This is a genomic window from Streptomyces angustmyceticus (genome assembly GCF_040701845.1).
GTDB classification, from domain to species: Bacteria; Actinomycetota; Actinomycetes; order Streptomycetales; family Streptomycetaceae; genus Streptomyces; species Streptomyces angustmyceticus_A.
The window spans coordinates 56,385-111,060 of record NZ_JBFBHQ010000011.1 but is presented as its reverse complement, the minus strand read 5'-3'; the positions used below and the strand labels follow the sequence as shown (position 1 = coordinate 111,060).

The 54,676-nt window shown below is 72.3% G+C and carries 56 protein-coding genes, 1 pseudogene and 1 riboswitch (2 of these 58 only partly in view); of the genes and pseudogenes, 29 read left to right on the top strand and 28 right to left on the bottom strand.

What is annotated here, in order from left to right; genetic code table 11:
• Together AB0411_RS23230 and AB0411_RS23225 are read right to left on the bottom strand one after the other, a co-directional pair.
• Positions 1-82, bottom strand: the 5' portion of a protein-coding gene (locus AB0411_RS23230) for a tetratricopeptide repeat protein (protein ID WP_366419198.1). 1,808 nt of this gene lie to the left of the window's left edge; the window shows 82 of its 1,890 coding nt (coding positions 1-82); it begins with the start codon at positions 80-82; its stop codon lies beyond the left edge, outside the window.
• A gap of 237 nt (positions 83-319) precedes the next feature.
• The gene (locus tag AB0411_RS23225) at positions 320-736 is read right to left on the bottom strand and encodes a hypothetical protein (RefSeq protein WP_366419197.1); all 417 of its coding nucleotides are present in this window, start codon (positions 734-736) and stop codon (positions 320-322) included.
• A gap of 151 nt (positions 737-887) precedes the next feature.
• Here AB0411_RS23225 and AB0411_RS23220 point away from each other — a divergent pair, with 151 nt between their 5' ends.
• The gene (locus AB0411_RS23220; RefSeq protein ID WP_366419196.1) at positions 888-1,289 is read left to right on the top strand and encodes a hypothetical protein; all 402 of its coding nucleotides are present in this window, start codon (positions 888-890) and stop codon (positions 1,287-1,289) included.
• 32 nt (positions 1,290-1,321) lie between these two features.
• On the opposite strand, the gene AB0411_RS23215 is transcribed toward AB0411_RS23220, so the two are convergent.
• The 4 genes from AB0411_RS23215 to AB0411_RS23200 form a co-directional block, all read right to left on the bottom strand.
• Positions 1,322-2,062: a GntR family transcriptional regulator gene (locus AB0411_RS23215; RefSeq protein ID WP_366419269.1), complete on the bottom strand. Its 741-nt coding sequence runs from the start codon at positions 2,060-2,062 to the stop codon at positions 1,322-1,324.
• Entirely contained in the window at positions 2,062-2,283 is a 222-nt protein-coding gene (locus tag AB0411_RS23210; RefSeq protein WP_437043026.1) for a hypothetical protein, read from the bottom strand. The genes AB0411_RS23215 and AB0411_RS23210 overlap by 1 nt, the downstream gene beginning before the upstream one ends.
• A 205-nt stretch (positions 2,284-2,488) precedes the next feature.
• On the bottom strand, positions 2,489-2,641 hold the full coding sequence (locus AB0411_RS23205) for a hypothetical protein (RefSeq protein WP_366419194.1): 153 nt from the start codon (positions 2,639-2,641) through the stop codon (positions 2,489-2,491).
• A 12-nt stretch (positions 2,642-2,653) separates the two neighbouring features.
• A complete protein-coding gene (locus AB0411_RS23200; RefSeq protein ID WP_366419193.1) occupies positions 2,654-2,932 on the bottom strand; it encodes a hypothetical protein in 279 nt (92 codons plus the stop codon).
• A 78-nt stretch (positions 2,933-3,010) separates the two neighbouring features.
• Between AB0411_RS23200 and AB0411_RS23195 the strand changes: the two genes are divergently transcribed.
• A complete protein-coding gene (locus tag AB0411_RS23195; RefSeq protein ID WP_366419192.1) occupies positions 3,011-3,766 on the top strand; it encodes a GntR family transcriptional regulator in 756 nt (251 codons plus the stop codon).
• Positions 3,767-3,965: 199 nt separating this feature from the next.
• On the opposite strand, the gene AB0411_RS23190 is transcribed toward AB0411_RS23195, so the two are convergent.
• The 4 genes from AB0411_RS23190 to AB0411_RS23175 all read right to left on the bottom strand — a co-directional run bounded on the left by AB0411_RS23190 (position 3,966) and on the right by AB0411_RS23175 (position 6,109).
• Positions 3,966-4,232 carry a DUF6959 family protein gene (locus AB0411_RS23190; protein ID WP_366419191.1) on the bottom strand — a complete coding sequence of 89 codons (267 nt, stop codon included), beginning with the start codon at positions 4,230-4,232 and terminating at the stop codon, positions 3,966-3,968.
• A gap of 181 nt (positions 4,233-4,413) precedes the next feature.
• Positions 4,414-4,986 carry a hypothetical protein gene (locus tag AB0411_RS23185; RefSeq protein WP_366419190.1) on the bottom strand — a complete coding sequence of 191 codons (573 nt, stop codon included), beginning with the start codon at positions 4,984-4,986 and terminating at the stop codon, positions 4,414-4,416.
• A gap of 666 nt (positions 4,987-5,652) precedes the next feature.
• Positions 5,653-5,874 (bottom strand): hypothetical protein, encoded by a 222-nt coding sequence (locus AB0411_RS23180; RefSeq protein WP_366419189.1) that lies wholly within the window; start codon positions 5,872-5,874, stop codon positions 5,653-5,655.
• Positions 5,875-5,881: 7 nt separating this feature from the next.
• The gene (locus AB0411_RS23175; RefSeq protein WP_366419188.1) at positions 5,882-6,109 is read right to left on the bottom strand and encodes a hypothetical protein; all 228 of its coding nucleotides are present in this window, start codon (positions 6,107-6,109) and stop codon (positions 5,882-5,884) included.
• 309 nt (positions 6,110-6,418) lie between these two features.
• Between AB0411_RS23175 and AB0411_RS23170 the strand changes: the two genes are divergently transcribed.
• Together AB0411_RS23170 and AB0411_RS23165 are read left to right on the top strand one after the other, a co-directional pair.
• A complete protein-coding gene (locus tag AB0411_RS23170) occupies positions 6,419-7,633 on the top strand; it encodes a cation diffusion facilitator family transporter (RefSeq protein ID WP_366419187.1) in 1,215 nt (404 codons plus the stop codon).
• 111 nt (positions 7,634-7,744) lie between these two features.
• The gene (locus AB0411_RS23165; RefSeq protein WP_366419186.1) at positions 7,745-8,443 is read left to right on the top strand and encodes a restriction endonuclease; all 699 of its coding nucleotides are present in this window, start codon (positions 7,745-7,747) and stop codon (positions 8,441-8,443) included.
• 87 nt (positions 8,444-8,530) lie between these two features.
• Here the strand turns inward: AB0411_RS23165 and AB0411_RS23160 are convergent, their stop codons facing one another.
• Positions 8,531-9,748, bottom strand: coding sequence for a phospholipase D-like domain-containing protein (locus AB0411_RS23160; RefSeq protein ID WP_366419185.1), 1,218 nt, complete (start codon positions 9,746-9,748; stop codon positions 8,531-8,533).
• Between the two features lie 292 nt (positions 9,749-10,040).
• Here AB0411_RS23160 and AB0411_RS23155 point away from each other — a divergent pair, with 292 nt between their 5' ends.
• Entirely contained in the window at positions 10,041-11,258 is a 1,218-nt protein-coding gene (locus AB0411_RS23155; RefSeq protein ID WP_366419184.1) for an aromatic acid exporter family protein, read from the top strand.
• A gap of 106 nt (positions 11,259-11,364) precedes the next feature.
• On the opposite strand, the gene AB0411_RS23150 is transcribed toward AB0411_RS23155, so the two are convergent.
• Positions 11,365-12,798, bottom strand: a complete 1,434-nt coding sequence (locus tag AB0411_RS23150; protein WP_366419183.1) for a sensor histidine kinase — start codon at positions 12,796-12,798, stop codon at positions 11,365-11,367.
• Position 12,799: 1 nt separating this feature from the next.
• Positions 12,800-13,528 (bottom strand): response regulator transcription factor, encoded by a 729-nt coding sequence (locus tag AB0411_RS23145; RefSeq protein ID WP_366419182.1) that lies wholly within the window; start codon positions 13,526-13,528, stop codon positions 12,800-12,802.
• 253 nt (positions 13,529-13,781) lie between these two features.
• Here AB0411_RS23145 and AB0411_RS23140 point away from each other — a divergent pair, with 253 nt between their 5' ends.
• From AB0411_RS23140 to AB0411_RS23120, 5 genes are all read left to right on the top strand, one after another.
• Positions 13,782-14,597 carry a DUF3159 domain-containing protein gene (locus AB0411_RS23140; RefSeq protein WP_366419181.1) on the top strand — a complete coding sequence of 272 codons (816 nt, stop codon included), beginning with the start codon at positions 13,782-13,784 and terminating at the stop codon, positions 14,595-14,597.
• On the top strand, positions 14,594-15,964 hold the full coding sequence (locus AB0411_RS23135; protein WP_366419180.1) for a cytochrome P450: 1,371 nt from the start codon (positions 14,594-14,596) through the stop codon (positions 15,962-15,964). Before AB0411_RS23140 ends, AB0411_RS23135 begins: the two co-directional genes overlap by 4 nt.
• A gap of 81 nt (positions 15,965-16,045) precedes the next feature.
• A complete protein-coding gene (locus AB0411_RS23130) occupies positions 16,046-16,249 on the top strand; it encodes a ferredoxin (protein ID WP_366419179.1) in 204 nt (67 codons plus the stop codon).
• Positions 16,250-16,530: 281 nt separating this feature from the next.
• Complete coding sequence (locus AB0411_RS23125; protein WP_366419268.1) at positions 16,531-17,634, top strand: aminopeptidase P family protein; 1,104 nt, start codon at positions 16,531-16,533, stop codon at positions 17,632-17,634.
• 409 nt (positions 17,635-18,043) lie between these two features.
• A complete protein-coding gene (locus AB0411_RS23120) occupies positions 18,044-18,688 on the top strand; it encodes a pentapeptide repeat-containing protein (protein WP_366419267.1) in 645 nt (214 codons plus the stop codon).
• Positions 18,689-18,706: 18 nt separating this feature from the next.
• Here AB0411_RS23120 and AB0411_RS23115 read toward each other — a convergent pair whose 3' ends face one another.
• On the bottom strand, positions 18,707-19,204 hold the full coding sequence (locus AB0411_RS23115) for a hypothetical protein (RefSeq protein ID WP_366419178.1): 498 nt from the start codon (positions 19,202-19,204) through the stop codon (positions 18,707-18,709).
• Between the two features lie 347 nt (positions 19,205-19,551).
• Positions 19,552-20,319: a type I methionyl aminopeptidase gene (map, locus tag AB0411_RS23110; protein WP_366419177.1), complete on the bottom strand. Its 768-nt coding sequence runs from the start codon at positions 20,317-20,319 to the stop codon at positions 19,552-19,554.
• A gap of 99 nt (positions 20,320-20,418) precedes the next feature.
• Between map and AB0411_RS23105 the strand changes: the two genes are divergently transcribed.
• A complete protein-coding gene (locus AB0411_RS23105) occupies positions 20,419-20,688 on the top strand; it encodes a helix-turn-helix domain-containing protein (RefSeq protein ID WP_366419176.1) in 270 nt (89 codons plus the stop codon).
• A gap of 471 nt (positions 20,689-21,159) precedes the next feature.
• Here the strand turns inward: AB0411_RS23105 and AB0411_RS23100 are convergent, their stop codons facing one another.
• On the bottom strand, positions 21,160-21,735 hold the full coding sequence (locus tag AB0411_RS23100) for a TerD family protein (protein WP_358920897.1): 576 nt from the start codon (positions 21,733-21,735) through the stop codon (positions 21,160-21,162).
• Positions 21,736-21,938: 203 nt separating this feature from the next.
• On the opposite strand from AB0411_RS23100, the gene arfB reads away from it, so the two are divergent.
• The gene (gene arfB / locus AB0411_RS23095; protein ID WP_152104736.1) at positions 21,939-22,367 is read left to right on the top strand and encodes an alternative ribosome rescue aminoacyl-tRNA hydrolase ArfB; all 429 of its coding nucleotides are present in this window, start codon (positions 21,939-21,941) and stop codon (positions 22,365-22,367) included.
• 64 nt (positions 22,368-22,431) lie between these two features.
• Here the strand turns inward: arfB and AB0411_RS23090 are convergent, their stop codons facing one another.
• Entirely contained in the window at positions 22,432-22,932 is a 501-nt protein-coding gene (locus AB0411_RS23090) for a flavin reductase family protein (protein WP_366419175.1), read from the bottom strand.
• A 422-nt stretch (positions 22,933-23,354) separates the two neighbouring features.
• Between AB0411_RS23090 and cdgB the strand changes: the two genes are divergently transcribed.
• On the top strand, positions 23,355-25,031 hold the full coding sequence (cdgB, locus tag AB0411_RS23085) for a diguanylate cyclase CdgB (protein ID WP_366419174.1): 1,677 nt from the start codon (positions 23,355-23,357) through the stop codon (positions 25,029-25,031).
• Between the two features lie 261 nt (positions 25,032-25,292).
• On the top strand, positions 25,293-26,201 hold the full coding sequence (locus AB0411_RS23080) for a CBM35 domain-containing protein (protein WP_366419173.1): 909 nt from the start codon (positions 25,293-25,295) through the stop codon (positions 26,199-26,201).
• 76 nt (positions 26,202-26,277) lie between these two features.
• Here AB0411_RS23080 and pfkB read toward each other — a convergent pair whose 3' ends face one another.
• The 3 genes from pfkB to AB0411_RS23065 form a co-directional block, all read right to left on the bottom strand.
• Complete coding sequence (gene pfkB / locus AB0411_RS23075; protein ID WP_366419172.1) at positions 26,278-27,204, bottom strand: 1-phosphofructokinase; 927 nt, start codon at positions 27,202-27,204, stop codon at positions 26,278-26,280.
• 191 nt (positions 27,205-27,395) lie between these two features.
• Entirely contained in the window at positions 27,396-28,607 is a 1,212-nt protein-coding gene (nagA, locus tag AB0411_RS23070) for an N-acetylglucosamine-6-phosphate deacetylase (RefSeq protein WP_366419171.1), read from the bottom strand.
• Positions 28,607-29,572: an ROK family protein gene (locus tag AB0411_RS23065; RefSeq protein ID WP_366419170.1), complete on the bottom strand. Its 966-nt coding sequence runs from the start codon at positions 29,570-29,572 to the stop codon at positions 28,607-28,609. The genes nagA and AB0411_RS23065 overlap by 1 nt, the downstream gene beginning before the upstream one ends.
• 313 nt (positions 29,573-29,885) lie before the next feature.
• On the opposite strand from AB0411_RS23065, the gene AB0411_RS23060 reads away from it, so the two are divergent.
• The 3 genes from AB0411_RS23060 (at position 29,886) to otsB (ending at position 32,682) form a co-directional block, all read left to right on the top strand.
• On the top strand, positions 29,886-31,109 hold the full coding sequence (locus AB0411_RS23060; protein WP_366419169.1) for an ABC transporter substrate-binding protein: 1,224 nt from the start codon (positions 29,886-29,888) through the stop codon (positions 31,107-31,109).
• Between the two features lie 94 nt (positions 31,110-31,203).
• Entirely contained in the window at positions 31,204-31,500 is a 297-nt protein-coding gene (locus AB0411_RS23055) for a DUF3263 domain-containing protein (protein ID WP_366419168.1), read from the top strand.
• A 279-nt stretch (positions 31,501-31,779) separates the two neighbouring features.
• Positions 31,780-32,682 (top strand): trehalose-phosphatase, encoded by a 903-nt coding sequence (otsB, locus tag AB0411_RS23050; RefSeq protein ID WP_366419167.1) that lies wholly within the window; start codon positions 31,780-31,782, stop codon positions 32,680-32,682.
• 13 nt (positions 32,683-32,695) lie between these two features.
• Here the strand turns inward: otsB and AB0411_RS23045 are convergent, their stop codons facing one another.
• A complete protein-coding gene (locus AB0411_RS23045) occupies positions 32,696-34,219 on the bottom strand; it encodes an alpha,alpha-trehalose-phosphate synthase (UDP-forming) (protein WP_366419166.1) in 1,524 nt (507 codons plus the stop codon).
• 143 nt (positions 34,220-34,362) lie between these two features.
• Between AB0411_RS23045 and AB0411_RS23040 the strand changes: the two are divergent.
• Positions 34,363-34,647, top strand: a pseudogene (locus AB0411_RS23040) (UTRA domain-containing protein); the annotation flags it as partial.
• A gap of 21 nt (positions 34,648-34,668) precedes the next feature.
• Here the strand turns inward: AB0411_RS23040 and AB0411_RS23035 are convergent.
• Positions 34,669-35,631: a glucosyl-3-phosphoglycerate synthase gene (locus AB0411_RS23035; protein ID WP_366419165.1), complete on the bottom strand. Its 963-nt coding sequence runs from the start codon at positions 35,629-35,631 to the stop codon at positions 34,669-34,671.
• A 169-nt stretch (positions 35,632-35,800) separates the two neighbouring features.
• Positions 35,801-35,960, top strand: a riboswitch (SAM riboswitch).
• A 17-nt stretch (positions 35,961-35,977) separates the two neighbouring features.
• On the opposite strand from AB0411_RS23035, the gene thrC reads away from it, so the two are divergent.
• The 6 genes from thrC to AB0411_RS23005 all read left to right on the top strand — a co-directional run bounded on the left by thrC (position 35,978) and on the right by AB0411_RS23005 (position 41,030).
• On the top strand, positions 35,978-37,261 hold the full coding sequence (thrC, locus tag AB0411_RS23030) for a threonine synthase (protein ID WP_366419164.1): 1,284 nt from the start codon (positions 35,978-35,980) through the stop codon (positions 37,259-37,261).
• A 77-nt stretch (positions 37,262-37,338) separates the two neighbouring features.
• Positions 37,339-37,617: a MoaD/ThiS family protein gene (locus AB0411_RS23025; RefSeq protein ID WP_086721746.1), complete on the top strand. Its 279-nt coding sequence runs from the start codon at positions 37,339-37,341 to the stop codon at positions 37,615-37,617.
• A gap of 423 nt (positions 37,618-38,040) precedes the next feature.
• Entirely contained in the window at positions 38,041-38,244 is a 204-nt protein-coding gene (locus AB0411_RS23020) for a cold-shock protein (RefSeq protein WP_003986833.1), read from the top strand.
• A gap of 334 nt (positions 38,245-38,578) precedes the next feature.
• Positions 38,579-40,204 (top strand): chaperonin GroEL, encoded by a 1,626-nt coding sequence (groL, locus tag AB0411_RS23015; protein ID WP_159471132.1) that lies wholly within the window; start codon positions 38,579-38,581, stop codon positions 40,202-40,204.
• Positions 40,205-40,575: 371 nt separating this feature from the next.
• Complete coding sequence (locus AB0411_RS23010) at positions 40,576-40,824, top strand: hypothetical protein (protein ID WP_366419163.1); 249 nt, start codon at positions 40,576-40,578, stop codon at positions 40,822-40,824.
• Positions 40,824-41,030 carry a hypothetical protein gene (locus AB0411_RS23005; RefSeq protein ID WP_366419266.1) on the top strand — a complete coding sequence of 69 codons (207 nt, stop codon included), beginning with the start codon at positions 40,824-40,826 and terminating at the stop codon, positions 41,028-41,030. Before AB0411_RS23010 ends, AB0411_RS23005 begins: the two co-directional genes overlap by 1 nt.
• Positions 41,031-41,078: 48 nt before the next feature.
• Here AB0411_RS23005 and AB0411_RS23000 read toward each other — a convergent pair whose 3' ends face one another.
• From AB0411_RS23000 to AB0411_RS22990, 3 genes are all read right to left on the bottom strand, one after another.
• Complete coding sequence (locus AB0411_RS23000; protein ID WP_366419162.1) at positions 41,079-42,770, bottom strand: PTS transporter subunit EIIC; 1,692 nt, start codon at positions 42,768-42,770, stop codon at positions 41,079-41,081.
• A gap of 171 nt (positions 42,771-42,941) precedes the next feature.
• Positions 42,942-43,880 (bottom strand): N-acetylmuramic acid 6-phosphate etherase, encoded by a 939-nt coding sequence (gene murQ / locus AB0411_RS22995; RefSeq protein WP_366419161.1) that lies wholly within the window; start codon positions 43,878-43,880, stop codon positions 42,942-42,944.
• A gap of 176 nt (positions 43,881-44,056) precedes the next feature.
• Positions 44,057-45,022 carry a MurR/RpiR family transcriptional regulator gene (locus tag AB0411_RS22990; protein WP_403151294.1) on the bottom strand — a complete coding sequence of 322 codons (966 nt, stop codon included), beginning with the start codon at positions 45,020-45,022 and terminating at the stop codon, positions 44,057-44,059.
• A 130-nt stretch (positions 45,023-45,152) separates the two neighbouring features.
• Here AB0411_RS22990 and AB0411_RS22985 point away from each other — a divergent pair, with 130 nt between their 5' ends.
• The 3 genes from AB0411_RS22985 to AB0411_RS22975 all read left to right on the top strand — a co-directional run bounded on the left by AB0411_RS22985 (position 45,153) and on the right by AB0411_RS22975 (position 46,646).
• Entirely contained in the window at positions 45,153-45,515 is a 363-nt protein-coding gene (locus AB0411_RS22985) for a hypothetical protein (RefSeq protein ID WP_086721693.1), read from the top strand.
• 56 nt (positions 45,516-45,571) lie between these two features.
• On the top strand, positions 45,572-45,847 hold the full coding sequence (locus AB0411_RS22980) for a DUF4031 domain-containing protein (protein ID WP_366419160.1): 276 nt from the start codon (positions 45,572-45,574) through the stop codon (positions 45,845-45,847).
• Between the two features lie 253 nt (positions 45,848-46,100).
• Positions 46,101-46,646, top strand: coding sequence for a pyridoxamine 5'-phosphate oxidase family protein (locus AB0411_RS22975; RefSeq protein ID WP_366419159.1), 546 nt, complete (start codon positions 46,101-46,103; stop codon positions 46,644-46,646).
• Positions 46,647-46,902: 256 nt separating this feature from the next.
• Here AB0411_RS22975 and AB0411_RS22970 read toward each other — a convergent pair whose 3' ends face one another.
• On the bottom strand, positions 46,903-48,231 hold the full coding sequence (locus AB0411_RS22970; RefSeq protein WP_366419158.1) for a Cmx/CmrA family chloramphenicol efflux MFS transporter: 1,329 nt from the start codon (positions 48,229-48,231) through the stop codon (positions 46,903-46,905).
• 145 nt (positions 48,232-48,376) lie between these two features.
• Positions 48,377-49,063 (bottom strand): HD domain-containing protein, encoded by a 687-nt coding sequence (locus AB0411_RS22965; RefSeq protein WP_366419157.1) that lies wholly within the window; start codon positions 49,061-49,063, stop codon positions 48,377-48,379.
• A gap of 398 nt (positions 49,064-49,461) precedes the next feature.
• Here AB0411_RS22965 and AB0411_RS22960 point away from each other — a divergent pair, with 398 nt between their 5' ends.
• Positions 49,462-50,184, top strand: coding sequence for a copper homeostasis protein CutC (locus AB0411_RS22960; protein WP_366419156.1), 723 nt, complete (start codon positions 49,462-49,464; stop codon positions 50,182-50,184).
• 147 nt (positions 50,185-50,331) lie between these two features.
• Complete coding sequence (locus tag AB0411_RS22955; protein ID WP_366419155.1) at positions 50,332-52,653, top strand: serine/threonine-protein kinase; 2,322 nt, start codon at positions 50,332-50,334, stop codon at positions 52,651-52,653.
• A 19-nt stretch (positions 52,654-52,672) separates the two neighbouring features.
• Here AB0411_RS22955 and AB0411_RS22950 read toward each other — a convergent pair whose 3' ends face one another.
• On the bottom strand, positions 52,673-54,676 hold the 3' portion of the coding sequence (locus tag AB0411_RS22950; protein WP_437042992.1) for a HelD family protein. 192 nt of this gene lie beyond the right edge of the window; only the last 2,004 of its 2,196 coding nucleotides appear in the window; its start codon lies beyond the right edge, outside the window; it ends in the stop codon at positions 52,673-52,675.

The window sequence follows — 54,676 nt, the reverse complement described above, 5'->3', positions numbered from 1 at the left end:
TCGAGTCTCCAACGATGAGTAAAAAGCCGCCATCCTTCGACTCTTCGAGGCATTCCCTAAGAATGCTGTCAATATCGCGCATAACGTAGGGAGTTAGGCGATCGAAACCCTTCAGTGGGCGGCATTTGTGGACGCCGAGCGCGAGCGGGTCGGATTCTGAAACTGTGGGCCATTCGTCAATGTGAGGAATGGAGGGAGGGTTGCCAAAGTAGTTCGTTTGCTTCCCTGAACCCACCTGTGCAACTACTGAATCATCGAACGATCGCGCTTGCAGTCCATAGACTGGGAGTGGGTTTTCATTTCTCTGAGACATGTGCACTCAACCGTTCCGCTGAGTCCCTTGCCCCAACTGATAAATGCGACTACTTCCCGATGAAGTGGCATTCAGTGCGATGCTACCTGGAGTGCCCTCGGTGGAGAGTATGCTTTCGAACTCTACGAAAATTGCTTGAATTTCCTCTGCTACTTCTGGATGGCTAGTCAGCAAGCGTCCAATTCTTGCCTGCCACTCCATTCGCGCACCCTCTTCGAGCGTTCTGCGGGAGTCTCCAGAGGATCCTGCAATTTCACGTTGCGTGTCCTCAAGGTCTGTCGCCACAACTGAAGCTCGGTCTGGGTAGATGCGCTCCCAGAGGCGGATTAGGGAAACTTTTGCGCTATTCCAAGAGTCGGTAACTGCAAGTTGAATAAGTGAAGTGCTGGCAGTAGATGCAATCAATGCCAATTCAGAGTCCATGACTTCTCTAGCCTCCCCCATCGCCGTAAGGAAACAGCTTTGGAGGAGTCTAGGGCAGCTGCGCCCTCGACACTCTGATGATGCGGAAGTTGATCAATATGAAGTTTGCGTGTGGGCGCTGTGGCCTGGCCATGACAAGGCGCCTCCCCGTATGGCTTGGCTGAAGGCAGCCCTGGAGGATCGGCCGGGCACGGGAGCCCAGTCCTCAATCCGGGCTCCCCCGCTGCTCAGAGTGTCGCTGTTAGCCGGAGGCCTCCGCCGGCAGCTGAGGCTGCTCGTCGCCTCCTTCGCGAGCGAGAGGATCCGTGAGTGGCAGGCGGTGACCGCGGCTGATCGCTACCCGACGCACGTCTCGCAGGGCTCCACTCATGTCCAGCGCCAGGAGCCGGAGCTCGGTCAGCCCCGCCTCCCCGTCGCCGAGTACTTCGACCGCGTGCTCCAGGAGTTCGCCAGCCATCTCCAGCTGCACCGCTTCGGTGTTGTCAGCCAAGCGCGACAGGTAACCGCCGCTGCCCTCGGTACTCAGATAGCAGGGGTTGCCCTCGGGTCCTGACCACGGGAGAAGCCGCAGCTCGTTGTGGGTCGTCATCCTCCGCTTGTCCTCTCGTCGGTCACGTAGTGGGTGGTGAAGAATGCGTCGGCGCGGCCGCTTGGGAGCACCAGGAGCGCCGCTTCGACCACTCGTCCCGTGCGGTCAGCCGCCACGCGCGTGATCGCGAGCACTGGCAGGACCGAGCTGATGCGAAGAGTCACCGCTTCCTCTGGTGTCGGAGGGCGAGCACTGACTCGTTCCCAGACCTCGGCCAGTGGCGGGCGAAGTTCGGCCAGCTTCGTCTCAACGCTTCTGCAGCAGTGCGATTCGGCAGGAACGTCGGCCGGCGACAGGTCGCGGGGTACGTAGATACGAGCGAGGCTGTGCGGCGACTTCCCCTCGTGGCTGAGACAGAGGAATTCGGTGAGTGGGCTGCTTTCCGGCACCTCCAGCAGGCCGGTCAGTTGACCGTGTGCCTGGAGGCGGGTGGTGCGGATGCTGACGCGTAACGTCGACTCGGCCGAGGGCTCCGTTCTTAGTGCGTGACCACCGCCGACGTACGTGATCCGGCGGCGGGGGTATCGGACGAAGTTGCCCTTGCCGTGGATCTTCTCGACGAGCCCTTCACTCTGGAGAACCGCGAGGGCGCTCCTGAGCGTCGGCGTGCTGACCGCGTAGCGGGAAGCGAGCTGTGCCTCGGAGGGGAGACGTTCGTCGGCCTTGATCCGTCCGTTCGAGATCTTGTTCCGGATGTCGTCAGCGATGATGTGACGGCGGGACGGCACGGACTGCATCACCACCTCCTCAGCGTCCGCAGGGCTACGAGCCGAGTGCGCGAGTGCACGGTGAGCAGTTCGCCCGACTCGAAGCGCAGGCGCTTCGCTCCACCGGAAAGCTGGAGGAGATCGGTCACGCGGCACAGTTGACCGCCGATCTGGATGACGTCGCCGCGCTGCACGCTCGCAGAGGTGATCTCGCCAGGAACGGCCACTGCATCGCCCGGTGCCCGGCCCATCACTGGGGCACCTCAGTCCGGTCACTACCGTTGGCGGCCACCGTGTGGCAGGAGCAACTGCACGCCTCGTAGACCACGGGGATGCCGATTGGTGCGGCAGCGGGAGAGGAGTGCGCGCACTCACGGTGCCTACCGATCCGGCAGGAACTTGACTGGTAGGGAATGGCGTTCGTATGGATCACGCGTGGCTGCTGACGAGGAGGCATCAAAGGGCCTCCGCCATCGCGAGCCAGTTGTGTGCAAAGCGATCGTGAGGCGCGACGGCCGGCTCGACGGGCATCAGGGAGCGCTGGCGCCGGCACATCAGGGCGCACTGCTCCCCGGTGCGCGCGACGGCATGGCGGATACGGTTGAACACGCTGCTCAGCTCCTATCGCTGACGGCCAGGCCCCCGGACATCGCCCGTCGCGGGGGCCGCTGTGCGTACGGCGGCCCATAAGGTGCGGCCGTTCACGCTGTTGGCGAGGAGCCCGAATCGATCGGCCTCCGCTACTGCTTCCAAGACCTCCCGCCACGATTCGGCGGAGAGCGATTCCGGTACCTCCGCTTCGATCAACGTGAGTTGGGCGTGCTGCTCCACGCGCGGGGTGAGTCCGGCGGCGGATAACCGGGCTGCGATGTCTTCGGCACTTGCTTCCGAAGCAGGCACAGGGCAGCCTCCGTCACTGGCAGTCACTTGGAGTGAAGCTAGTTAACTAGATTAGAGCTAGTGGACTAGATTTTCCATATGCCTGAGCAGCCGCCGTATCTCCGCATCGCTGATGAGCTCCGGCAGCGGATCGCGGAGCATGAGTGGACGCCGGGAGACCGGCTCCCTTCACGCGCCCAGATCGCCGAGGAGTGCGGCGTCGGTGAGAACGTCATTCGTCGAGCTCAGGAGCTACTGATCTCCCAGGGAACGCTGGAAGGTCGCGCTGGCTCCGGTACGTACGTCGCCGCCCCTCGCCAGCGCGTACGCGTGGTCCGTTCCTCGGCGCGCGAGCAGCCGAGCGGCTCCCCGTTTCGCGCGGACATGAAGGCCGTGGGGAAGCTGGGCGATTGGGAAAGCCGGACCGAAGCGAAGGTGCCGGCACCGGCTGAGATCGCGTCGCGCCTCGGTATCGACGAGGGCGACCTGTGCGTCCGCACCGTGTACGAATTTCTCGCCGACGGCAAGCCGGTGCAGCTGTCGACGAGCTGGGAGCCGTACGACCTCACTGCCGGCACCGTCGTCGTCCTCCCGGAGGGTGGGCCGCACGCCGGGGTTGGCGTGGTGAACCGCATGGCTGAGATCGGCATCACGGTCAGCCACGCTGTGGAGCAGCCGGAGCCGCGGCATGCGAATGCCGAGGAGGCGTCGCTCCTCGGCATCCAGAAGGGCGGCTTGGTTACGCACATCCGGCGGACGTACTACAGCGACCAAGGGCGGCCCGTGGAGACGGCGGACATCGTCGTCCCAGCCGCGCTCTGCGAGATCGTCTACGAGATCCCCACCAGTCGTTAGTGGTGCCGGGCCGGACGCTCGCAGCCCGATACGGCCGCACGACTAGCGGACCAGAAGTGCACCAGTTGCGGCGGAGAACCACGGTCAATGGTGGCTCGATCCGAGGATTCACAGCAGTGCCGCAGCGAGCCGTTTCACCTGGTCAGCGCCCATAAGTGAGTCAAACGGCCGGTGATTCCCAAGCTGATTCCCCGACAGCTCAGTACGGCCGCGGAATCTCGTGCTCGCCCAACGCAGCCTCGTACCGCGCCAGCAGAGCGTCCAGGTCCGTAAGGAGAAGGCCGGCAGACTCCCGAGCTCTATCCAGGTCGCCACGCTCGCACGCCTCCACCACCTCGGCCACGTCGCTGCGGAGGATGTGCAGAGAGTCGCCCTGTACCAAGACTCCGGGGACCCGTCTGCCGGGCATGCGCACCACGGCGTCGTTGCCACCATCTGTGAACAGTTCGGCCTCGATACGCTCCATCGGGCCATCCAACCTGACATCACCAGCTGACATCAACGACGGCGGACGCAGGCGGGCTTGAGCGATCACGCGCGCCATACCGGTAAGAGGACGAGGGCGGTATGAGGGGCCCTCGATTGAACTTGTAAAGCGAAGGTCGTCGGTTCGAATCCGACAGGGGGCTCTGAGAAGCCCCGGTCAGCTAGCTCCTGACCTGGGCTTTCTTTGTGCGTGCACGCTGCGGGACGGGAACGCGATGATGTTTGCGCCCTCGCGTGAGGCCGAAGTGAGGCCATCGCGTTCCGTGGTGGCCACGGCCGAAGCGGGTTTGCGGCTGCGGGACGTCGACCGGTACCGACTGCGGCTCCTCGACCGCCTCTTGCCCCCCGCTGTCGGTCTTGGGCGCGTGCTCGATGACCTCCCAGCCGTCGAGCACGAGCTGCGTGGCGATGGCCGGGGTCTTCCGTGTGCGGTTCCGGTCTGTCTTGCGGAGGCCGCACGCCTCGCCGCGGCGCGGTCCGCGGAGGGTGATCACGTGGTGGAGGCCGTACCGGCGCTCTTCGGTGTCGGCGAGGAAGTCGAGGAACTGCCCGGCCTGCTCCGGAGTCCACACCATGACGGGCGATGGCTTCTCACCCGTCCGCAGCCACCCGGCGATGCGCTCGGCGGTCCATACAAGTGCCTTGCGGCGCTTGGCGGCTGCGAGCTCGGCGTGCGCAGCGGCGTTGCACACGATCAGCCCGCGTGCCACGGCCACGTTCAGTGCGGCCCGCACGGGTGGTCTTGATGCGGTGCTGCGGGACCTCGACGGAGATCCGGCCGCGCTCGTCGCTCCGGGGGTTGACCGGCCACAGCACCCCGCCCCACCAGATCTCGCGGTCGCGCTCGACCCGCAGCGCCGTACGGGCCGGGATGAGGACCGGGCGCACGCGATCGGCAATGGCCCGGTTGGGGAGGGGCACGGTGCCCTGCAAGCTGCCGGCCCTGCCGATGTAGTCCTCGGCGGTGACCGCTTGCAGGGAAGCAGCACGTCGAGCAGCTCGTCGGACCGGAGATCACACACGAGCACCCGGTAAGCGGATGTGGTCACGCTGGTCTCCTGACACCATGTCGGGTAGGGAATTCGGCTTGAAACGGGCTGTTTCCGGGTGCCATGCATCACCAGGCTGTCCGCATGCAGACGTACGACAAGACCAAGGAGGTATGTACGCCTCGTCCGGCGTGCTAGGTGTGGCCCCGACCGTCATCGCGCTCTTCGCGATCACGGGGGGTGTTCTGTACGCGGGAACTGTGGCTCTCCTCGCAGTGACTGCGACATTCGCAAAGCGGCCTACACGCAGGCGGGAAGCCCGCGCGACCTTGGCGGTCGTTGTTCGCCAAGGAGGATCGGCAGCAGGCGGGACCGATGCGCAATAGGTGCGCTCTCGTCCCTCCACCAACGTCACCAGTGCGCGGAGCACCACCGAAGAACGGCGGCGCGCGGGTCGGCCGGCGCATCCGGGGCAGCCCGGTACGTCAGGCAGTTGGTGCCCGCGGCGAGGGTGAACGCAGGCTCGGGCCGGCACCCGACGCTCGCGGTGGTCAGCAGGCTGGAGCCGTCCGGGAGCGTGGCGGCGCCGTCGAACGTGTCGACGACGAGCCGCTCGCCGGGGTCGAGGATCACCTCGTACTCAAGAACCGCACCCGTCGTGGTGTTGGTCGGTCGGGGGTGTCGACGGGGCCGTGCAGCTCGACGACTGGTGCGTCGGCGCGGAGCCGAGGTTGGCCGCGGCACGGGTTGCCGTGAGCGCGACGGCGAGGGGGCCCATTTCGACCTCGCCGCGCTTGACGGCGCCGGCGGTGTTGAAGTCGGGGGGCCACTGCCGCACGAACTGCCCGTCGGCCGTCCTCGTCCGCATTGGGCCACGACACGCCGATCAGGTCCAGCGGCTCATCCGCCCACCCAGGCAGCACCACACCCACGGGAAAACACTCCCCCGTTGATCACCAAGCAGGCGTCTGAGGTTTTCACCTGGCGAAGGGCTCCTCAAGGGCGCTATGGGCCGGATGTCGTGGCGCGGATTCCGCGCCGCACCTGGCCCTCCTCGCCCGCCGGGGCGTGGGGGACCCGAAGTGGGGAACCCGGCGTGGGGACGGCGGGTGCGGTTCCGTCGCGGTGTCGTCCGGGCATGCGCAGGGCGCCCCGGTGGGAACGGAGTGGGTCTGGGATGAGTGGGGATCAGGCGGGGAATGCGGTCGGTCTCGGGTCGGGACGCCAGGAGTCCGACCGGCCGGAGAAGGCCGGTGGGCAGGTCTCCGGCGAGCGGGACTCCGGTGCGCAGGAGGCCGGCAAGCGGGGCGCCGGTAACCGTGAGTCCGGTGACCGTGAATCCGGCGGCCGGGATTCCGACGGGGCGCAGCCCGGTCGGCAGGGATCTCAGGAGCAGGACGGTGAGACCCGGAAGACCGTGTGGGTGGCGTTGGGGGCGAATCTGGGGATTGCGGTGGCCAAGGCGGTGGGCGGGGGGATTGCCGGGTCGCCTGCGTTGTTGTCCGAGGCGGCGCATTCGGTGGCGGACAGTCTCAATGAGGTGTTTTTGCTGGCCTCCCTCAGGCGGAGTGAGCGGCCGGCGGATCCGCTCCATCCGTTCGGGTACGGCAAGGAGCGGTTTTTCTGGTCGCTGCTGGCGGCTGTGGGCATTTTCGTGACGGGCGGCTGTTTCTCGTTTGTGCAGGGGATCGAGGCGTTTCGGTCGGAGGAGTCGGAGTCGGCGGGGGGATACGCCGTCGGCCTGGCTGTTCTCGTCGTCGCGTTGCTGGCGGAGGGGACGTCGTTGTTGCGGGCGCTGTCGCAGGTGCGTGGGCAGGCGAAGGCCCGGGGGCGCAGCACGCTGAGCGAGATCAGGAGGAACGACGATCCGACGCTGCGCACGGTGCTGGCCGAGGACAGTACGGCGTGCGTGGGGGTGCTGCTCGCGATCCTCGGTATGGCGCTTCACATGGCCACGGGGAACGGTGTCTACGAGGCGTGGGCCTCGCTGTTGATCGGTGCCCTCCTGGTCTATGTGGCGTACGTCCTCGGCAAGAGTGCGCGTGCGCAGTTGATCGGGGAGGCCGTGGCGCCGGAGATGCAGCAGCGGATCCGGGACTTCCTGGACGCCCGGCCGGAGGTCGATGCCGTCACGGCGGCGCTGACGATGCGGCTGGGGCCGGACTCCGTGATGCTGGCGGCGCGCGTCGACCTGGTGGCGGGGCTCGACAGCGAGGAGGTCGAGGAGGCGTTGGTGCGGACGAAGCGGGACCTGCGGTCGCAGTGGCCGGAGTTGGGGCAGTTGTTCCTCGATGTCACGGACGCCTCGGTGGCGGACCGGGTGCGGGCCCGTCGCGCCCGGGAGGAGTTGGACGGCGTGGTCGAGGAGCGTCGCCAGGCGGACGCCGTGTAGCAGTCGCCAGGCGGACGCCGTGCAGCAGGGGAGTTGCCGGGGCGATGAGTCGGCGAGTTGTGGGCACACGGTTCAAACGATCTTCGTCTACCTCTGGAGAGTCGGCAGCCCATGGTGACCCCCATACGCCCCTCAGGTGCCCCGGTCCGCCGGCGGCAGGCCTTCAGTCTGCGGCAGTTGACGGTCTCGTTCGGGATGGTCGTCATCGGTGTCACCGGAGTGGGCATGACCCTGAAGAAAGCCATCGAGGGGGCGAGCGCCCACCCGGGCTCCGCCCTCATCGTGGGCGTCGTGGTGCTGGGGACGACGATGGCGTTCGTCCGCTGGGGCCGGCGACGGAGCGACGACCGCGGGGCGGTGGGCGGTGCGGTTCCCGTGGACTGCGGCGCCGGTGCCGTGGCGTGCCCTCCCGAGCCGGCCCTGGGGGCCGAGGACTTCGCGCGGATGGATGCCGATGAGTTCGAGGTGGCGGTGGCCCGGCTGTGCGAGCGCGACGGCTGTCGGGACGTCCAGGTGGTCGGCGGGGCGAACGACCTCGGCGCGGACGTGGTGGCGGTGGCGCCCGACGGCCGCCATGTCGTGCTGCAGTGCAAGCGCTACGGGGAGACCAACAAGGTCGGCTCGCAGGATCTGCAGCGCTTCGGCGGCACCTGTTTCGCCGTGCACGGAGCGGAGGTCGCGGCCGTCGTCACCACCGGTGAGTTCACCGAACCGGCGGTGGAGTACGCCGGAGCGTGCGGCATCCTCTGCTTCGACCAGCGGGACCTCGGCGACTGGGCAGCCGGCACCGGGCCGGCACCGTGGGAGTAGCCGCGGCGCGGCCGGGTCGCCCGGCGGCCGGGCCCGGCCGCCGTTGCCCGTCGCCGCTTTTGGGCGCCCCGCCGTACGGCGCCGGCCTTACAGGAAGCGCCGGATCGGCACCACGGCCGCCTCGCGGATCCGCTGCAGCACCGCGCGGCTCTTCCACCGGCCCGCCTCGATCCGCTCGCAGGCTCTGAGGTCCTCCTCGAAGTGGCGGTCGAGCGTGGCGGTGAAGCCCTCGTCCAGGACGGCGAGCATGACCTCTTCGTCGTGGTCGAGGGAGCGCCGGTTGAGGTTGGTGGAGCCGATCAGGGAGGCGACCCCGTCGGCGGTGATGACCTTGGCGTGCATCATCGTCGGCTGGTACTCGAAGATCCGGACGCCGCAGGCCGTCAGCGCCTCGTAGTGCTGCTGGCCGGCCAGCTGGCAGACGCGCTTGTCGGTGTACGGCCCCGGCAGCAGGATCTCGACCCGCACCCCGCGCCGGGCGGCCGCGCACAGCAGCTCGATGAAGTACGCGTCGGGGGCGAAGTAGGCGGTGGCGAGGCGGACCCGCTCCTCGGCGGACTCCAGCACGACCCGGATCAGGGTCTGCATGTCCTGCCACCCGAAACTGGCCGACCCGCGGACCACCTGCACGATCGCGTCGCCCTGCGGGCGGTGCGCCACGAACCGGTCCCGGGCGTCGAAGAGCTCTTCGTGGCACTCCGCCCAGTTCTGGGCGAACGCCGCGGCGATGCCGTCCACCGCCGGGCCGCGGACCTGGACGTGGGTGTCGCGCCATTCGTTCGGGTTGCGGGCGTCGCCGCACCATTCCTGGGCGATGCCCACGCCGCCGGTGAACGCCGTCTGCTCGTCGACGACGAGCACCTTGCGGTGGCAGCGGTGGTTCTGCTTGAACGGGGAGAGGGAGAGCGGTCTGCGGAACCAGGTCACCTGGACACCGGACCGCTCCATCGTCTCCAGCTGGTCCTTCTCGATCAGCCGGCTGCCGAAGCCGTCCAGGAGGAGGCGCACCCGCACCCCCGCACGGGCCCGCTCGGACAGGGCCTCGGCGAACTGCCGGGCTATGTCACCGCGCCAGTACACGAAGGTCATCAGGTCCACGGTGTGCCGGGCGGCACCGATGGCCTCCAGCATCGCCGGGAAGATCTCGTCACCGTTCCGCAGCGGCACCAGGGCGTTGCCCTCGGTCGCGGCGATGCCTATCAGCCGCTCCAGACGGCGGCGCAGGCGCTGGATACGGGCGTCCGCCGAGGGGGCGGACGCTTCGGCTCCGGCGCCTTGTGGCGTCCGGTCCTGGGTGCTGGTCATGGCGGTCACCGTTTCGCGTGAGGGTGATATATGCCGCGAAACCGGCAGGCCGGGCGGCGTGGCGTGCCGACTGTACAGGGCAGGCATGTTCCACAAGGAGGGCGCTCGGCCGCTTCCGCGCCTCGGCGGCGGCGCGGTCGCCCCGGGCCCCGGCCCCCGCTCCGGCGCCCGCGCGCCGTGTCAGCCGGAACACACCCGGCCGTGGCGCGGATGCCGGGGGGATCGGCGGGTACCGGGCCTGGACGGCCCCGGCCGATGGAACGCCGTGGCCGGGACGGAAGGGAGCATGTGGATGGCCGAGGATGACGAGCGACGGCAGCAGCCCGCGGAGCAGGGGCGGCTTCAACGGGTGCGCCAGTGGTGGCAGCGGGCGTGGGGGACGTCGGGCCATGAGCGCGACACCCTGCTCCTGATCGGCAAGAGCACCCTGGCCGCCACGGTGGCCTGGGTGATCTCGTACGACCTGCTGCAGGCCCAGTCGCCGGCGTTCGCACCGTTCTCCGCCGTACTGATCATGCAGGTGACCGTCTACCAGTCGCTGCTGCAGTCGCTGCGCTATGTGGGCGCCGTGGTGACCGGGGTCGCGGTGCAGGCCGCTCTGGGGTTCCTGGTCGGCCCGGACCTGTTGACGTTCGTGCTGGTGGCCCTGGTCGCGCTGATCATCGGGCGGTGGCCGGCGCTCGGTTCCCAGGGCTCCCAGGTCGTCACGGCGGCGTTCTTCGCCTTCTCGACGTACATCTCGGCCACCTCGGGCCTCGACAAGGTCACCCAGCTCGGGCAGATCATCCTGCTGGTCCTGATCGGCTGCGGCGTGGGCGTGATCGTGAATGTCGCGGTGGTGCCGCCGATGCGCTACCGCAGTGCCGAGCACGGCATCCGCACGCTCGCCCATGAACTGTGCGACCTGGTCGGCGACATGCATCCGGCGCTGCGGGAGGGCGCACTCGACGAGGAGCGCAGCCGGCACTGGCGGACCCGGGCCGGCCAGACCGAGGAACTGATCTCGCAGGCCAGGTCCGGTCTGCGCACCGCACGGGAGAGCCTCTACTACAACCCGCGCCGGCTCTTGCGCCGGTACCAGGACCGTCGCACCTCCTTCGAGGGGTACGGCGCGGTGCTGGAGGCGCTGGAGCGGGCGTCGTACCAGGTGGCGTCGCTCACGCGGAGCCTGGACAAGTGGCGGGAGGGGGAGGAGAGCTCCGCCCACCGGTCCTTCATCGGGCGCTACGCCGACTTCCTGGAAGCCGTCGGCGACATCACGCAGGTCCTCGGCACGCTCGACGAGGACCGCCTGCACGACCAGGCGCGGCAGCTGTGCGGGTTGGCGGACACCGCGCAGGGACGGTGCCGCCAGGTGACCGAGGAGTCCGAGCGGGCCGAACTGCCCCTCGCCGACCCGGCGCTCCCGTACGGGGTGCTGGTCGTCGAGTCCACCCGGCTGATGGAGGAGTTCCAGCACACCTGCGATGTGCTTCAGCGCTACGTCGATCAGGGCGAGGAGCACGGCTGACGCACGGTCGCGTTCCTCGGTGCGCAAGCGGACACGGGCGCGGGGCGGCCCGGCCGGGCCGCCCCGCTCTTCGGGCCGCCGGCCGGGGCCGGTGTGCCGCACCCGTTCAGCGCGCGGCGGGCAGCCTGACGGTGAAGGTGCTGCCCTCGCCCGGTGCGGTGCGGACGGTGACCGTGCCGCCGTGGGCCTCGGTGATCGACTTGACGATGCTCAGGCCGAGGCCGGTGCTGCCGGTGGCCGGGGTGCGGGACTCCTCGCCGCGGTAGAAGCGTTCGAAGATGCGGGCCGCGGTCCGGGGGGACATGCCGGGGCCCTCGTCGGAGACCGTCAGCTCCGCCGTGCCGCCGGGCAGGGCGCGCGCCGCCACGGAGATCGGTGTACCCGGTGGGGTGTGGCGCAGGGCGTTGCCCAGGAGGTTCTGCACCACCTGCCGGAGCCGGTCCTCGTCGCCGGAGGCGAAGACCTCGCCCCGCACCTCGACGGTGACCGGCTTGCCGGGGTCGCGGACCCGGGCGTCGCCGGCGGCGTCGTCGGCGAGCGCGCCGAGGTTCACCGGGGCGTCGGCGAGCGGGCGGCCCTGGTCGAGCCGGGCGAGCAGCAGCAACTCCTCGACCGTGGCGTGCATACGGGCCGCCTCGCCCTCGATGCGCAGCATCGCCCGTTCCACGAGCGCGGGGTCCTGGGCCAGGCCGTGCAGATGGAGTTGGGCCCAGCCGCGGATCGTGGTCAGCGGGGTGCGCAGCTCGTGCGAGGCGTTGGCCACGAACTGCCGTAGTTGTTCCTCGGACCGCTGCCGTTCGTCGAACGCCCGGTTCAGGGCGGTGGCGACCTCGCCCACTTCGGAGTGGTGGCCGGCGGCCTCGATGCGCTGGTCGATGTCGCCGTCGGCCACGGCCGTCGCGGTGGCGGCCATGTCGCGCAACGGCCGCAGACCCACGCCGAGTACGCCGCGGCTGAGCAGCACGATGCCGCCGAGCGCGGCCAGGGTGGCGGCGGTATCGGCGCCGATCAGCCAGTACACGACGTCGTCCGCCGGCTGGAGGCTCTTGGCGACCACGACCCGGTCGAAGCGCCGGGGCGGTGCGCCCGGCGCCGACCGGACCGTGGCGGGCCGGGCGAGGCGGAAGCCGCGGGTGCGGTAGCGCGGGACGGGCGCGCCCCGCGCCGGCAGGGTGCGGGGCCGGCCGGCGAACCCGTCGGGGACCGGTGCCGGCAGGTCGGGGCGGGCGCGGCGCCGGCCGCTGAGGTCCCGCGCCGGGGTCTGGGCGACCACCCGGCCGCGGTCGTCGACCAGCGCGACGTAGAAGCCGTCGGGAACCAGGGAGTCGAGGCGGGCCGCGTCGACCGGGGCGGTGCGGCCGCGCACCCGGTGCTGCACGGTGGTGCGGGCCTTGGCGAGCGTGGCGTCGGCGGCGTCGACGAGGTTGAGGCGCAGCCCGATCAGCGACACCGCGTTGACGGCCACCATGCCCCCGGCCGCGAGCAGGACGACCCCGGCCGTCAGCCGGGCCCGCAGGGAGCCGCGCCGGGCGCCGGCCATCTCAGCCGCCTCCGGGGAGCCGCAGGCTGTAGCCAAAACCGCGCATCGTGTGGATCAGGGCGGGGGAGTGGACGTCCACCTTGGCCCGCAGCCGGGACACCAGCTTCTCGACCACGCCCGCACCGAAGCGGTGCTGCCACACGTGGTCCATGATCTGTTCCTTCGACATCACCTGGTCGGCGTTGACCAGCAGGTAGCGCAGGAGCGCGTACTCGGTCGGCGACAGCGCGATCAGCCGGTCCCCGCGCCGCACCCGCCTGCTGCGCTCGTCGACGGTCAGGTCGGCGAAGCGCAGCACCGGGTCCTCCTCGGCGGACCGGCCGGCCCGCCGCAGCAAGGCGTGCACCCTGGCGAGGAGTTCGGGGAGGCTGAACGGCTTGGTGAGGTAGTCGTCCGCGCCCATGGCGAAGCCCGTCACCCGGTCCTCGACGGAGTCCCGCGCGGTCAGGAACAGCACCGGCAGCCGCGCCCCCTGGCCGACCAGCCGGCGGCAGACCGTGAAGCCGTCCGTGTCGGGCAGCATGACGTCCAGCACCAGCAGGTCCGGGGGGTTCGTCTCGTACGCGCGCAGGGCCTCGGCGCCGCCGCCCGCCGTCGTCACGGCGTAGCCCGCGAGGCTCAGGGTGGCCTCCAGCAGTTCCGCGGTCCGCGGGTCGTCGTCCACGACGAGCAGCCGTTGCCCGGTTCCCCGGGGCAACGGCGCGCCGCTCGTCGGCGAGGCGGAGGACATGGCAGGCACCAATCGGGTCATGGAGTCTGCGACCACAACGAGCGGCCTCGGACACCGGTTCCCCGGGGTGGCGGACGGTCCCGGGCCCGCAACGGCCGTCAGGCAACGGTCAGGTTCCCGACCGGGACGGGTCAGGGGGGCCGGTTTCTCTTGAGCCACGACACCGGACCGAGCACCGACCGTCGAGAAGAAGCCTGGAGAGCCCGTGGATCCTGCCGCAGTTCATGAAGCCGGCGTTGCGGAGGCCGGAGAGGTGGAAGCCGGCGCCCCGGGCGTCGTCGATGCGGAGGCCGGCGAACCGGCGGCCCGTGATGCGGAATCCGGCGCTCGCGAAGCCCGTGACGCGGAGGCCGGGGATGCGGAGGCCGGGGATGCGGATACCGCCGACGCGGATCCCGTCCCGGCCGCCGTGCGCAGCCGGCTGCGCGGCACCGTGATCGACCTCGCGCCCGTCTTCGGATTCACCCTGACCTTCGCGCTCACGCACCGGCTCGCCGTCGCGCTGACGCTCGCCCTCGCCGCCGGGGCCGGGGTCTTCGTCCACCGGGTGGCGCGCAGGGAGTCGGTGCGGCGCGCGCTGGGAGTCCTCGGCTTCGTCTGCGTCCAGGGCGCGCTGGCCGCCCGCACCGGACAGGCGACCACCTTCTTCCTCCCGCACCTGCTGCTGCACTGTGCGGCGGCCGTGGCGGCGCCCGTGCTGATCCTCCTCGGGTGGCCGCCACTGGGGGTGATGGCGGGGCTGTTCACGGGCGAGGGGACCGCATGGCGCCGCTGCGCGGTGCGCCGCAGGGCCTTCGCCAGGGGCAGCCTGGTGCTCCTCGCGGGAAACGTCCTGATGCTGTCCGTCCAGATCCCGCTGTACCTGTCCGGCCAGGCCGTCGCCCTCGGTTCGGTCGATGTCTTCGGCCCGCTCGTCTTCGGGCTCGGCGCACTGCTGGGCTGGCGCGTCCACCGGCGCGCCCTCGGTACGCACCGCTGCCCCGCCGCCCGCCCCGCGCGAGCCGGGACGAGCGCCGATCCGTCCCCCCGCCCCATGGAAACGACCGTCACGGAAAGGACCGTTCGATGAACGACACCCAGCCCGCAACCGGCGACCGGACCGGAACCGGCGACCGGACCGGAACCGGCGACCGGACCGCAACCGACACCCAGGCCGGAGCCGGCACCGGCCCCCATTCCACTACGGGCGCCTGTCCCGCCACCGGGGCCGGGCCCGCCCTCGACAACCGGCCCGCCACCGAGGCCCCCCGGCCCGCGCCCAGGCCCCAGCCCACCGCCCGGACCTGCCCGTTCGACCCGCCGGAGGAGTACCGGACGCTGCGCGAACAGGACCCGATCGCCCCGGTGACCTTCCCGGACGGTACGAACGGCTGGCTGGTCACCCGGCACGAGGACGTACGCGCGGTACTGGCCGACCCGCGGTTCGGCGCGAACCGCCGGCCGGCGCGGCTCGGTTCCCCCGCGCCCGCCGACACGCCGCTGCCGCCGCCTCCGCCGGGGATGTTCCTCATGATGGACCCGCCGGAGCACACCCGGATCCGCCGGCTGCTCACCGGCCAGTTCACGGTGCGCCGGATGCGGCAGCTGACCCCGGCCGTGGAGCGGATCGTCGCCGAGCAACTGGACGCGATGGCGTCCGCCGGGGAGCCGGCCGACCTCGTCCAGGACTTCGCCCTGCCCGTCCCCTCGCTGGTGATCTGCGAGCTGCTCGGGGTGCCGTACGCCGACCGTGCGGACTTCCAGAGGGACTCCAGCGCCATGCTCCGGCTCGACGCGACCCAGGAAGAGGCGCAGCGGGCCCACCTGGCGATGCACCGGTACATCCACGAACTGGCCCTCGCCAAGCGCGCCGCCCCCACCGACGACATCCTCAGCGGTCTGATGCAGGACGGCAGGCTCACGGACGAGGAAGTGGCGGGAGTCGGGGCACTGTTGCTGCTCGCGGGGCACGAGACGACGGCGAACATGATCGCGTTGGGCACCATGTGCCTGCTCGGCAACCCCGGCCAGTTGGCGGCGCTGCGCGCGGACCCCTCGCTGATGGACAACGCCGTCGAGGAGCTCCTCCGATACTTGACGATCATTCAGTTCGGCCTGCGGCGGGTGGCGCTGGAGGACGTGGAGCTGGGCGGCCACCGGATCGGGGCCGGCAGCACGGTGCTCGCCTCGGTGACCTCGGGGAACCGTGACGCCGCGCGGTTCTCCGGCGACCCCGACCGGCTGGACGTGCGGCGGCCGTACAGCCCGCACCTGGCCTTCGGGCACGGCATCCACCAGTGCATCGGCCAGCAACTGGCCCGGGTGGAGATGAAGGCCGCCCTGTCCGCCCTCCTCGACCGGTTCCCCGGCCTGCGGCTGGCCGTCCCGGCGGAGAAGGTGCCGATGCGCGACGACATGCTCATCTACGGCGTCCACGAACTGCCCGTGACCTGGTAGGCGGCGGCTGGCCCGGCATCAGCCGCCGCATCGGCGCGAGAGCGTCCGCAGAAGAACATCCACACGAGAAGGGGCATCCCCATGAAGGTCATCGTCGACGAGGAGAAGTGTGTCGGTGCCGGCCAGTGTGTGCTGGCCGCCGCGGAGGTCTTCGACCAGCGGGAGGCCGACGGCATCGTCGTGCTCCTCGACGCGAGCCCGCCGGACGCGCTGCACTCCCCGGTGGAGGACGCCGCGGCGCGCTGCCCGGCGCTGGCCATCGAGGTGCTGGGGGACGGGACCTGAGGGGCGTGGAAGAGGCCGCGGGCAGGCCTTGGGCAGGCCTTGGGCAGGCCTTGGGCAGGCCTTGGGCAGGCCCTGAAGGGGGCTGCGGCGGCCCTGGGGGGCCTGGAACGGGCCTGGGAGGCCCTGGCGAGGTCCCGGGCGAGCCCGCCGAAAGGGTGGCGGGAGCCCACCGCAAAGGTGGCGGGCGGGGTGCACTGGAGGGGTGAAGGGGCCTACGGGAGAGGGATTTTGACGGGACGGAAGGGACGCACGGGCGTAAGTTCACCGGCATGGTGACTTCGATGACGCATGAGGACTACGAGCGCCGGATGGAACGGGCGGGCCGGGCCGCCGCCGATGCCGGGCTGGCCGGGCTGATCGTGACGCCGGGGCCGGATCTGGTGTGGCTGTGCGGCTACCGGCCGCCCGCGGACACCGAGCGGCTGACCGCCCTGGTGATCGAGCCGGGGCGGCGCTCGCGGCTGCTGGTGCCCGTATTGGAGTACCCGGACGCGGAGTGCTCGCCCGGGGCCCCCGTGATGGAGGTGGCGGGCTGGACGGACGGCTCGGAGCCGTATGCGGAGGTCGCCAAGTGGGTGGACCCGCAAGGGCGTTACGGGGTGTCCGACGGGACATGGGCGCTGCACCTGCTGGGGCTGCAGCGGTCGCTGCCGGGGACCGCCTACACCGCGCTGTCGGAGACGCTGCCGATGCTGCGCGCCGTCAAGGACGCCCATGAGGTGGCGCGGCTGGCCGCGGCCGGCGCCGCAGCCGATGCCACGTACGAGCAGATCCTGGGCGTGCGCTTCGCCGGCCGGCGGGAGTCCGACGTGGCGGCGGACCTGGCGCGGCTGCTGATCGAGCACGGGCACAGCCAGGTGGACTTCACGGTCGTCGGGTCGGGCCCCAACGGCGCGAACCCGCACCACGAGGCCGGGGAGCGGGTCATCGAGGACGGCGACATGGTCGTGCTCGACTTCGGCGGCCTCAAGGACGGGTACGGGTCGGACACCTCGCGGACCGTGCACGTCGGGCAGCCGGGCGCCGAGGAGCGCAAGGTGCACGACATCGTGCGGGAGGCGCAGCAGGCGGCGTTCGAGGCGGTACGGCCGGGCGTCGCGTGCCAGGACGTCGACCGGGTGGCCAGGAAGATCATCAAGGCGGCCGGGTACGGCGAGTACTTCATCCACCGCACCGGGCACGGCATCGGGGTCACCACGCACGAACCGCCCTACCTGGTGGAGGGCGAACACCTGCCGCTGGTACCGGGGATGTGCTTCTCCATCGAGCCGGGAATCTATCTGCCGGGGCGGTTCGGGGTCCGCATCGAGGACATCGTGACCTGCACGGAATCGGGCGGACGTCGGCTGAACGAGACGGCGCGGGAAATGGCGGTGGTGCGGTAGGGGGCTCGCCGGGGGTGTTCGGGGGGCCTGGCGGCCTGTCGCGTTCTGGGCCGGTCGCTTCCCGCCCCCGACCCGGCCAGGCCCCGCCCGACCCGGCCAGGCCCCCGCCCGACCCGGCCAGGTCCGGGCTCTGCCAGGCCCCGCCCCGGCCGTGGCCGCCGCTGCGGCAGACGGGGTCCGCGGCATCCGGTCCACCACCCCGAAACCCGGTGTTTCCGCAGGTCAGGCCGCACTGTCAGTGGTGTGGTCCACGATGGGTTGTGCAGGCGTGGACGGGCACGGCTGACCGGCACGGACGGCAGACAGCCGGACGGCCGGGCAACCGGGCAGCACGGACAGCGTGGACGGCAGGGACAGCCGGGACGGCAGGGAAGGCGGTGACCGCGTGGCGGAGCGCGGCAAGGGGACGGTGCGGGCGGTGCGGCGGCCGGAGGTGTGCCTGCCGGAGCTGGCGCCCTGGGACGGCGGCGAGCTGGAGACCGAGGGGGACTACGACGGGCTGGAGTTCGCGGACGCCGACTGGGCCGGGCAGTCGGCGCGCGGCGCCCGCTTCATGGACTGCGCGGTACGGCGCTGCACGCTCGACGAGACGGTGCTCAGCCGGGCGCGGATCATCGACAGCGTGCTGAGCGGAGTGCGCGGGGTCGGCACGGATCTCTCCCAGGCGTCACTGCGCGACGTGGAGCTCTCGGACGCCCGGCTCGGCGGGACCCAGCTGCACGGTGCGGTACTGGAGCGCGTCGTGGTGCGCGGCGGGAAGATCGACTTCCCGAACCTGCGGAAGGCGAAGCTGCGGGACGTCGCCTTCGAGGGGTGCGTGCTGGTCGAGGCGGACTTCGCGGGCGCGGAGCTGGAGCGGGTGACCTTCGACGACTGCACCCTGGCGCGGGTGGACCTCTCCGAGGTGCGGATGAAGGACGTCGACCTGCGGGGGGCGGCCGCGGTGGATATCGCCCGGGGGATCGACCGGCTGTCGGGCGCGGTGATCAGCACGTCCCAACTGCTCGATCTGGCCCCGGCGTTCGCGGCACAGATAGGGGTCCGGGTGGAATGAGGCGCCGCCCGCGGGCACTCAGACCCGGGGGAAGCGGGCCTGGAGGTCCCAGATGGCGGGGTTGTCGCCGATGCCGTCGTGCATGTCGGTGAGGTCGGCGATCAGGTCGTGCAGGAAGTCGCGGGCCTCGCGGCGCAGCGCGGAGTGGTTGAAGGTCAGTGGCGCCTCGTCGGCCGGCATCCAGTCGGCGTCCACGTCCACCCACCCGAAGCGGCGCTCGAAGAAGATCCGGTCCGCGGATTCGGTGAAGTCCAGCTCGGCGTGGACCGGGCGGGCGGAGCGGTTGCCACGGGGGTCGGTGTCGAGCTGCTCGACGATGTCGCACAGCGCCCAGGCGAAGTCGAGGACCGGCACCCAGCCCCAGGCCGTGGACAGCTCGCGGTCCGTCTTCGTGTCGGCGAGGTAGACGTCGCCGCAGAAGAGGTCGTGGCGCAGCGCGCGCACGTCCGCGGTCCGGTAGTCCGTCTGCGGCGGATCCGGAAAGCGGCGGGAGAGGGAGTAGCCGAGGTCGATCACGTCCCGATGGTGTCACGCCGCTCCGGCACCCCGACGCCCACCTGAGACCTGCGTCCGCCGCCCGCCGCGTCCGCCTGCCCGCCCGCAACCCGTATCGGCCGCCGCGCCCGCCTGCCCGACGCCCGAAGCCGGACGCCCGACACCGGACGCCTGCCTCTGCCCGGCCGCCCCCGGGGCCGCTCGGCGGACGCCGTATCCGCCCCGGCGCCGCCACTGCATCCGTTCGCCGCCGTGCCCGCTCTCCGCCGCTGCCCCGCCCCGCCCGCCCCGGCGCTCGCGACCTCGCGTCTCGGCGGGCCCCGCCGCTCCCGCCCCGCCGCCTCTCGGCGGCCGCCCCGGCGTTCCCGTCAGGCCGTCGTCAGTACGCGCGGGCCCTCGTTGGTCACTGCCACGGTGTGTTCGAAGTGGGCGGCGCGGGAGGCGTCCGTGGTGCGCAGGGTCCAGCCGTCGCCGTCCTCGCCGTAGGCGTCGTTGCCGCCGGCCAGGAACATCGGCTCGATGGCGAGGACCAGGCCGTGGCGCAGGACGAAGCCGCGGTGGGGGCGGCCGTCGTTGGGGACCGACGGGTCCTCGTGCATCTGGCGGCCGATGCCGTGACCGCCGAAGTCGCGGGGGATGCCGTAGCCGGCCGCGCGTCCGATGCTGCCGATCGCATGGGAGATGTCGCCGATCCGCGCGCCGACCACGGCCGCCGCGATGCCCGCCTCCAGCGCCTGCCGGGTGGTGTCCATCAGCCGCTGGTCCTCGGCGCGGGCGGTGCCGACCGTGAAGCTGAGGGCGGCGTCCCCGGCCCAGCCGTCCACGAGGGCGCCGCAGTCGATGCTCACCAGGTCGCCGTCGCGCAGCCGGGAGGTGTCCGGGATGCCGTGCACGATCGCGTCGTTGACGGAGACGCAGAGGACGGCGGGGAAAGGGGTGGGGGCGAAGGACGGGCGGTAGCCGAGGAACGGCGACTCGGCGCCGGCCTCGCGCAGGACCGCACGGGCGACCTCGTCCAGTTCCAGCAGTCGCACGCCCGGGGCGGCCGCCGCCCGCGCCGCCGCCAGGGCGTCGGCGACGACCCGGCCCGCCACCCGCATCGCGTCCAGTGCCGCGTCCGTCTTGAGCTCCACCATGGGTCCGACCTTCCTCTCACCGTCGGCCGCACCGCACGGCGGCAGCAGCGAACGGTATTTCTTTACCGGTATTTCTTTACCGGTATTAGTATCACGGGCATGGTGCGCACTCCACTGACCCCTTGGGAACGCGAACGCGGCGAGCGGCTCGGCGTGCTGCTGCGCAGGGCGCGCGGCGAGCGGAGCATGGTCGAGGTCGCCGCGGCGGCGGGGCTCTCCGCCGAGACGCTGCGGAAGATCGAGACCGGCCGGGCGCCGACCCCGGCGTTCTTCACGGTCGCCGCGCTGGCCGTCGCGCTGGGGCTCTCGCTGGACGAGGTGGCGGTGCACGCCACGCCCCCCGAGGCACCGGAGGACGCGGTCGCCTGAGCGGGGCCGGCCGTACTGGCACCGCCGGTCCCGCCGGTCCTGCCGGTCCTGCCGGCCCCGTCGGTCCCGCTGGTCTCGCCGATCCCGCCGGCTCCCGGCGGCCCCGAGGCATCTGAGGCCACGCTCGCCTGACCCAGGCCGCGCGGGCCCGCCCCGCCGCGCCCCGGGAAGCCCGAGGCCGCCGTCACCCGCCCCGAGCCGCCCCGTCCCCCCGGCCCCGAGCCGCGCCGTCCCCCCGGCCCCGAGCCGCGCCGTCCCCCGCCCGTCGCGCCCCGAGCGCCTGCCCCACGCCGCTCAGCCCCCACCCCACCGCACCCCCGGGCTGCGACCGCACGCCCCAAGTCGCCCACCCGCGCCGCGCCCCCACCCCACTCCTCTGCCGCCGCCCCCGAACACGCCGAGGGCCGGCCCCCCATGGGGAACCGGCCCTCGTTCGCGCCTGCCCGGTCCTGCCGGGCGGGGCGGTGTGGCTCAGACGTTGACGCCGAAGTCCTGGGCGATGCCGACGAGGCCGGACGCGTAACCCTGGCCCACCGCGCGGAACTTCCACTCCGCGCCGTTGCGGTACAGCTCGCCGAAGACCATGGCCGTCTCGGTCGCCGCGTCCTCGCTGAGGTCGTAGCGGGCGATCTCGGCGCCGCCGGCCTGGTTGACGATGCGGATGAAGGCGTTGCGCACCTGGCCGAAGTTCTGGCTGCGGTTCTCGGCGTCGTAGATCGAGACCGGGAAGACGATCTTGTCGATGTCGGCCGGCAGCGCCGCCAGGTTGACGTTGATCTGCTCGTCGTCGCCCTCGCCCTGGCCGGTGACGTTGTCGCCGGTGTGCACGATCGACTGGTCCGGCGTCGCCTTGTTGTTGAAGAAGACGAAGTGCTGGTCGGAGTAGACCTTGCCGTTGCCGTTGACCGCGATGGCGCTCGCGTCGAGGTCGAAGTCCGTGCCGGTGGTGGTCCGGACGTCCCAGCCGAGGCCGACCGTGACGGCGGTCAGGCCCGGGGCCTCCTTGGTGAGGGAGACGTTGCCGCCCTTGGACAGGCTTACAGCCATGGGATGTCCCTTTCCTTGTCGACTCGTCGAAGCGTCGGGCTCCGTACTGCGGACGAAGCTACCGTCACCCACCACAACGCCATCAGGGCACCGGGAGGTTCCAGGACTCTTTACTTTCTTTGCCGAATCCTGATGGCGGATGTGCCGCGATGGACCAGGAAAAGCGGGTGACGGGTCCCGTGGCGCGCGAGATCATAGGACGCATGTCCGGACCCCATGTCATCCGCGGTTCGGTCGTCCTTCCCGAGGCCGAGCTGGTCTGGCGTTTCTCGCGCTCCTCGGGGCCGGGCGGCCAGCACGTCAACACCAGCGACAGCCAGGTCGAGCTGCGCTTCGACCTCGCCGGGACGCAGGCGCTGCCGCCCGTGTGGAAGGAGCGCGCCCTGGAGCGGCTGGCGGGCCGGCTGGTCGACGGCGTGCTGTCCGTACGGGCCTCCGAGCACCGTTCCCAGTGGCGCAACCGCGAGACCGCCGCCGTCCGGCTGGCCTCGCTGCTCGCCGAGGCCACCGCGCCACCGCCCAAGCCGCGCCGCAAGTCGCGGATCCCGCGGGGCATCAACGAGCGGCGGCTGCGCGAGAAGAAGCAGCGCGGCGAGACCAAGCGCGGCCGCTCGGGCCGCGACTGGGGCTGACCCGCCCTCTCAAGGCCGCCCCGGCCCGCCCCGCCCGCCCTTCAGGGCCGCGGTTTCCGCCCCCTCAGCCCAACTGCCGGTACTTCCCGCGGAAGTACGTCAGCGGCTCGTCGTCCTCGACGGGGACCGACGAGGTCAGGACGCGGGCGATGACGAGCGTGTGGTCGCCGGCCACCACCCGCTGTTCGGTGCGGCACTCCAGGGTCGCGAGCGCCCCGCCGATGAGCGGGGCACCGGACGCTTCGCCCCGTACGAACGGAATGTCCGCGAAGAGAAGCCGGTCGCTGATGCGTCCCTTCATCGCGAATCGTCCCGCAATCTGACGCTGGTGCCCCGAGAGCACCGACACGGCCCAGAGCGGCTGCAGCTCCAGCAGGTCGTCCATCCGCGAGTCGTTGCGAACGCTCACCATCACGAGCGGCGGGTCGAGGGACACCGAGAGGAACGCCGTGGCGGTCATCCCGACGTCCTCGCCCTGCGGTCCGTCCTCCGGATCGTGGGCGGTGATCAGCACCACGCCGGCGGCGAGGCGGGACAGGGCGGCACGGAACTCGTCGTCACTCACTCCAACAGAATGCGGGATGGGTGTGCCGCCCGGCGCGGAGGCGAGGGCGACGGTGGGCGGAGCGGCGGTCCCGGGGGCGGCCGCGTCGGCAGGGCTTTTCGTGAACACGCCATAAACGCTAACTTCGTCGCTCCCCGGCCCGCATCGGGCTCGGGGACCACCTGCGTCCTAGGTCTGACGACGGAAGTCCGGAACGCTCGGAAATTTGCGTTCAGGAAGTGTAGAAAGAGTGAAGGCGCGCCCCCGTGGTTGGCTTGATGGGAGATCGCCAAACTTCTCTCGGGGTTTGTGACTTGAGTCACAGCAGGCGCTAATTGTTGACCCTGTGTACCGAGTGAACAGCTCACTGTGATTCAGTGAGCGAGGAATCGGACGACAAAGAATCGTGGAGTTTGCTGTCGAGGTCTCAGGGAGAGCGAACGATGGAGACCGAGTCGGAGCCATACGTCCGTCTTGCCACCCTGCGGCAGCTGCACCAAGTGGTCGCCGAGCTGAACACCGCGCGTAGCCTCGCGGACACCCTGCAGACGGTTGCCGACGGCGCGATCACCGGGCTCGGCTACGAGCTGGCCGCGGTCAATCTGGTCCGCCCCGACGGCGATCTCGTGGTCGCCGCGGTCGCCGGCAGCGCGGGTGCCGAGGCCCTGATGGCCGGCCGGGCCGGCTCGCGCACCTCATGGGACCGCCGGCTGTCCATGGGCGAACGCTGGGGCGACCTGATCTTCATCCCGCACACCGAGGGCTGGGTGCTCGACGACGACGACGTGCCGCAGTGGCACACGGCCGGGCCCACGCCCCGCTTCCCCGACGAGTGGCACCCCATGGACCGCCTCTTCGCGCCCATGTACACCGCGGCCAACGGCGGCGGCGAACTGCTCGGAGTGATCTCCGTCGACCGGCCGCGCAACGGCCGGCGGCCCGGCCCCTGGGGCCAGGAAGCCCTGCAGATGTACGCCTTCCAGTCCGCCATCGCGATCAGCAACGCCCGGCTGCGGGCGAACATGCAGCGCGCGCTGGTCCGGCTGGAGCGCGAGCAGCAGGCGCTGCGGGCCAGCGAGGAGAGCTTCCGGCAGGCCTTCGAGTACGCGCCGAGCGGGATGGCCGTGGCCGAAATGGGCGGTGACCAGCACGGGCGCCTGCTACGGACCAATGACGCGCTGTGCCGGCTGCTGGGCCGCCCGGCCTCCGGGATGCGCCGCTACTCCTTCTCCGACCTGGTCCACCCCGAGGACATCGGCACGCTGCTGCGCACCTCCGCCGAGGGCGGCCGCGCCGAGCTGCGGCTGGCCCGCCGGGACGGCACCTACGTGTGGGTCTCGCTGCGCAACTCCGTCGTCGCCGACACCACCGACGGCCCCCGCTTCCTGCTCACCCACGTCGAGGACATCGAGGAGCGCAAGCGGCACGAGCTGCAGCTCGCACACCGCGCCAGCCACGACTCGCTGACCGGGCTGCCCAACAGCGCCGAACTGCGGGCCCGGCTCGGCGCCCGGCTGTGCTCCCGCGCACCCGGCTCGATGGCGGACGCCTACGCCTCCTCGGCCGTCCTCCACACCGATCCCCATGATCCGCACGGCTTCCGGCCGGAGGGCAAGGAACCGTTCGACGGGCTCGACGGCTTCGAGGGCGGGCCCCCGGCCCCGTTCGACCACCACGTCCACCTCGTCGCCCCCGCGGACGGGCCGGCCGACGACGGCTCCAAGGGGCTCGCGGTCCTCTTCTGCGACCTCGACGGCTTCAAGTCGATCAACGACCGCTTCGGGCACAACACCGGCGACGCGGTGCTGATCGAGGTCGCCCGGCGGCTGACCAGCGGCGTCCGTGACGGCGATACGGTCGCCCGGCTCGGCGGCGACGAGTTCGTGGTGCTCGCCGACGGCCTCGGCACCGCCGACGCCCAGGACCTCGCGGTCCGGCTGCGGAACGCGATCATCCCCCCGATCCGGGTGGAGGGCCGGGCGGTCCGGGTGGGCGCCAGCTTCGGCATCGGCTGGGCGAGCTGCGGGATGACGGCCGAGGAAGTGCTGGAGTCGGCCGATCAGCGGATGTACGTCGAGAAGCGCTCCCGCTCGAAGGCGAGCCGGCGGGCTGCGGGCTGAGCCGCGGGCCGGCCGGAGCGGCGGCCGGGCCCGGTGCCGCGTATCTCACACCGGGCGCGCTACGGCCTCCACACCAGCAGTTCACCGATCCGTAGCGATCTTGTGGCCCTCCGGGACCGGTGTGCGTGGGCGCGGAGAGGGTAGGCTGCGCCGATGCGGCGCGGCGCCGCCGGGGGCCCGAAAGACAGTTCGCGCAGAGAACGACCGCGCACGCGGGAAGACGCGTACAGACGCGCACAGATCGCTTGGGAGTGACACGGAATGACGGCCGGCAACAACGGCGCGGACACGCCGGAGAACGACGACCCGTTCGGCTATCTCTACCGCTCGGAAGGCGGCGAGGGCGGCGCATCGGGCCCGTCGGGCGATGGTCCGGCCGGGCGGCAGCCGGGTGTCCCGCGTACCTCCTACAACCAGGTGCGGGCGGTCGGCCAGCGCCAGTACGGGCAGCAGGCTCCGCAGCAGGTCACGTACGGGCAGCAGAACGCCCACTACGCCGCGCCGGAGACGCTGCCCGGCGGGGACCGGGCGCGCTCCGCCGGGGCCCCGGGCAACCCCGGCTCCGAGCCGCGCCGGGGCCGCAACGGCCTGCTGGTCGGTGCCGTCGCGGTGGTCGCGGTGGTGTGCATAGGCATCGGCGTCGCGATGCTCACCAACGGCAAGGACGGGCAGGACACCGCGGGCAAGCAGGGCCCGGCGGCCGGTGACACGGTCAAGCCCACCGACAAGCCGGCCGGCAAGCCCAAGCCCGGCAAGCTGCCCAAGGAGGAAGCGGGCAGCCTGCGCCTCGACGGCGGGGCGACCACGGCCAAGGACGTCCCGGGCGCGCGCTCGTCCAACGGCACGTACGTGGGGGGCATGAACACCCCCGGGGCGGCGGCCACCTGGACGGTGAACGTCGACGCCCCCGGCAAGTACAAGCTCTGGGTCGGCTACGGCGTGCCCGGCAAGGACGCCAACCTCACCCTGAACGTGAACGGCACGGCGGACGGCCGGCCGGTCAACATGGAGAACTTCGCGGGCGCCCCGGAAGGCGCCTGGGACAAGGGCTGGACCAAGACCTGGTCGTACGTGCAGCTCAACAAGGGCACCAACACCGTCAAGCTGTCCTGCGAGAGCGGGAACAAGTGCGACGTGAACCTCGACAAGGTGTGGCTGGCCAGGGGCTGACGCCCGGCCGCAGGCCGCGGCCTGCCCCCGCCGCTCCGGCCGCGCCGGGGCGGCGCCGCCGGGCCGGGGGCCCGGCTCACGCCGCCGATGGATGCTCCGTCACCACCACACGCCCCAGCAGCTCTTCGTAGGTCGCCGCGTCGAACTCGCCCGCCGCCGGGGCCCGTACGGTCGCCGCGGACAGCGCCACCGCGCGGGTCAGCCGGTCCGGCCAGGGCAGCCCCTCCACCAGCCCGGACAGCAGACCGGCCACCGCGGAATCACCGGCGCCGGTCGGGTTGCCGGCGATCCGCCGCGGCGGGGCGGCCTGCCAGGCGCCGTCGGCGGTCACCGCCAGCATGCCGTCCGGGCCCAGCGAGGCGGCCACCGCATGGGCGCCGCGGCGCCGGGCGTCGCGGGCGGCGCGCAGCGGTTCGGTGCTGCCGGTGAGGGCGGCGAGTTCATCGGCGTTGGGCTTGGCGAGGTCGGGCCGGGCGGCCAGGCCGCGGCGCAGCGGTTCGCCGCTGGTGTCCAGCAGGACCGGGACGCCGGCGCTGCGCGCGGCCCGGGTGAGCCGGGCGTAGACGTCGACCGGGACGCCCGGCGGCAGGCTGCCGCACAGCGCCACCGCCCGTGCCTCGCCCAGCAGTTCGCGGTAGGTGCCGAGGAAGGTGTCCCATTCGGCCGGGGAGACGGTCGGGCCCGGCTCGTTGAGCTGGGTGGTGTCGCCGCTGCTCGCGTCGGCGACGGCGACGGTGCGGCGGGTGGCGCCGCCGACCGGCACCAGCGCGTCGGTGACCTCGGTCTCCGCGAGCAGGGCGCGCAGCGCCGCGCCGGTGCCGCCGCCCGCGAAGCCGGTGGCGACCGAGCGGTGGCCGAGGGCGGCCAGCACCCGGGCGACGTTCAGGCCCTTGCCGCCGGGGCGTTCGGACACCTCGGTGACCCGGTTCGTGGCGTGGGGATGGAGCCGGGGAACGCGGTAGGTGATGTCCAGGGCGGCGTTCAGCGTGACCGTGAGGATCATGGTCGCCCCTCCGGGCAGACATGGCCGGGCGGCCGGGCGTCGGGCAACCGCGCGCGGCGGTGGCATGCGGACAAGTGCGCGAGCGATCATGCCATCGCCGGTGGTGATTGGCCCAGACCCGGGGCCCGCCGCCGGACGCCCGGGGCCGGCGCGAAGGGGGCCGTGCGGCTGCCCGCCGCCGTCATGGAGCGTCAGGCGCCCGCCGGGCGCACCACCCACTCGCCCCGGCGCATGACCCCCACCACCTCGTACGCCGCATCCAGCACCACCAGGTCGGCGTCCTTGCCGGTCTGCAGGGAGCCGGTCCGGTCGTCGATGCCCAGGAGCCGGGCCGGAGTGGCCGAAAGCGCCTCGACGGCCTGGTCGACCGTCAGGCCGTCGACGGTGACCGCGCGCCGGAAGGCCCGGTCCAGGGTGAGGGTGGAGCCGGCGATGGAACCGGCCGTGGGGCCCTCGCTGATCCGCGCGACGCCGTCCTTGACCTCGACCCGCATCGGGCCGAGCGGGTACATCCCGTCGCTCATGCCGGCCGCGCCCATGGCGTCGGTGATGAACGCGACGCGTCCGGCGCCGGCCTCACGGAACGCCAGCTGCAGGACGGCGGGGTGCAGATGGGTGCCGTCGTTGATGAGCTCGACGGTGATCCGCTCGTCCTCCAGGAGCGCGGCGACCGGGCCGGGCGCGCGGTGGCCGAGCGCGGGCATCGCGTTGAAGAGGTGGGTGGCGACGGTGGCGCCGGCGTCGATGGCCCGGCGGGTGGCGTCGTAGCCGGAGTCGGTGTGCCCGACGGCGGCGATCACCCCGGCGTCGGCGAGCAGCCGTACGGACTCCAGGCCGCCGGGCAGTTCGGGCGCGAGGGTCATCATCGAGGCGCTGCCGTGCGCGGCGTCGAGGAGTCCCCGCACGTCGGCCGGGTCCGGGTCGCGCAGCAGTTCCGGCTGGTGGGCGCCGCAGCGGTGCGCGGAGATGAACGGGCCCTCGAAGTGGATGCCGGCCAGCTCGCCCTGCTGGACCAGCTCGGCGAGCACCGCGGCCTGCCGGGCGAGGTCGGCGAGTTCGCCGGTGACGGTGGAGGCGAGCAGGGAGGTGGTGCCGTGCCGGCGGTGGGTCTCGACCGCCGTCATGCACTCCTCGGGGTCGGCGGACGAGAACGAGCCGCCGCCTCCGCCGTGGACGTGCATGTCGACGAAGCCGGGCACGACGAGGTGGCCCGTCAGGTCCACGACGCGTCCGGCCGCCGCCTCCTCCACGTCCAGGTCACGGCTGAGGACATCGCCGATCCGGCCGCCCTCGACGGTGATCCGGCCGCGCTCGACGACACCGGACGGCCGGGCGATCCGGGCACCGGTCAGGACGGTGCGTCCGGGAGCCGGGGACCGCTGCGCGGACTGTTGCTGTGCCATCAGGCGGTTACCTCCGTGGAGAGAAGATCCCAGGCGAGCAGTCCTGCGCCCAGGCACCCGGCGGCGTCCCCCAGGGCCGCCGGAACGATCGAGGGGAGCCGCTGGAACGTAACGCGGCGGCGGACGGCTTCCCGCAGAGGTGTGAACAGCGTGTCGCCCGCCTCGGCGAGCCCGCCGCCGATGATCAGCGTCCGCGGGTCGAGCAGGGTGAGGCCGGTGACCAGGCCGTCGGCGAGGGCGTCCACGGCGTTCTGCCACACGGCGCGGGCCCGTTCGTCGCCGGACTCCACGGCCTTGGCCGCGTCCGCCGCGCTGGCCTGCGGGTCCTTGCAGACCGCCGCCCAGTCACGGCCGACCGCGGCGGCCGAGGCCAGCGTCTCCAGACAGCCGCGCTGGCCGCAGCCGCAGGGGCGTCCCCCGGGCCGTACGACGATGTGGCCGATCTCTCCCGCGCTGCCGTGCGCCCCGGCCTCGATCCGGCCGCCGATGCCGATGGCGCCCGCGATGCCCGTGCCCAGCGGGACGAACAGGAACCGGTCGGCGTCCCGGCCGGCGCCGAGCCGGCCCTCGGCCAGGCCGCCGGTGCGGACGTCGTGGCCGAGGGCGACCGGCACCCCGCCGAGCCGCTCGGACAGCAGCGCCCGCATCGGTACGTCCCGCCAGCCGAGGTTCGCGGCGTAGACGGCGGTGCCGGAGTCCTCGTCGACGATCCCGGGGACCGCGACGCCGGCCGCCGCCGCGGGGGCGCCGTAGCGTGCCGCGCCGAGGTCGCGCAGCTCGGCGGCGAAGGCGAGGACGGCCTCGACCACCGCGTCGGGGCCCCGCTCGCGGCCGGTGGGGCGCCGGGCCTCGTGCAGCAGGACGGGCGGACCGGCGGACGTCCCGCCGGAAGGCGCCGTGTCCACCCCTACGAGGGCGGCTTTCATTCCGGTGCCGCCCACATCGAGCGCGATGACGTGTCTCACGGGAACAGTTTCGCGCGATCCGCCCAGAAAGGTCTAGTCCACTCACCGAGGGGATCGTACGGAGCGGGCCGGCTCGCGCGCGGGGCACCGCCCGCGGCCCGGTACCTCCGTGAACCGGGGGGTGGTGTAGACCTTGTAAAGGGCGCGGGGGAGACTTCGGTGGGGACACGGGGGAAACCCGCTGTTCACGCCGTTGGAGGGGGACCCCTGAGACGGCGGGGTCCACGACCCGGCAAGCACGGATTTCAGGAAAAGGGCGGTAACAGCGGTGCAGCGGCGGTACTTGAGCCTGGCGGCGGCAATCGCCACCACCATGACGCTGACGCTTACCGGCTGCGGCAGCGGCACCGGTAGCGGCGACGACGTCACTCTCAAACTGATCGCGGCGGACTACGGCGACAGCAAGTCCAACGGCTCCCAGCACTACTGGGACGAGCTCGCCGGCGCCTTCGAGAAGAAGCACCCCGGCATCAAGGTCGATGTCGACGTCTACAGCTGGACGGACGTCGACAAGAAGGTCGAGGACCTGGTCGAGGACGGCCACGCCCCCGACCTCGCGCAGATCGGCGCCTACGCCGACTACGCCGCCAAGGGCCAGCTCTACAGCGCCGACCAGCTGCTCTCCATCCCCACCCAGGCGGACTTCACCCCCTCCCTCGCGGAGGCCGGCGAGTACAAGCGCGTCCAGTACGGCATGCCCTTCGGCGCCAGCACCCGGCGGCTCTTCTACAACAAGAAGCTGTTCGCCCAGGCCGGCATCACCTCCCCGCCGCAGGACTGGGACGACATCGCCCACGACGCGGAGCTGCTGAAGGCCCACGGCGTCAAGATGCCGTTCGCCCTGCCGCTCGGCCCGGAGGAGACCCAGGCCGAGACGATGCAGTGGATGCTCAGCGGTGGCGGCGGCTACACCGACAGCATCGGCAAGTACACGATCGACTCGCCGGAGAACGTCAAGACCTTCACCTGGCTCCAGAAGAACCTCGTCGGCAAGGGCCTGACCGGCACCGACCCGGCCAAGCTCAACCGGGCGGCGGCCTTCCAGGGCTTCGCCGACGGCAAGGTCGGCATGCTCAACGGCCACCCCACCCTGATGAAGCAGGCCGCGGCCAAGGGCATCGACTACGGCAGCGTCGAACTGCCCGGCACCAACGGCAAGGCCAAGGCCACCATGGGCGTGGCCGACTGGATGATGGCCTTCAAGCAGGGCGGCCACCGCGCCCAGGTCGGCAAGTTCCTCGACTTCGTCTACAGCGACAAGAACGTCGAGAAGTTCTCCGCCGAGTACGGCCTGCTGCCGGTCACCTCCTCCGCCTCCGAGGCGATGCAGGCCGACGACACCTACGCCAAGCTGCACGGCTTCCTCAAGCAGCTCCCCAACGCCGAGTTCTACCCGGCGAACAAGACCTCCTGGCCGCTCATCTCCAAGACCCTCAAGGCGAAGATGGGCGCCGCGGTCGACCCGAGGGGCAACCCCGCCGGGGTGCTCACCGACATCCAGAACACCGCGGACGCGGCGGACAACACCGGCGAATGACACCGGCGACGCGGGCGCACGGGCAGGCGGCGGGCTCCGCCCCCGCGGCGGCCGGCCGGGCCCTGTCCGACCGTGCGCTTATCGTGGAAGCGTGATGAGCAGCGGCACGGAGGGCACGGGCGGCCCGGCCGGGCAGGACGGCGGCCCCGGCACCGGCGAGAGCCCCACGGGCCTGTCCGCCCGCGACGAGGCGGTGCTCGCGGTCGAACGCCGCTCCTGGCCGGGCCCCGGCCCCAAGGAACGCGCCATCCGCGAACAACTGGGCATCTCCCCGACCCGCTACTACCAACTCCTCAACGCCCTCCTGGACGACCCCCACGCGCTCGCCCACGACCCGGTCACCATCAACCGCCTGCGCCGCGTCCGCGACGCGCGCCGCGGACGCCGGTGAGAGGTGCGGGGACGGGGCCGGGTCGCCGCCGGCCGGGGTGGGCGGTGCGGGGAGCTGTCCGCGGGGCGGCTGAGGGGCCGCCCGCCGCGCCCGGCCGGCCCATGGCCTGCTCGGGGCGACAACCGCTCACGGGCCATGGCCTGCGCCGGGCCCGCGACGCCCGTCCTGCCCGCCCACTGACGCGTGCGCCCGCCGCGCCCCGATGCCCCGGCGGACCGCCCGCCGGCGATGGCCGGGAGGTACCCCCGGTGTCCGTCCCGCCCCGGTAGGGTCGGCGCCATGGGCAGCCCCCCGAACGCCGCGCCGCACTCCCAGCCGACTCCCGGCCCCCTGCCGACACCGCGTACCCCCGCCGGCCGCGACGGCCTCGCCGCGCTGCTGGCCCACCCCGAACGCACCGTCATCGCCCTCGACTTCGACGGCACCCTCGCCGACATCGTCCCCGACCCGGAGAAGGCCCGCGCCCATGAGGGCGCCGTCGCCGCCCTCGGCAGCCTGGTGCCCCGGCTGCGCGCCGCCGCGGTGATCACCGGCCGCCCGGCCACCGTCGCGGTCCGCCTCGGCGGCTTCGCCGACGTACCCGGCCTGGACCACCTCACCGTCCTCGGCCACTACGGCGCCGAGCGCTGGGAGGCCGCCACCGGCACCGTCCACGCACCCGCCCCGCACCCCGGCGTCGCCGCCATACAGGCCGAACTCCCCGGCGTCCTGGACGCTTCCGGCGTCTGGCACGGCACCTGGGTCGAGACCGCCGTCGAGCGCAAGGGCGGCCGCGCCATCGCCGTCCACACCCGCCGCGCCACCGACCCCCAGGGCGCCTTCGACCAGCTGCGCGGCCCGCTCACGGCGCTCGCCGAACGCCACGGCCTGATCGTCGAACCGGGCCGGCTCGTCCTGGAACTCCGCCCGCCCGGCATGGACAAGGGCGTCGCGCTGGCCGACTGGGTCCGCGAGACCGGCGCCACCACCGTCCTCTACGCCGGCGACGACCTGGGCGACCTGGCGGCCTTCGCCGCCGTGGAGAAGCTGCGCTCCGACGGCTTCCACGGCGTCCTGGTGTGCAGCGGCAGCAACGAGGTCACCGAACTCGCCGATCGCGCCGACCTGGTGGTCGACGGCCCCACCGGAGTCGTCGGCCTGCTCGGCGCCCTGGCGGCCCGGCTGAACGAGAACGCGGCGTAGCCGGGGACGCCTCTCAGGCGGGCGGCGAACCTTCCTGCGCGTCCTCTCCCCGCAGCTCCCGCAGCTGGTCCAGGAACCACCGGGCGGGCGGCAGCGCGGTGGCCGCCACGGCCAGCCGCTCGGTGCGCACCGCGCGCTCGCCGTCGTCCATCGACAGCGCCTCGTGCAGCGCCTCGGCGGTGCCGACGACGTCGTACGGATTGACGGTGAGGGCATGCGCGCCGAGTTCCTCGTGCGCGCCCGCCTCCCGCGACAGCACCAGCACGCAGCCGGCGTCCGACACCACCGGGATCTCCTTGGCGACCAGGTTCATACCGTCCCTGATCGGGTTGACGAGTGCCACGTCCGCGAGCCGGTAGGCGGCCAGCGAGCGGGCGAAATCGTCCTTGACGTGCAGCAGGACCGGCTGCCAACCCGCCGTCCCGTATTCGGCGTTGATGGCCTCGGCCACCCGCTGGACCTCGGCGGTGTAGTCGCGGTAGACGGCGAGGTCCTGGCGCGAGGGGTAGGCGAAGGCGAGGTGCACCACCCGCTCGTGCCATTCGGGGTGGTCGGCGAGCAGCTGCCGGTAGGCGAGCAGGCCCCGCACGATGTTCTTGGAGAGTTCGGTGCGGTCCACGCGGACGATGGTCCTGCGCTCCGGCCCGCCGATCTCGGTGCGCAGCGCCGCCATCCGCTCCTCGACGTCGGGGCGGTGCGCGCGCTCGCGCAGGAAATCGGCGTCGGCACCGAGGCCGTGCACACCGATCCAGGTCGTGCGCGCCTTGCGCTCCGGCACGAGCGCCACGATGCCGGGCGCCCCGTCCTCCGGCCGGACGCGCTCGCACTGCCCGCCGAGCCCGTTCTCGGCGCAGGCCACGAAGTTCTCGGCCCACCTGCGGGTGAGGAAGTTGGCCCGGTCGGCACCGAGGATGCCCAGCGCCAGCTTCCGCTGGATGTCGTCGGGCAGCATCGCGAAGTACTCGGCGGGGGCCCACGGGGTGTGGGAGAAGTGCGCGATGCGCAGGTCGGGGCGGCGCTCGCGGAGCATGCCCGGCACCAGCGCCAGGTGGTAGTCCTGCACGAGGACGGCCGCGCCGGGCGCCGCCCCCTCGGCCAGCGCGTCGGCGAAGGCCGCGTTGTACGTTTCGTAGGACGTCCACTGCGCCCGGAACTCCGCGTCGAAGACCGGTTCCAGCGGGGTCTGATAGAGCATGTGGTGGACGAACCACAGCACGGAATTCGCGATGCCGTTGTAGGCGGCGGCATGCACTTCGGCCGGAATGTCCAGCATCCGGACGCGCTGTCCGCCGGTGTCGTCCGCATCCAGCGCGCCACCCGTCCGCCGCACGGCCTCCCGGTCGCCGTCACCGAGCGCGGCACACACCCACACCGCATCCGTCCCGGGCCCGATCGCCGACAGCCCGGACACCAGCCCGCCACCACCCCGCTTGGCGGTCAGCGTCCCGTCCTCCCCCAGGCCGTAGGACACCGGCCCGCGATTGGACGCGACAAGAACCTCGGCACCCACCTGCACCGCACTGCGCTCGGAGACCATGTCGCGACATTAACCCGTTACGGATCCGCGCAAACGTACGGAAGCGGTCAAGAGGCGGGGCGGGCGACTACTCCTCAGCCGCCCCCTGGCCGGAAGACGTTCAGAGGCCACGACGACTCGGCCGCGGCGGGCTCCACCCCTGCCTTCCCGCTGCTCCGGTCGTGGGATCGGCGATCACGCAGCCGGACACCGGGTCGGGCGGCACGTATGCCCGGCCTGCCGAGCTGGGTGCGGGGCCGGCCCGCTTCAGGGAAGAGGTGCGGTCGCGTATGCCGGCGCCGGAGGAGGCCGACCGGCTGCGCCTTCCGGCGGGTACGCCCGTCACCCTCATCAGCCGGAAGGCCAGGACCGAGGACGGGCGCAGGGCCGAGGGCAACGAGGTGATCCTCGACTCGTCCGCCTGTGTGCCGGAGTACGACTTCGACGCCCGGGATCAGCCGCCCGAGCGCTCACGCCGCCCGGCGTGCCGCGTACTCCGGAATGTCGGCCATCGGGGGCCGTTCCTCGGTGTCGACGTCCGTCGTCCGGGGGACGAAGGTCTGGTCGACGCGGTCGAACTGGGTGAGGCGGGGGCGGACCAAGTGGCCGCGTGTCAAGCGGAGTTGGGCGGTGCGGTAGATGGCGGCGGCCATGCGGCCGAGGGCCTGGCCGTCCTGGTGGCGGTGTTTGCGGACACCGACGTCGACCTGGGCGAGGGCATCGAGTCCGACGGTGTGCAGGGCGTCGACGAGCAGGCCGAGCTCGACGCCGTAGCCGACCGGGAACGGCAGGCGCTCCAGGAGGGAGCGGCGGGCCGCGTACTCGCCGCCCAGGGGCTGGACGAAGCCGGCCAGCTGCGGCCAGTGCAGGTTCAGCAGCGGGCGGGCGACCAGCTCCGTGACCCGGCCGCCCTGGCCGGCGCCGGCGCCCTCGGCGCCGGTCTCCAGGGGACGGTCGTACATCGCCTTCACGAACTGGAGGTCCGGGTCCGTCAGCAGCGGGCCGACGATCCCGGACACGAAGGAGGAGGAGAATTCGCGCAGGTCGGCGTCGATGAAGCAGACGATGTCGCCGGTGGTGGCCAGCAGGGAGCGCCACAGCACCTCGCCCTTGCCGGGGAGGGCGGGCAGCCGCGGCAGGACGCTGTCGCGGTGGACGACCCGGGCGCCGGCCGCGGCGGCGACCTCGGCGGTGCGGTCGGTGGAGCCGGAGTCCAGCACCACCAGCTCGTCGACGAGCGGGACCGGGCCGGTCATCAGCTCGGCGCGGATCACCGTGACGATCGCCCCGACGGTGGCTTCCTCGTCGAGCGCCGGCAGGACGACGCTGACCGTGCGGCCCGTCTGGCGCTTCGCCTCCAGCAGCTGTTCCAGCGGGCGGTCCGCGGCGGACCAGGAGCGGCTGCTCAGCCAGCCCTCCACCTCTTCCAGCACGTCTACGACTCCTCGGTCGCCGCCGGTGGGCGGCCTCTGTGATCCATCTCGCGGTTCGGACGACTATCTCAACCGTCAGTGCCTTCGGTTACAGTCTTGAACAACGCGGATGACCGTCGCATGTCGGGGTCCGCGCCACAAACGCCTGGGTTTCGGCCCAGCGCCATACCGCTCATCCAGAGGGGCAGAGGGATACGGCCCGTTGAAGCCCCGGCAACCCTCCAGCCGGTCTTGCCGCAAGGACGATGATCGTCCCGCGCGCGAGGCTCCCGGCTAGGGAAGGTGCCAAATCCGTCTCGTGGCGAGATTCGTCGCGAGGAAGATGAGGAGAAAGGGCCTCGCCTCCATGGCTGTGCAAGTCACCGAAAACACCCCCACCGTCGCTCTGGGCCCCGCTGCCGCCCTGTCCTGCCGCGAGTGCGGGCAGCGCTTCCCGCTCGGCCCGATCTTCGCGTGCCAGGAATGTTTCGGGCCGCTCGAAGTCGCGTACGACCTGCCGAGCGGCGATCCCGAGGGCCTGCGGAAGCAGATCGAGGCCGGTCCGGACAACATCTGGCGCTACGCCCCGCTGCTGCCCGTCCCCGCCGACGTGGCCGACAAGCCCAACCTGAACCCCGGCTTCACCAAGCTCGTCAAGGCCGACCGGCTCGCCGCCGAGCTGGGCGTCACCGGCGGTCTGTACGTCAAGGACGACTCCGGCAACCCGACGCACTCCTTCAAGGACCGCGTCGTGGCGATCGCCGTCGAGGCCGCCCGCGCCTTCGGCTTCACCACCCTCTCCTGCTCCTCGACCGGCAACCTCGCCGGCGCGGTCGGCGCCGCGGCGCGCCGGGCCGGCTTCAAGTCCTGCGTGTTCATCCCGCACGACCTGGAGGCCGGCAAGGTCGTCATGGCCGCGGTCTACGGCGGCGACCTGGTCGGCATCGAGGGCAACTACGACGACGTCAACCGCTTCTGCTCGGAGCTCATCGGCGATCCGCTGGGCGAGGGCTGGGGCTTCGTCAACGTCAATCTGCGCCCCTACTACGGCGAGGGTTCCAAGACCCTCGCGTACGAGATCTGCGAGCAGCTGGGCTGGCGGCTCCCGGACCAGATCGTCATCCCGATCGCGTCCGGCTCGCAGCTCACGAAGATCGACAAGGGGCTCAAGGAGCTGATCGCCCTCGGCCTGGTCGAGGACAAGCCGTACAAGATCTTCGGCGCCCAGGCGGAGGGCTGCTCGCCGGTGTCCACGGCCTTCAAGGCCGGGCACGACGTGGTCCGCCCGCAGAAGCCGAAGACCATCGCCAAGTCGCTGGCGATCGGCAACCCGGCCGACGGCCCGTACGTGCTCGACATCGCCCGGCGCACGGGCGGCGCGGTCGACGACGTCAACGACGAGCAGGTCGTGGACGCGATCAAGCTGCTGGCCCGCACGGAGGGGATCTTCGCGGAGACCGCGGGCGGCGTGACCGTCGGCGTGACCAAGAAGTTGATCGAGGAGGGGCTGCTCGACCCGTCCCTGACCACCGTCGTCCTCAACACCGGTGACGGCCTCAAGACCCTGGACGCGGTCGCCCCGACCTCCGGGCCCACGGCCACGATCCGTCCGGACCTGGACGCGTTCCGCGCGGCCGGCCTGGCCGGCTGAGGCCGCCGGCCCCGTTCGCGCACGGGGCCGCGCCACCGCCCCCGAACTCGTACTCCGCAACACCGGAAGGCATCACCATGAGCGTCAAGGTCCGCATCCCCACCATCCTCCGTACGTACACCGGCGGTCAGGCCGAGGTCGCCGCCGAGGGCGCGACCCTCTCCGAGGTGATCGCCGACCTGGAGCAGAACCACCAGGGCATCGCGGCCCGTGTGCTGGACGACGCCGGCAAGCTGCGCCGCTTCGTGAACGTGTACGTCAACGACGACGACGTGCGCTTCGAGCAGGGCCTGGAGACGCCGACCCCCGACGGCGCGGGCGTCTCCATCATTCCGGCGGTGGCCGGCGGGTGCTGATTTGCGCCAACTCTTCTCCTGCTTGACCTGAATTGCCCCGTCCGCCAGAAAGCGGACGGGGCAATTCCGTGTTGTGAAAGGGGATACCATTGAGGTGATACCCCTGCGCTATAGCGCGTGCGTGTGCCGAACGCATATGAGAACGGGGTCAGTTGTGCCCAAAGTGTGTGCAGCATTTGTCGCTTAGGTGCGCTATGCCCGGCCCGGCTTGCCCGGGAGAACCGGGATTTCACCTGATATTGCCGATTCCCCGGCCCCAGAATTCTCGTCCGATTGACCTGTTGCGCTGGGCATCTGTGCAGATACATTCAGCGGCGGTCGACGCGTTCCGGCGCACACCCCACGGGCCTTTCGCGGGGTGAGGTCTGACCCGGGTCCGCGGAGTGCGGTCCTGCGCAAGGGCCAGTAATAGGGGAGTTAGGCATGGCTCAGGGCACCGTCAAGTGGTTCAACGCGGAGAAGGGGTACGGCTTCATCGCGGTCGACGGTGGTGCGGATGTTTTCGTCCACTACAGCGCGATCCAGATGGACGGCTACCGCACCCTTGAGGAGGGCCAGCGGGTCGAGTTCGAGATCTCGCAGGGCCAGAAGGGGCCGCAGGCGGACATGGTCCGGGTGGCCGGCTGAGGCGCCGACCGACTGCTGCGTTGGGAAGGCCCGTGCCCCGCGAGGGGTGCGGGCCTTCTGCTGTGCGCCGCCGGGCGCCCGGTCCGGAAGGCCCGCGCTCACCCGCCGGCGGCCGCCGCCGCGGGGAGACGCATCGACGAAGCCGCCTTGCACTCGCGGGGTGCGAGTGCTAATCATTGCGTTAGCACTCTCCCAGTGAGAGTGACAAAGAAGGACCGGGTCGGTGAGGCCCGCAGATCGGTGGGGCAAGGAACCACACAGGTTTGCAGGTCGTCCGTCGCGGGCGCCAGCGCGGTCCGGAGCAATCCACCCCAGTCCGGGAGGACCACTTCACATGGCCAAGATCATCGCGTTCGACGAGGAGGCACGGCGCGGTCTCGAGCGCGGGATGAACCAGCTCGCCGACGCCGTCAAGGTCACCCTCGGCCCCAAGGGCCGCAACGTCGTCCTCGAGAAGAAGTGGGGCGCCCCCACGATCACCAACGATGGTGTGTCCATCGCCAAGGAGATCGAGCTCGAGGACCCGTACGAGAAGATCGGCGCCGAGCTGGTCAAGGAGGTCGCGAAGAAGACGGACGACGTCGCCGGTGACGGCACGACGACCGCGACCGTCCTGGCCCAGGCTCTGGTCCGTGAGGGCCTGCGCAACGTCGCCGCCGGCGCCAACCCGATGGCCCTCAAGCGTGGCATCGAGCGCGCCGTCGAGGCCGTCTCCGCCGCCCTGCTGGAGCAGGCCAAGGACGTGGAGACCAAGGAGCAGATCGCTTCGACCGCCTCCATCTCCGCCGCCGACACCCAGATCGGCGAGCTGATCGCCGAGGCCATGGACAAGGTCGGCAAGGAAGGCGTCATCACCGTCGAGGAGTCCCAGACCTTCGGTCTGGAGCTGGAACTCACCGAGGGTATGCGCTTCGACAAGGGCTACATCTCGGCGTACTTCGCGACCGACATGGAGCGCATGGAAGCCGCGCTCGACGACCCGTACATCCTCATCGTCAACTCCAAGATCAGCAGCGTGAAGGACCTGCTGCCGCTCCTGGAGAAGGTCATGCAGTCCGGCAAGCCGCTGCTGATCATTGCCGAGGACGTCGAGGGCGAGGCCCTGTCGACCCTGGTCGTCAACAAGATCCGTGGCACCTTCAAGTCCGTCGCCGTCAAGGCCCCGGGCTTCGGTGACCGCCGCAAGGCCATGCTCGGCGACATCGCCATCCTCACCGGTGGCACCGTCATCTCCGAGGAGGTCGGCCTCAAGCTGGAGAACGCCGGTCTGGAGCTCCTCGGCCGCGCCCGCAAGGTCGTCATCACCAAGGACGAGACCACCATCGTCGACGGTGCCGGCGACAGCGAGCAGGTCCAGGGCCGCGTCAACCAGATCCGCGCCGAGATCGAGAACAGCGACTCGGACTACGACCGCGAGAAGCTCCAGGAGCGTCTGGCGAAGCTGGCCGGCGGCGTGGCCGTCATCAAGGCCGGTGCCGCCACCGAGGTCGAGCTCAAGGAGCGCAAGCACCGCATCGAGGACGCCGTTCGCAACGCGAAGGCGGCCGTCGAGGAGGGCATCGTCGCCGGCGGTGGCGTGGCCCTGCTGCAGGCTTCCTCGGTCTTCGAGAAGCTGGAGCTCGAGGGTGACGAGGCCACCGGCGCCAACGCCGTGAAGCTCGCCCTGGAGGCCCCGCTCAAGCAGATCTCCGTCAACGGCGGCCTCGAGGGCGGCGTTGTCGTGGAGAAGGTGCGCAACCTGCCCGTGGGTCACGGCCTCAACGCCGCGACCGGCGACTACGTCGACATGATCGCCGAAGGCATCATCGACCCGGCCAAGGTCACGCGCTCCGCGCTGCAGAACGCCGCCTCCATCGCGGCGCTCTTCCTCACCACCGAGGCCGTCATCGCCGACAAGCCGGAGAAGGCCGCTGCTGCGGGCGCTCCGGGCGGCATGCCGGGCGGTGACATGGACTTCTGATCCTCCGGATCAGAGAGCTGATCCTCCCGGATCACGTCCACGCGTCCGTCGGGGCGGCACCCTCCTTCCAGAGGGTGCCGCCCCGGCGGCGTTTTTGCGTGCGGGGGCAGGGCGGGGCGCCGGGGCGTGCGGGTGTGCGAGGGGCGGGCGTGCGGTCGGGGCGGGGTGGGAGGTGCGGGGGTCGGAGCCCGGCCCCGAGCGTGGCGCGGGGTGACGAGGGCGGGGTGAGAGGCCCGGGGGACGGCGTCGTGGCAACTCCCTGTTACACACGATCGGTTGTTGGATCCGCGTCTCTCTGCAGGCTGGGCCGCCAGCCGCCACGCTGTGTGCACGACGGGGGCACCCAGCGTGGAAGGTGATGAGGAGAAATGTTGACGGCGCGTGATCGGGTACGGCAGGCCGAGGGCGTCATGGCGGAACTGCACACCGCGCTCCAGGCAGTCGGGATCACCCTGCCCTCCCTCTGCGTCGACCCGGTGTCGTGCGCGAGCAGCGTGATGGCGCCCCTGGTCGAGCTGGGGCGCTGCAATCTGGACACCGCCCAGCGGCTGGCCGACGTCCTGGTGGACTACGCCAAGACCGCCGCCCCCGGGCACGGCCCGAAGGAGGGTCAGCCGTGATGCCGTCGCCCGGCAGCTATGCGGTGGACGGGCGGGACGGGCGCGTCGGCCGGGTCGTGGGCCAGCAGGGGCCGTTGGTGCAGCTCCGGGCGCCCGGCGGCGGCCCGGCGTGGACCTGCCCGCCGCACTTACTGCGCACCGCCCCGCCGTCCGCCGTACTGGTGGCCCGCCTCAGGGAACGGAACTGGGAGAGCCGGATCCCCTGAGGGACTGTCACCCGAGGTGCTCTCCCGGACGAAGCGGGTGCCGGCCCCTCAGCCTGTTCCGAGGCCGGCCGGCGTGCCCGGGGCGGTCGGCGTGCCCGGGGCGATGGGCCCTGGGCCGGCTGCGGAGTCGGGCTGTGCGCGGTGGGGAGCGGCGATGTCGGGGTCGGGGCCGGGCTGTGCCCGGCCGGGAGCGGCGGCGTCGGGGTCGGCGTTCAGCTCCGTCAGCAGCTGTTTGCTGAAGCCGAAGAAGTAGGTGGCGAGGAAGCCGGTGAGGTAGCCGACGGCCAGGCCCAGGGCGTAGACGACGAGGGTGGTGGCGATGTCCTGGTTGCCCTTGACCAGGGGAAACAGGGCCCAGCCCGAGGGGCCGATGGCGGTGGAGCCGACGGCGTCGCCGAGTTGGTTGAAGAAGCCGACGAAGCCGCCGCCGCAGGCCCCGCCGATGCAGGCGGTGATGAAGGGGCGGCCCAGGGGGAGCGAGACGCCGTAGATCAGGGGTTCGCCGACGCCCAGGAAACCTGCCGGGAGGGCCGACTTGATGGTCGTACGGATCGAGCGGTTGCGCGGGAGCCGGAGGTAGACGGCGAGGGCCGCGCCGACCTGGCCCGCTCCCGCCATGGCGAGGATCGGGAGCAGGACGGTGTAGCCCTGCTGCTCGATGAGGGTGGTGTGGATCGGGATCAGGGCCTGGTGGAGGCCCAGCATCACGAGGGGGAGGAAGAGGCCGCCCAGGACGAGGCCGGCGAGGGCTCCGCCGTGGGCCAGCAGCCAGGTGGCGGAGGTGCCGATGGCGGTGGAGACCTCGCCCGCGAGGAACATCAGGCCGAAGAGCGTGACCAGGCCCGTGACCAGGACGGTCAGGGTCGGGGTGACGAGGACGTCCAGTGCCTCGGGGACCTTTCCCCAGGCTCTCTTCTTGCCCCGGCCGGGAAAGACCCCGTGGCGGCACCACTTCTCCACCCGGACCGCGAGCAGGGCCGCGGCCAGTGCGCCGAGGACACCGCCCTGGCCCGGTGCGAGCTTCTGGCCGAAGGCGGTGACGTGGGTGACGCCGGGGAACACGATGACCGCGGCGACCGCACCGCCCAGGATCGGCGTGCCGCCGAACTCCTTGGCGGTGTGGTAGCCGACGAAGACGGCGATCAGGGACATGAAGCCGGAGGCGAGGGCGGCCAGCGCCGGGACGACGGACGGCAGCCAGCCGAGGTTGGCCAGCAGGCCGTTGATGCCGGCGATGATGCCGCAGCCGATCAGGGCCGGAATCAGCGGGACGAAGATCTGGGCGATCCGCCGGAGGAACTGCTTCACCGGGGTGGAGTTCCTGGCCTTCTGCCGGGCCTTGAGGGCGGCGCCTTGAGCGGCCAGTTCCTCGGCGGTGGAGGAGGCGGGTGCGGGCGTCTTCGGTGGGGCGTCCGGCTCCTGAGCGGAGGCAGGGGTTCGGGTGCCGGCGGCCGGGGCGAGGGACGGGGGTTCCGGGGCGCCGGCCTGTTCGACCAGGCGCTCGAATTCGGGGGTGACCCGGGCGACCGTCCCCGGGCCCAGCACGATCTGGTACGTGTCGTCCTCGACCACACCCAGGACGGCCGGGAGCGCTTTGAGGGCCTCGTCCCGGACCAGGGAGCGGTCCTGGACGCCGAGCCGGAGCCGGGTCATGCAGTGGGCGATGGAGGTGACGTTCTCGGCGCCGCCGACGAGGGGGAGGATCGCGGCGGCGGTGGCGCGGTTCTTGTCATCGGGCATATGGGGTGCCTTGCTGTGGAGACGAACCAGGAGCAGGGGGGCCGGAGCGGGGGTCGGGGGAGGAGGCGGGCCCGGGGTGAGGCCGGCCGGGTGGTGTCGGTGAGCGCTGTGGGCTCCGGGGCCCGGTGATCTCGGCGGACCCCGCCGGATCCCAGCGGGGCCGGGCGGGTCTCAGCGGGACTTGGCGGCCTGGAGGGCTTCGCGCAGATGGCCGCCGGCGGCTTCCAGGAGGCGGGCGGCGGTCGGGCCGTCCACATCGCCGAGGAGGGTGAGGATGGCGTTCTTCACCTCGCCGTCCGTGCGGCGCAGCGCCGTCTCGATCTCCAGGTCGGTGGCGCCGGTGGCGAGCGCGACGATACGGCGCGAGCGGGCCCGCAGCTTCTCGTTGGAGGCGCGGACGTCGACCATCAGATTCCCGTAGGTCTTGCCCAGGCGGATCATGGTGAGGGTCGAGAGCATATTGAGCACCAGCTTTTGGGCGGTGCCCGCCTTGAGCCGGGTGGAACCGGTCAGCAGCTCGGGGCCGACCACGATCTCGATGCCGTGCTCGGCGGCCGCGGCGAGCGCCGAATCGGCGTTGCAGGACAGACCGATGGTCAGGGCGCCCAGGCCCCGGGCGTACTCGACGGCCCCGATCGCGTACGGCGTGCGGCCGGAGGCGGAGATGCCGACGACCGTGTCGGCTTCGGTCAGGCCGATCCCGGTCAGGTCCTCGACGGCGAACTTCGTGCTGTCCTCGGCGCCCTCGACGGCGGAGACCATCGCGTCAGGGCCTCCCGCGATCAACCCGACGACCTCGGCCGGGTCGGTGTTGAAGGTCGGCGGGCATTCGCTGGCGTCCAGCACGCCGAGGCGGCCGGCCGTCCCGGCTCCGGCGTAGATCAGCCGGCCGCCGCGGGCCATGCGCGCGGCGGTGGCGTCGATGGCGGCGGCGATCTCGGGGAGGCTGCGGGCGACGGCGGCGGGGACGGTGGCGTCCTCGTCGTTCATCGTGCGGGCGATGTCCAGGGTGGACCGGCGGTCGATGTCCGCGAGCTCGGGCCGGAACGCCTCGGTGGTGAGGGTGTCCAACTGGGCGCGCAGATGGGCGTAGTCGGCGGTGGAGGTCATGGCAATGACGGCTCTTTCCGGGTCGGGCTCGGGTGTGGGGGACGGTGCTCTGGGGCTGCCTCGTTGAGGGGTGCGGTGTCGTCGGGGTAGTGGTGTCGAGGGGTGCCGCCGTGCCGCGGGTGCTGCGCGGTGCCGCCGTCGCGGAACGGGCAGCCGCGCCGTGGGGCAGCGGGCGGTCAGCGCTGGTGGTTGCGGGGCGAGTGGCGGTGGGCGAGGGCCTCGTAGGACGCGGAGAGCGCGGGGGCCGCGGTCTCGTACGTACGCTGCGCGACCCCTATGAACAGGCAGTCCACGACCAGCAGCTGGCTCGTCCTGGACGACATCGCGGCCGGCCGCAGTTCGCTCTCGCGGGCCGTGGACGTGGTCAGGATGTGGTCGGCGTACGAGGCGATCTCGCCGTCCGGGCGTCCGGTGATGGCGATGGTCGTCGCGCCGTGGTCGAAGGCCACCCGCAGCGGCTCTATGACGTCGGTGGTCCGCCCGGAGTGCGTGATCGCGAGGGCGACGTCGCCGGTCCGCATCTGCACCGCGTTCGTCACGGCCAGATGCGGGTCCGCGTGGGCATGCGCGATCAGGCCGATGCGCAGCAGCTTCTGGGCGAGGTCCTGGCCGACGAGGTTGGAGGCCCCGATGCCGTAGACATCGATGCGGCGGGCCCCGGCGAGCGCGGCGACGGCGGCTTCGAGCTGGGTGACGTCCAGTGCCGCGGCGGTGTCGGCCAGGCACTGCTGTTCCTCCTGCGCCAGTTTCGCGACGACGTCGACGAGGGAGTCGTCGACCGCTATGTCGGCGGTCACCGCGGGCGCGCCGCCGGCCGCCTGCTGCGCGGCGAGCGCGGCGAGGGCGAGCCGCAGGTCGCGGTAGCCCGGGTAGCCGAGCAGCCGGGACGTCCGCACGACGGTGGCTTCGCTGGTGCCCGTCCGCTCGGCGAGGCCGGTGACGGTGAGGGCGGCGCAGCCTGCCGGGTCGCTCGCGACGGTTTCGGCGACCCGCTGCATGGAGCGGGTCATCGTCGGGGCGAGGGTGCGGACCTTGGCGGCCAGCGCGGCGGGGGCGGGTGGGGCCGGGGCCGGTCGGGTCTCGACGGCCGCGTCCTTCCCGTCCCTCACGTCCTTGAAAGTTTCCTTCACGCTACTGCTCACGCTTGAAAAGTAATTTCATCGACGCGTGGCGTCAATCCCCTCCGCGAGTGCTGTGGACAATGCGCACGATCGGCTCCGGGGCTGTGGACAACGCCCTTCGCCGATCGGTGGTCGGGGGACAATGGGAGGCATGGAGCTGGAACAGGCATTGCACGCCGCGCGGGCGCTGGTGCTCGCCGACCTGATGGCGGACAAGGTGGCCGACGCCGACATCGTCTCCCTTGTCGAGGACGCGGTGGTCCACCGCCGGTGGTGGGTGGAGCAATGGCCTGAAGGCGCGGCATTCGTCGCGGGACTGATAGCGCAGGACGTCCAGGACGCCCTGCTGGACCGGTACGGCCGCTGGCCGCTGTGCCCCGTGTGCACGGAGACGGGCGATCCCCATGCGCTCGATGTGGAACCGGAGTTGGGGCCCGACCCGCACTGGGTCTGCCCCAAGACGGCGGTCGCGGTGGCGCGGGTCGGGCGGCTCGGCGCTCCCATGGAGGGGTGAGGTGTCGATGGCGCGGCCGGCTGACCTGGCGAGAGCGATCCGGCGGGCGGACTGACGTGGCGATCTATATCGATCCGCCCACCTGGCCCGGGCACGGCCGGATGTGGTCGCACCTGGTCAGTGATCACTCCTTCGACGAACTGCACGCCTTCGCGGCGGGAATCGGTGCGCCCCGGCGGGCGTTCGAGCGCGACCACTACGACCTGCCGGCCGAGCGGTACGGCGACGCGGTGCGGGCCGGGGCCGTGGAGGTCGGCAGCAAGGAGCTGTTGCGCCGGCTGACGGCCGCGGGGCTGCGGCGCCCCAAGAACCGGCCGGCGCCGACGGTGTGAGGCGGGGGAGGGGGAGCGGGGTGGTGCGGTGCCCGGCGTGGCATGGTCGTGGTGCCCCGCGCGGTGGGGCGCACGGCGTACTGGGGTCCGCGGCGTGGCGTCGGGCCCGGCGGGACCTCGCGTTCGGCGTGGCCTCGCGTTCGGCCGTGGCTTCGCGTCCCGTACGGACCGCTGCGGCGCGTCGTAGCGGGGGCTCGACGGCGGGCCCGCGCACGATGGGCCTGACCGCGCGCCGTATCGGAAGGGGACAGCCATGTCAGCCAGCGAACCGGACCGGGAACCGGCCACCGATCTCGACCCCGACTACAGCAGCGAGGACGCCACGGCGACCGGATGGCGCGCGGCCGTCGGCGGTATGACCGAGGCGGAGATCTTCTGGCTCGCCACCGTCCGCCCCGACGGCCGCCCGCATGTCACCCCGCTGCTCGCCGTCTGGTCGGACGGCGCCCTCCACTTCTGCACCGGCCCCGGCGAACGCAAGGCGAAGAACCTCGAAACCAACGCGCACTGCGTGCTGACGACCTCGACCGCCGGCGGCAACGATCTGCACGCGGGGCTCGATGTGGTCGTCGAGGGTGAGGCGGTGCAGGTCGGCGACGAGCCGGCACTGCGCCGACTGGCCGAGCTGTACGTCGAGAAGTACGGCAGCGACTGGCACTTCGACGTCCGCGACGGTGCGTTCTACGGAGGGCACGGCAACCGGGCCGTGGTCTTCCGCGTCGAGCCGGTCACGGCCTTCGGGTTCGGCCGGGGAGAGACCTACAGCCAGACCCGGTGGAGGTTTGACGGCGGGGCGTGAGGGAGGCGGTGGGCCAGGGCTGTCGGGGCGCCGCGGGGAGCTGCGGGGCGAACAGGGCCACCGGGCGCCGCGGGGTGCGGCGCGGGCGACCTCGGCCGGCTTCCCGCGATGCTCTCCTCCGGCGGAGCTGCCCCCGGGTGAGGCCCGGCCCGGTCCGCCTCCGCCCGCCCCGCCCCGTCTCCACGGCCCGGCGGGGCTCGGTCCTGCCCCGCCGGGCCTCGCGTCTGCCGGCCCTCCGGGCTACCGGCTCTCCGGGCTACCGGCTCTCCGGCCCCTGCGCCCCCAGAGCTGCTGCCTCTGCCGCTCCGGTCGCTCCTGCGGCCGCGGTCCCCGTCATACCCGAAGGCTGGTGTGCCGACGGTGCGGACGAGGCGGCGGCCGAAGAGGCGATCAGGCGGGAGCTGCTCCTCGCGCGGTGGAGTCGGAAGGCGACGGCGGTGGTGACGACGGCGCCGGCGGCCAGTGCGGCGCCGGTCCAGGCCACGGAGGGGTAGCCCCAGCCTGCGCCGATGGCCAGGCCGCCGAGCCAGGGGCCGAGGGTGTTGCCGATGTTGAAGGCGGCGGTGGTGGTGGCGCCGGCCAGTGTCGGCGCGGCGTTCGCCACGTTGAACATCCGGGCGTTGAGCGCCGGGGCCGTGGTGAACGCGGTCACCCCGAGCAGCAGCGACAGCGCGATGGCGGCGACCGCGCTGTGTGCGGTCAGCGCCAGGACGGTCAGCACGACCGTGGACGCGATGATGCCGCCGAAGAGCGTCCCGAAGAGGTGCGCGTCGGCGATCCGGCCGCCGATGAACGTACCGATCAGCGCGCCGACGCCGAACAGCGCCAGCACCGTCGGCACCCAGCTCTCGGCGAGGCCGGCGGTGTCGGTCAGCAGCGGCGAGAGGTACGAGAAGAGCGCGAAGACCGCCGCGCCGTTCAGGGCCGTGGCGGTCAGCGCCAGCCAGACCTGCTTGTCCTTGTAGATGGCCAGCTCGCGGCGGAGCTGCGGGCGGTCGTCGCCGGTGGGCACGGCCGTCCGCGGCACCAGCGCGACCACACCGAGCAGGCCGATCACGGCCAGGCCGGCCACGGCCCAGAAGGCGGCGCGCCAGCCGGCGTGCTGGCCGAGCAGGGCGCCGGCCGGGACGCCGGCGATATTGGCGATGCTCAGGCCGCCGACCATCACCGCCATCGCGCGGGCCCGTGCGGTCACCGGCACCAGCGAGACGGCCACGGCCGCGCCCACTGCCCAGAAGCCGGCGCAGGCCAGCGCGCTCACGACGCGGGAGGCGAACAGCACGCCGTAGGTGGGTGCCAGCGCACCCGCCACCTGGCCCAGGCCGAAGACGGCGAGCAGGGCGATCAGGGTCGTCCGGCGCGGGAGCCGGAGCGTCGCGGCGGCGAGCACCGGTGCGCCGACCACCATGCCGATCGCGAAGGCGGAGACCAGGAGTCCGGCCTGCGGAATCGAGACCCGCAGATCGCGGGCGAGCGGCTGGAGGATGCCGGAGAGCATGAACTCGGACGTGCCGAGAGCGAAGACGGACAGACCGAGGATGTATACGGCGATGGGCAGGCGGGCGCGGTCGGGCGGAGCTGGCATATCAGCTACTAACAGCGATAGGACGGCTCGCATTCCCGGGGCGGGGGTTCCGCGGTGGCGGGTGTGTGCTCGCGGGGCGGGTGTGTGCTGCGGTGCCGTATTGCCGCCGGAAGCGGACGGGCCGCAGGGGGCGTGAGCCCTGCCCCTACGCCCCCCGCAGCAGATCCAGCTCCGTCGTGAGGTTGCGGCGGGCGAGGTGTTCCCAGCGGTCGTAGCCGCGGGGGGTCCGGAACAGGTGGGGGAGGGCGAGGAGTTGGGAGAGCACGGCGGCGCGGCCGGCGAGGAAGTCGGCGTCGGGGACGAAGGCGTACTCGGCGCGGACCGCGGCCGCGTAGGCCGCGTACTCGTCGGGGGAGCCGGCGAGCACGGCGAGGTCGGCATCGCACAGCACCTCGCCGTCCGGGTCGTCGGGCGCCGGGTCGTGGGTGACGGTGAGCCGCACCAGGCGGGCGACCTCGGCGGTGCGGGCCGGGCCGATGCCCAGCTCGGGCAGGGCGCGTTCGGCGAGGGCCGCGCTGCGCTCCTCGTTCTCGGAGCGGTCCGGACGGTAGACGGCGTCGTGGAACCAGGCCGCCAACTGGACGGTGGGCAAGTCGTCGGCGTGCTGCGCCAGTTCGTCGATGCGGTAGAGGACCGCGGTCAGGTGGTCGACGGTGTGGTAGTGGCGCTGCGGTTCGCGCCAACGGGACAGGAGGTTGTCCGCGTACGGGGCGGGGTCGGGGGCCGAGGGGTTCTTGGTGCCGCGGGCCTTGGCGACGGTCACGGCCCAGCGCTGCCGCAGCTCCGGCACCGGGTCGGTGGTGGCGTCTGCCGTACGGGACACGGGGGTCATGCCCGCCATTGTGCCTCGGGATCCGTACGGAGAGCGGGGCGGACGGCGATGTCCGGTCCGCCGGGGGCGCGGTCGCGGCGGGCAGGCGCGGTGGGCGTGCGCCGCCCGGGGCGGTCCCGGGCGGCCGCGACGCGAGGCCGGGGTGTGGCGGCCGGGGCGGAGGCCGGTCATCCGGGCAGGCGTACCAGTGAGGCCCACCGGCCTCGCCCGCCGATACGCCCCGCCGATACGCCCCGCCACTGAGGCGTACGGGCGGATTCCGGCCGTGCCGGTGTCGAGGTGGCCCCCGGGGCGCCGGGTGGCCCGTAGTCTGGGATATTGGACTAGACCTGTTGCGGTGGCGGTCCGTCTCCGCACGTTGTCCGTCTCGTCACGTCGTCATCGAAGGATTGGGTCATATGAGCAAGCGCGCGCTCCTGGAGGTGATCGCGCTCGGCCCGCAGGACGCGGTCGCCGCCCGGGCCGGCGGGGCCGACCGCCTGGAGCTGGTCACGGACATGGCGGCCGACGGGCTCACCCCGCCCCGGGCGGTCTTCGCGGCGACCCGGGCGGCCGTCGATCTTCCGCTGCGGGTGATGCTGCGGGCCGCCGACGGCTTCGCGGCCGGTGACGTGGCGGCGCTGTGCGAGGAGGCCACGGCGCTGCGGGCGGAGGGCGCCGACGAGTTCGTCCTCGGCTTTCTGACGCCGGACGGGCGGCCGGACCTCGAAGCGGTGGCGGCGCTGGCCGGGGCGATCGACGGCTGCCGGTGGACCTTCCACCGGGCCATCGACCGGGCCGCCGACCGGGACGCGCTGCGCAAGGAGCTGTCGGGAGCGGCCGGCAGCGCGGGGCTCGACACCTATCTGACGGCCGGTGCCGCGCAGGGCGTGGACGCGGGCGTGCCGACGCTGCTGGCCGAGCAGGCGCGCACGGCGGCGGACGAGCCCGGGTACGGCCCGCGGATCCTGGTCGGCGGCGGGCTCGCGCTCGGTCATCTGCCGGCGCTGCGCGCGGCCGGTCTCGACGCGTTCCACATCGGGGGCGCCGCCCGGCCCGCCGGCTGGTCGGCACCGGTGGATGCGGCGGCCGTACGGACCTGGCGGGAGGCGCTGGACCAGCCCGTCGCACAGCGGGTCTGAGCCACCGGCCGGCACCCCGGCGCGCAGGCGCATCAAACAGGCGTACGTGCGCCCTCGGGCTCCCCGCTCGCCAGCTTCCTCAACTCCCGTCGCCGTGCCACTGTGTGACAGGTGTCACGGCAGCGGGACCAGGGGGAGGGTCACGGCATGACCGGCATCGGCATGAAGCCGCTCGGCGGCGACGATCCGCAGCGGCTCGGGGTGTACCGGCTACTGGGGCGGCTCGGTTCGGGCGGGATGGGGCGGATCTATCTGGCGCGCTCCACGGCGGACGGCTCGCTCGTCGCGGTCAAGACGCTGCTGGCCGAGGGCCTGGTCAGCGAGACCGACCGGCGGCGCTTCGCGCGCGAGGTGACGCTGGCCCGGCGGATCGACAGCGCCTTCACGGCCCGGGTGCGCGGCGCCGACCCGGACGCCGAGCGGCCCTGGATGGCCATCGAGTACATACCGGCGCCGGCACTGTCCGAGCTCGTGCGCAGCGAGGGGCGGCTGCCGGGGTCGGCGGTGCGCTGGATCGCGGCCGGCACCGCGCAGGCCCTGGTGATCCTGCACGAGGCGGGCATCGTCCACCGTGACGTCAAACCCCAGAACATCCTGCTGCCCCTGGCCGGGCCGCGCCTGATCGACTTCGGCATCTCGCACGCCAACGACATCACGCGCACCTCCCTGACGCTGGGCACCATCGCCTTCACCTCGCCCGAGCAGGCGCGCGCCGAGCCGTCCACCACGGCGTCCGACGTGTACTCGCTGGGCGCCACGCTCTTCCACCTCGCCGTCGGCCGCCCGCCCTACCCCGACACCGCCGACACGATCCGGCTGCTCACCCTCGTCCAGCGCGGCGCACTCGACCTGACGGGGCTGCCCAAGGAACTCATCCCGCTGATCCGCCCCTGCCTGGCCGCCGACCCCGGCGAACGGCCCGAACCCGCCGACGTCCTGCGGCAGTTCCTGGAGGAACTCGACCGGTCGCCCACCTCGCGGCGCGGCGAGCGGTGGCTGCCGCCGCGGTGGACCGCACGGATCGAGGCGTACGAGGCGCACGGTCGGGCGCTGCGCGAGGACGGGGGAGCGGCTCCGGCGGAGGCGCTCACGGTCGACGAGCGGACGCGGCAGGTGCCGCCGCCGGGGCCCACCCGGGTCTCCACCGCGGAGCGGGCGGCGCGGGAGGAACGGGCGGAGCACGCCGCGCGCAAGGAGCGGGAGGAGCGGGCCGCACGACAGAAGCAGGAGGAGAAGGAGCGCGCCGAACGGGAGCGCAGGGCGCGCGAGGCCCGGGAGCGCAAGGAGGCGGAGGACCGCCGGCGGGCGGCGGCCAGGGCGCGGGCGGCCGCGGAGACCGAGAAGGAGCAGCGCCGCGAACGCGATGAGCGGGCGCGGCGCCAGCGCGCCGAGCAGGCGCGGGGCGAGCAGCGGGCACGGGCCAAGGGGAGTGCGGGCGCGGCCTCCCCGCCCCGGCCGCCGTCGGGCGCGAAGTCCGGGGCGGCCGGGGCGTCATCGCCCGGCCCGAAGTCCGGCCCGAAGTCCGGCCCGAAGTCCGGCCCGAAGTCCGGCCCGAAGGCCAGGGCGGCCAGCACGCCACCGCCCGGCCCGAAGTCCGGGGCGAATTCCGGTGCGAAGGCCAGGGCGGCCACCCCGGCGCCGCCCCCCTCCGCCGCGAAGACCGCCGACTCCTCGTCCGGCTGCTTCTGGGTGGTGATCGCGGTCATCGCGCTCGTGGTCTTCGTCTGGAAGCCCTGGGACGGCAGCGACACCGCCCGCTCGACGAGCAGCGGGACGTCGGGCGGCGGGACGTCGGGCAGCACATCGAGCGGTACGTACTCCAGCGGAGGGCTCGGCTCCGGCTCGACGACGGGCACCTACTCCAGCGGCGGAACCGGCTCCGCGGCCACGACCGGCACCTCCACGACCGGCACGTCCACCAGCGGCGGCTCCACCGGCGAGAGGACCGCTTCCGCGCCCACCACCCCGGCGTCCCGCACCCCCACCCCGGCCGACCGGGCCTTCGCTTCCGTACGGGCCGGCGACTGCCTCGACGCGTACCAGAACGGCTACGGCAGTTGGAGCCGGACGGCGCCGCAGCAGGTCGGCTGCGGCGCGGCCGACGCCTATCTGCGGGTGCTGCGGGTGGCCGCGACCGGGGCCGGGTGCACGTCCGGCGGCGGGCGCGGCAGCTGGTGGCACACGAGCGTGGACCGCACGTTCACCAACCTGTGTGTGGAGCGGCAGTTCCGCACGGGTCAGTGCTTCCTGGCGAAGGCCGCGGGCGGCCGGCCGGGCCCCGCGAACCTCCTCACCGCGTGGAGCTGCAGTGCCGGCCGGGTGCCGCGGGAGTTCAGCTACATCATGCAGGTCACGGCAGTCCTGCCGGCCTCGGCCGGCACGAACTCCTGTCCGGCCGATCCGGGCCACTACCGCTACTCGTGGAACGTGTACGACGGCCGGACCATGATCTGCGCCAAGGTCGCCTGACGCCCGCGGCGGCCGGTCCTCAGGGGCCGGCCAGCGCCTCCGGCAGCGCCGCCGCATGCACCACCGTCAGGCCGGACACCGGCCGGGTCAGGCAGACGTACAGGCGGCGCAGGCCGGTGCGTTCGTCGGGCTCGCCGTCGACGATCGCGGCCGGCTCGTCCAGGACGACGTAGTCGTACTCCAGGCCCTTGGCGAGCGTGGCGGGCACCAGCGTCAGCCGGGCCTCGGCCGAGGTCTCCTCGCCGGGTGCCAGGCACGTCACGCCCGCCGCCTCCAGCGCCGTGCGCAGCTCCGGAATCCGGGCCTCCGCGGCGATCAGGCCGATCGAGCCCTCCTTCGCCAGCGCGTCGTCGCAGGCGGCGAGGGCGGCGGTGGTCAGATCCGCCGGTGCGACCGCGCGGATCTCGAAGTCGCCCGCCGACTCGCGGATGGAGGTGGCCTCCGTCAGGTCGGGGGCGATGGCGGGCAGCAGCCGGGACGCGTAGGCGATCACCTCGCGCGGCACACGGAAGCCCTGGGTGAGCTCCTCGACGACCGAGCCGGGCTTGCCCAGGTGGGTCAGGGCCTCCTCCCAGGTGCCGGTCGCCCAGGGGGTGGTCCCCTGGGCGATGTCGCCGAGGACGGTCGCGGAGCCCGTCGTGCAGCGGCGGCCGACCGCGCGGTACTGCATGGGGGAGAGGTCCTGTGCCTCGTCGAGGACCACATGGCCCAGGGAGTGGGTGCGTGCGACCAGGTCCATCGCCTCGTCGATCAACACGGCGTCGGCGGCGGACCACTTGGCGCTCTTCACGCCGCGGGCCGGCTTGGCCCACAGGATCGCCTTCTGCTCCTCGGGCGTCAGGATCCCCTCGGCCTGTTCGGCCAGGAACTCCGCGTCGCCCAGCAGCCGCAGCACCAGCTTGGCCGGATCGACCGGCGGCCACACCGCCTTGACCGTGGCCTTCACGGCGGGGTTGCGGGCCACCGCGTCCTGCACCCGGTCGTCCGGGGCCTCGCCCGCCTGCTCCATCCGGACCAGCACGGCGTGCGCGATCCGCTGCGGCAGCGCCTCGCGGGCGGCTCCGTAGCGGATGTCCCGGTCCCTCAACTCCCGTACGATCTCTTCGAGTTCATAGGCCGGTACGCGCCAGCGGCGGGAGCCGCGGACCACCACGCAGGGCTCCTGCGGCATCGTGAGGTGCGAGCGGACCGCCCGCCGCAGCACCTGGGCCATGCGCGCATCGCCCTTGACCGTCGCGGCGGCCGCCTCGTCCGTGCCGCGCACGTCCACATGGGCGACCAGGTCGTCGACCGTGGCCTGTTTGACCTCCAGCTCACCGAGGGCCGGCAGCACCTGCTCGATGTAGTGCAGGAACGAGCGGTTCGGACCGATCACGAGGGTGCCGGTGCGGGCCAGCCGCTCACGGTGCGCGTAGAGCAGGTACGCGACACGGTGCAGGCCGACCGCCGTCTTGCCGGTGCCCGGCGCCCCCTGGACGCAGACCGAGCCGCCGATGCCGGCCCGCACGATCTCGTCCTGCTCCGGCTGGATGGTGGCGACGATGTCCCGCATGGGGCCGACGCGCGGGCGCTCGATCTCCGACTGGAGCAGCCGGCTGGTCCGTTCCGCCTCCGCGGGGTCGGTGAGGTGCTCGTCCTCGTAGGCGGTCAACTCCCCGGCCGTGTAACCGAAACGGCGGCGCAGCCGGAGGTCCATCGGGTCCTTCTTGGAGGCCCGGTAGAACGGCTGGGAGACGGGCGCGCGCCAGTCGATGACCATGGGGTCGCCGTCGGCGTCGTGGACGTGCCGCCGCCCGATGTAGAAGTTCTCGCCCTCCCGTCGCCCGCCCTCGCCCTGGCCGGGGGTCCCTCGCGATGCGCCGTCGGCCCGGTCGAGGCCGGGGGCGTGGAGGTAGTCGAGGCGGCCGAAGAAGAGCGGGGTGTGGGCGAGGTCGGCGAGCGACTTGATCCGGGCGTCGATCTCGCCCTGCAGGACCTCGGCGTTGACCCAGTTCGCGGTGACATCGGCGATGTTCAGCGCCTC

Excerpts from the sequence above, each read along its gene's own strand:
- AB0411_RS23225 (WP_366419197.1), bottom strand. The coding sequence starts at position 736 with ATGGACTCTGAATTGGCATTGATTGCATCTACTGCCAGCACTTCACTT.
- AB0411_RS23220 (WP_366419196.1), top strand. The coding sequence starts at position 888 with ATGGCTTGGCTGAAGGCAGCCCTGGAGGATCGGCCGGGCACGGGAGCC.
- AB0411_RS23215 (WP_366419269.1), bottom strand. The coding sequence starts at position 2,062 with ATGCAGTCCGTGCCGTCCCGCCGTCACATCATCGCTGACGACATCCGG.
- AB0411_RS23210 (WP_437043026.1), bottom strand. The coding sequence starts at position 2,283 with ATGGGCCGGGCACCGGGCGATGCAGTGGCCGTTCCTGGCGAGATCACC.
- AB0411_RS23195 (WP_366419192.1), top strand. The coding sequence starts at position 3,011 with ATGCCTGAGCAGCCGCCGTATCTCCGCATCGCTGATGAGCTCCGGCAG.
- AB0411_RS23190 (WP_366419191.1), bottom strand. The coding sequence starts at position 4,232 with ATGGAGCGTATCGAGGCCGAACTGTTCACAGATGGTGGCAACGACGCC.
- AB0411_RS23175 (WP_366419188.1), bottom strand. The coding sequence starts at position 6,109 with ATGCGGACGAGGACGGCCGACGGGCAGTTCGTGCGGCAGTGGCCCCCC.
- AB0411_RS23170 (WP_366419187.1), top strand. The coding sequence starts at position 6,419 with ATGAGTGGGGATCAGGCGGGGAATGCGGTCGGTCTCGGGTCGGGACGC.
- AB0411_RS23165 (WP_366419186.1), top strand. The coding sequence starts at position 7,745 with ATGGTGACCCCCATACGCCCCTCAGGTGCCCCGGTCCGCCGGCGGCAG.
- AB0411_RS23160 (WP_366419185.1), bottom strand. The coding sequence starts at position 9,748 with ATGACCAGCACCCAGGACCGGACGCCACAAGGCGCCGGAGCCGAAGCG.
- AB0411_RS23155 (WP_366419184.1), top strand. The coding sequence starts at position 10,041 with ATGGCCGAGGATGACGAGCGACGGCAGCAGCCCGCGGAGCAGGGGCGG.
- AB0411_RS23150 (WP_366419183.1), bottom strand. The coding sequence starts at position 12,798 with ATGGCCGGCGCCCGGCGCGGCTCCCTGCGGGCCCGGCTGACGGCCGGG.
- AB0411_RS23145 (WP_366419182.1), bottom strand. The coding sequence starts at position 13,528 with ATGTCCTCCGCCTCGCCGACGAGCGGCGCGCCGTTGCCCCGGGGAACC.
- AB0411_RS23135 (WP_366419180.1), top strand. The coding sequence starts at position 14,594 with ATGAACGACACCCAGCCCGCAACCGGCGACCGGACCGGAACCGGCGAC.
- AB0411_RS23130 (WP_366419179.1), top strand. The coding sequence starts at position 16,046 with ATGAAGGTCATCGTCGACGAGGAGAAGTGTGTCGGTGCCGGCCAGTGT.
- AB0411_RS23125 (WP_366419268.1), top strand. The coding sequence starts at position 16,531 with ATGACGCATGAGGACTACGAGCGCCGGATGGAACGGGCGGGCCGGGCC.
- map (WP_366419177.1), bottom strand. The coding sequence starts at position 20,319 with ATGGTGGAGCTCAAGACGGACGCGGCACTGGACGCGATGCGGGTGGCG.
- AB0411_RS23105 (WP_366419176.1), top strand. The coding sequence starts at position 20,419 with ATGGTGCGCACTCCACTGACCCCTTGGGAACGCGAACGCGGCGAGCGG.
- AB0411_RS23100 (WP_358920897.1), bottom strand. The coding sequence starts at position 21,735 with ATGGCTGTAAGCCTGTCCAAGGGCGGCAACGTCTCCCTCACCAAGGAG.
- arfB (WP_152104736.1), top strand. The coding sequence starts at position 21,939 with ATGTCCGGACCCCATGTCATCCGCGGTTCGGTCGTCCTTCCCGAGGCC.
- cdgB (WP_366419174.1), top strand. The coding sequence starts at position 23,355 with ATGGAGACCGAGTCGGAGCCATACGTCCGTCTTGCCACCCTGCGGCAG.
- AB0411_RS23080 (WP_366419173.1), top strand. The coding sequence starts at position 25,293 with ATGACGGCCGGCAACAACGGCGCGGACACGCCGGAGAACGACGACCCG.
- pfkB (WP_366419172.1), bottom strand. The coding sequence starts at position 27,204 with ATGATCCTCACGGTCACGCTGAACGCCGCCCTGGACATCACCTACCGC.
- nagA (WP_366419171.1), bottom strand. The coding sequence starts at position 28,607 with ATGGCACAGCAACAGTCCGCGCAGCGGTCCCCGGCTCCCGGACGCACC.
- AB0411_RS23060 (WP_366419169.1), top strand. The coding sequence starts at position 29,886 with ATGACGCTGACGCTTACCGGCTGCGGCAGCGGCACCGGTAGCGGCGAC.
- AB0411_RS23055 (WP_366419168.1), top strand. The coding sequence starts at position 31,204 with ATGAGCAGCGGCACGGAGGGCACGGGCGGCCCGGCCGGGCAGGACGGC.
- otsB (WP_366419167.1), top strand. The coding sequence starts at position 31,780 with ATGGGCAGCCCCCCGAACGCCGCGCCGCACTCCCAGCCGACTCCCGGC.
- AB0411_RS23045 (WP_366419166.1), bottom strand. The coding sequence starts at position 34,219 with ATGGTCTCCGAGCGCAGTGCGGTGCAGGTGGGTGCCGAGGTTCTTGTC.
- thrC (WP_366419164.1), top strand. The coding sequence starts at position 35,978 with ATGGCTGTGCAAGTCACCGAAAACACCCCCACCGTCGCTCTGGGCCCC.
- AB0411_RS23025 (WP_086721746.1), top strand. The coding sequence starts at position 37,339 with ATGAGCGTCAAGGTCCGCATCCCCACCATCCTCCGTACGTACACCGGC.
- AB0411_RS23020 (WP_003986833.1), top strand. The coding sequence starts at position 38,041 with ATGGCTCAGGGCACCGTCAAGTGGTTCAACGCGGAGAAGGGGTACGGC.
- groL (WP_159471132.1), top strand. The coding sequence starts at position 38,579 with ATGGCCAAGATCATCGCGTTCGACGAGGAGGCACGGCGCGGTCTCGAG.
- AB0411_RS23005 (WP_366419266.1), top strand. The coding sequence starts at position 40,824 with ATGCCGTCGCCCGGCAGCTATGCGGTGGACGGGCGGGACGGGCGCGTC.
- AB0411_RS23000 (WP_366419162.1), bottom strand. The coding sequence starts at position 42,770 with ATGCCCGATGACAAGAACCGCGCCACCGCCGCCGCGATCCTCCCCCTC.
- murQ (WP_366419161.1), bottom strand. The coding sequence starts at position 43,880 with ATGACCTCCACCGCCGACTACGCCCATCTGCGCGCCCAGTTGGACACC.
- AB0411_RS22985 (WP_086721693.1), top strand. The coding sequence starts at position 45,153 with ATGGAGCTGGAACAGGCATTGCACGCCGCGCGGGCGCTGGTGCTCGCC.
- AB0411_RS22975 (WP_366419159.1), top strand. The coding sequence starts at position 46,101 with ATGTCAGCCAGCGAACCGGACCGGGAACCGGCCACCGATCTCGACCCC.
- AB0411_RS22970 (WP_366419158.1), bottom strand. The coding sequence starts at position 48,231 with ATGCCAGCTCCGCCCGACCGCGCCCGCCTGCCCATCGCCGTATACATC.
- AB0411_RS22965 (WP_366419157.1), bottom strand. The coding sequence starts at position 49,063 with ATGACCCCCGTGTCCCGTACGGCAGACGCCACCACCGACCCGGTGCCG.
- AB0411_RS22960 (WP_366419156.1), top strand. The coding sequence starts at position 49,462 with ATGAGCAAGCGCGCGCTCCTGGAGGTGATCGCGCTCGGCCCGCAGGAC.
- AB0411_RS22955 (WP_366419155.1), top strand. The coding sequence starts at position 50,332 with ATGACCGGCATCGGCATGAAGCCGCTCGGCGGCGACGATCCGCAGCGG.